Origin of the sequence: Brucella thiophenivorans (assembly GCF_002252445.1) — a bacterium.
GTDB lineage: Bacteria > Pseudomonadota > Alphaproteobacteria > Rhizobiales > Rhizobiaceae > Brucella > Brucella thiophenivorans.
The window spans coordinates 1-48,118 of sequence record NZ_NNRJ01000031.1 but is presented as its reverse complement, the minus strand read 5'-3'; the positions used below and the strand labels follow the sequence as shown (position 1 = coordinate 48,118).

Here is a 48,118-nt window from a genome sequence, read left to right as displayed (position 1 = left end):
GGGGGAACCGCAGAATTCGGAAAAAATCGTACGCTAAGCTAACGGTGTTCTCGTGACAGCTCTTTGACTAGGCTTTCTAAGGCCATTCTGATAGCCCTGACTTCCTGAAAAGCCATGGCTAAAATTTGTGCGGCTAAAAGGGATAACCGATGGTAAAGTAAGTTATCCCTGTCGAGATACTGAAAAGCGTTATCCTCGTTTTTCCCAAAACTGTTTTGCCAGTTCGCTCAGAGCGCTAGTTAACTGAGCGACAGATTTCGCACTTTGCAAATTATTCTGCCCGGTCTGTACATTGGTATCAGCAGCATCGCGTATATTGATAATACTGCGGTTTATGTCTTCACTTACTGCTCCCTGCTGCTCGACCGCAGTCGCTATTTGCGCGTTCATGTCGGTAATTTCGTTAACGCGTTGGCCAATTCCATCAAGAGCTGTAGCTGCTTCCTCTGCGTGAGCTACACTCGTGTGCGCTTGCCGACTACTTTGCTCCATGACTGTAACAGCGGATTGCGCTCGCTCTTGTAGAGCGCTGATCATGCTTTGAATATCCGTTGTCGATTGCTGTGTGCGAGCAGCAAGACTGCGAACCTCATCGGCGACAACAGCAAAACCACGCCCCTGCTCACCAGCACGCGCGGCCTCAATTGCTGCGTTGAGTGCCAACAAATTCGTTTGCTCGGCGATCCCTCGTATAACGTCAAGAACTTTTGATATCTCGTTACTTTGACCTTCAAGCTCATGAATAACCTGAGTGGCTTGCCTAATTTCACCTTCAAGGGCAGTGATTGACTGGCTTGTGTGGGCTACCAGACGCTGGCCAGATGCCGTCTCAGTGTCTGCTCTTCCGGCCGCATCTGCAGCATGCTGTGCATTGCTCGCAACCTCTTGAATGCTTGCCACCATTTGGTTTACTGCCGTTGCTATTTGATCTGTCTCTGCCTGCTGCTCAACTGTAAGTACATTGCTTGACTCAATATCCTTTAGTAGGCCTCGGGTGTGTTCGCTAAGCCGATTTGATGCATCACCTATGCGACCTACTATGGCGCCTGTTTCAGCTTGCATCATTCGTAAAGCAAACTCTATTTGGCCAAACTCATCGGTGCGCCCAGTGTAGAGGGATTGACTTAATGGGTTATTGGAAATATTCCTGGCTCTTTCAACCAGTCTTCCAAGAGGAGAGAGAATAGCCAAAACACTAACAGAGCTTAAGCTTCCTGACATTAAAGTGGCTAACAATAAGCTGCTTATTGATGTATCAGTAAGCATGCCGGCAGCCATTGCGCTTGATATAATACTACCCCATATGAGCAAGAGTATTTTCACGGAAAAGCTAGCAGCCAATTTCGGCCTCGCGGCCTTCCCGCTTCTCAATTGAGCATATAATTTTTCCGCAGCCAAAACCTGCTCAGGTTCAGGCTTGGTCCTTACAGACTGGTATTCAACAATCGAACCATTCTTAGCTATTGGCGTTACATAAGCACTTACCCAATAGTGGTCGCCATTTTTACAGCGATTTTTTACTAGCCCCATCCATGAGCGGCCAGATTTTAATGTACTCCACATATGCTCAAATGCAGCAGGCGGCATATCTGGGTGTCTTACGATGTTGTGAGGCTGGCCTAATAGTTCTTCCTCAGTGAAACCACTGATTTTAATGAAGTCAGGATTAACGTACGTGATATGGCTTTGAGGGGAGGTAGTCGAAAGAATATTGGCATCTTTTGGGAGTTCTAAGTTTCGACCCGTCACTGGTAAATTCTGGCGCATAAGAACCTCAAGGGTTGGCTGTTTTATTTTATTGTTTTCGGCATTAAGCCCAATTTCTTGAGCGTTACGATAAAGCTAGCATGGAAACGATAGGTGCAAGCAAGTTAAGGGTTGCATCGCGCATGTCAATCTAGGCTATACCCTAACTTGATGTCAGGCAGGGCCGCGCCGCTTCGTCAGAATAGAGTCTGCTTTCCCATTTTTTGACACATGCCCGCGAAGGTTATAGATTTCAGCCTGACAGAAATGGGCTTTGAGGCACAACGAAACAGAAAGTGCACTTAAGCCGCCTTCAACCAAGGAGACATCGTGCAGGGGCACCGCATCGGCTACGTCCGGGTCAGCAGCTTTGACCAGAACCCGGAACGCCAGCTGGAACAAACCCAGGTGAGCAAGGTGTTCACCGACAAGGCATCGGGCAAGGACACCCAGCGCCCCCAGCTCGAAGCGCTGCTGAGCTTCGTCCGCGAAGGCGATACAGTGGTGGTGCACAGCATGGATCGGCTGGCCCGCAACCTCGATGACCTGCGTCGCTTGGTACAGAAGCTGACTCAGCGCGGCGTGCGCATCGAGTTCCTGAAGGAGGGCCTGGTGTTCACTGGCGAGGACTCGCCGATGGCCAACCTGATGCTGTCGGTGATGGGGGCCTTCGCTGAGTTCGAGCGCGCCCTGATCCGCGAGCGGCAGCGTGAGGGCATCGCCTTGGCCAAGCAGCGTGGCGCGTACCGGGGCCGCAAGAAAGCCCTGTCCGATGAGCAGGCTGCTACCCTGCGGCAGCGAGCGACGGCCGGCGAGCCCAAGGCGCAGCTTGCCCGCGAGTTCAACATCAGCCGGGAAACCCTCTACCAGTACCTCCGCACGGACGACTGACACATGCCGCGTCGCTTGATCCTCTCGGCCACGGAGCGGGACACCCTGCTTGCGCTGCCGGAAAGCCAGGATGACCTGATCCGCTACTACACCTTCAACGACTCCGACCTGTCGCTGATCCGCCAGCGACGCGGCGACGCCAACCGCCTCGGCTTCGCCGTGCAGCTCTGCCTGCTGCGCTACCCCGGTTACGCGCTGGGAACCGACAGCGAGCTGCCCGAGCCGGTCATCCTGTGGGTGGCGAAGCAAGTCCAGGCCGAGCCGGCGAGCTGGGCAAAGTACGGCGAGCGCGACGTGACCCGTCGCGAGCATGCCCAGGAACTGCGCACCTACCTGCAACTGGCCCCGTTCGGCCTGTCCGACTTCCGCGCCCTGGTGCGCGAGCTAACCGAGCTGGCCCAGCAGACCGACAAAGGCTTGCTGCTGGCCGGTCAGGCCCTGGAGAGCCTACGGCAGAAACGACGCATCCTGCCGGCGCTGAGCGTGATTGACCGGGCCTGCTCGGAAGCCATTGCGCGAGCCAATCGGCGGGTCTACCGCGCCCTGGTCGAACCACTCACGGACTCGCATCGGGCCAAGCTGGACGAGCTGTTGAAGCTCAAGGCCGGCAGCAGCATCACCTGGTTGACCTGGCTGCGCCAGGCACCGCTGAAACCCAACTCTCGGCACATGCTGGAACACATCGAGCGGCTGAAGACATTTCAGTTGGTGGACTTGCCCGAAGGCCTGGGCCGGCACATCCACCAGAACCGCCTGCTCAAGCTGGCCCGCGAGGGTGGGCAGATGACGCCCAAAGACCTCGGTAAGTTCGAGCCGCAGCGCCGCTACGCGACCCTGGCCGCCGTGGTGCTGGAGAGCACCGCGACCGTGATCGATGAGCTGGTCGATCTGCATGACCGCATCCTGGTCAAGCTGTTCAGCGGCGCGAAGCACAAGCATCAGCAGCAGTTCCAGAAGCAGGGCAAGGCGATCAACGACAAGGTGCGCCTGTACTCCAGGATCGGCCAGGCGCTGCTGGAAGCGAAGGAAAGCGGCAGCGACCCCTATGCCGCCATCGAGGCGGTGATTCCCTGGGACGAGTTCACCGAGAGCGTCAGCGAGGCCGAGCTGCTGGCCCGGCCGGAAGGCTTCGACCACCTGCACCTGGTCGGCGAGAACTTCGCCACCCTGCGCCGTTACACGCCGGCCTTGCTGGAGGTGCTGGAACTGCGCGCCGCGCCGGCCGCGCAAGGCGTGCTGGCAGCCGTGCAGACCCTGCGTGAGATGAACGCCGACAACCTGCGCAAGGTGCCGGCCGATGCACCCACGGCCTTCATCAAGCCGCGCTGGAAGCCGCTGGTGATCACCCCGGAAGGCCTCGACCGGAAATTCTACGAAATCTGCGCCCTGTCCGAGCTGAAGAACGCCCTGCGCTCCGGCGACATCTGGGTCAAGGGCTCGCGGCAGTTCCGCGACTTCGACGACTACCTGCTGCCGGCCGAGAAGTTCGCCGCACTCAAGCGCGAGCAGGCCCTGCCCCTGGCGATCAACCCGAACAGCGACCAGTACCTGGAAGAGCGTTTGCAGCTGCTGGACGAGCAGTTGGCCACCGTCACCCGCCTGGCCAAGGACAACGAGCTGCCCGATGCCATCCTCACCGAGTCAGGGCTGAAAATCACCCCGCTGGATGCGGCGGTGCCGGATCGGGCGCAGGCGCTGATCGACCAAACCAGCCAGTTACTGCCGCGCATCAAGATCACCGAACTGCTGATGGACGTGGACGACTGGACGGGCTTCAGCCGCCACTTCACCCACTTGAAGGACGGGGCCGAGGCCAAAGACAGGACGTTGCTGCTGTCCGCAATCCTCGGTGATGCGATCAACCTCGGGCTGACCAAGATGGCCGAGTCGAGCCCCGGCCTGACCTACGCCAAGCTGTCCTGGCTGCAAGCCTGGCACATCCGCGACGAAACCTATTCGGCGGCCTTGGCCGAGCTGGTCAACCACCAGTATCGCCACGCCTTTGCCGCCCACTGGGGCGACGGCACGACCTCATCCTCCGATGGCCAGCGCTTCCGCGCGGGTGGCCGGGGCGAGAGCACCGGGCACGTCAACCCGAAGTACGGTAGCGAGCCGGGACGGCTGTTCTATACCCATATCTCCGACCAGTACGCGCCGTTCAGCACCCGCGTGGTGAATGTCGGCGTCCGCGATTCCACCTATGTGCTCGACGGCCTGCTGTACCACGAGTCCGACCTGCGGATCGAGGAGCACTACACCGACACGGCCGGCTTCACCGATCACGTCTTTGCCCTGATGCACCTGCTAGGCTTCCGCTTCGCGCCGCGCATCCGCGACCTCGGCGAAACCAAGCTGTACGTGCCGCAGGGCGTGCAAGCCTACCCGACGTTGCGCCCGCTGATCGGCGGCACCCTGAACATCAAGCACGTGCGTGCCCACTGGGACGACATCCTGCGCCTGGCCAGCTCGATCAAGCAGGGCACCGTCACCGCCTCGCTGATGCTGCGCAAGCTCGGCAGCTACCCGCGCCAGAACGGACTGGCCGTGGCCCTGCGCGAGCTGGGCCGGATCGAGCGCACGCTGTTCATCCTGGACTGGCTGCAAAGTGTTGAACTGCGCCGCCGCGTGCATGCCGGCCTGAACAAAGGTGAGGCGCGCAACTCGCTGGCCAGGGCGGTGTTCTTCAACCGCCTTGGGGAAATCAGGGATCGGAGCTTCGAGCAGCAGCGCTACCGGGCCAGCGGCCTCAACCTGGTGACGGCGGCTATCGTGCTGTGGAACACGGTGTACCTGGAACGCGCCACCCAGGGGTTGGTCGAGGCCGGCAAGCCGGTGGACGGCGAGCTGCTGCAATTCCTGTCGCCGCTGGGCTGGGAGCACATCAACCTAACCGGCGATTACGTCTGGCGGCAGAGCCGCAGACTGGAAGACGGGAAGTTTCGGCCCTTACGGATGCCCGGAAAACCTTAGCGTACGATTTTTTCCGAATTCTGCGGGCTCCCCTAATTGCATCATCCAGATAGGCAATCAGTTTGTCGTGAGCTGCACGAGCAAATTCAGTGTCGCAACCGAAGCGGTTAGCTTTTACATTGAGGCGAAAGCCGCTCAACTGAGCATAAAATACAACTGAACTATTCATAATGTCATCCTTTCGTTTCTTTGACGAAAGGATTCAACTCCGAAGTCCCGAGGGGTCAAGGATCGCGTAGCGACCGCTACGCGGCAAGCGGGGGAGCCGATTTTATTGCTGCAAACGTAGTGCAGCGGCATGAAAATTGGGGGAACCGCGCAGTCCTTTACGCCGGAGGGACGGGGAGTATCCTTGGAAGTCAAAGAGAGAGAGATACCATGCCGCCAAAGGCGGCATGTCCGTATGAAGAGGATAGTTTGAAAGGGGGAACCCCTTTCATGGGAGGGAGTTTGAGGGAGGGGCGGCACGCCCTTCCTTCATGGGGTGAGTTTGAGAGGGGCGGCTAAAGCCCCCCTTTCATCTGACAGTCTCGCCGGTCAATCCGGACAGACTGGCACCCTACAGGCCGTTTGCGAGCCTACCTATAAACAAGGCTATCTTTATGAAGACATAGCGACTTGCCGCGCCTGACCTTATAACAGTATATTTTATAACGGTAGGGGCGGCTAAAGAAAAAACCCTAAATTGGTAGGCACTCATGAATAATACAGAACTAACCATATTTTTCTTTGTAACTGTTATTGCCGGTTCAATTTCAACGGCTTTATGGCATGGTATGAGCATTGGCGCTTTCGCAAGCTTATTTGTAGTTATGGCTATTATCACCGGCATAACTTGCGTAGCTGTCGCGCATTTGGGCGATAAAATTCAAGAAAGCATCTAATACAGTGTATTTTGTTTGCCCTAGCGAAAAGCGAAGCTGAGCCAGGGCAAACAAAATTTGGTCAAATGACACGACTATTTAGATTTTCGATAAGCCCAAGGTTGTTCAAACTCCATACTCCATAAGCCTGCGCGATTGGCTTTTGCCCGTGCTTCAATATCTTCATAAATTTGATCTGAAACTTTGCCTTTGTAACGATAGGCGACGGCATAACCCTGTCGAATTAGCTCTGCCGAAAAATCAGGAATTTCTGAATTTCCGCAAATCCCTAACAACCGTTGGTAACGGTCTTTGCTGGTAAATTCGCAATTTACTTCCTTATTTGCAGTCCATGAGATTAGAGCATTCATAGGCTCCACCCCACAATCAACGGTCTGGCCGAGGTCAGTTTTTGCTTTTTGATTTTTCTCGCAAGCATCAACGCCGATTAAACGAATTTTCTGGCCGGTATTGATAATTTTTAATGTGTCTCCATCAACTACATCAACAATTAACCCGTGAACTTCTTGAGCATTGGCTGTTGTTAGGATAGAGACGGTTGCGCAAAGTGTAAGAACAATATTGCGCATAAATTTAGGAATTTGCATGTTTGAATTTGACCGAATTGAAGTAAATATTTTGCTTCGTTAATATACCAAATTAGACATTAAATTGCGCCTTAATATTGCATAATGTAGGTTCATAATAGCTTATGAAATTAAGGTTTTACGGTCAAAACTATGTTAGGCTTTTGTAAAGCCATTTCTAAATAGAACAGAAAGTTTTCCAGTGGCATTAAGAGCTGCGTTTGTCCGCAAAAATGATATGGCAGTCGATAATGAGCTGCGCGTAAATATTGCTGATAGAATTATTATTCAGCTAAATGCTCTCGGCCTTTCCGGAAGCGCAATAATTTTGCGCATAAAGGATCTCACACCTACAAAAACATTCTCACAGACGACCTATTACAGAACAGCAAATGCAATCAACAATATCCAGCTTGAAACATTAGGGTATTTTGCGGAAGCTTTAGAAATTCCTTTAGCAGATTTGTTCGCCGGAGTTAACGAGGCTCCACAATGGGCGCGGGAACTAAATGTTGAGGGCTGGAAAAATCGCGTTGCATGTCGATTACAAGCTGAGCAGAAATTGCTCGGCTTCAATGATCTGGAAATGTCCACGCAATTAGACATAGTGCAGCAAACATATGATTTAGTTTCGCGGGGCGTCAGTAACTTCTCAATTGATAATTTAGCCGCAATTGCTAACGGCCTCCATCTACGGCCTTCTGTGTTCCTTTTTGGGTGTATTCCTGATGAATATTCGCTCGAAAACGCCTCCCCATTTTACCATTCTCATAAGCAATACCTTGTTTTAAGCATGTTGAGACGCTTGCAAGATCATTTAGCAACGGTTGAGCCTATTTAAATAAGCTCCAAGGGCTAAAACTCCCCGTTTTCTTTTTCAATGCCCGATTGGCTTTATGCCAATCGTCACTTTTCTTTGTATTAGAGCAATCTGCGTCTAGCAGATTTCCTTTTATAATATTGGTATATGGCGTGGGGTTACATTCTGTATTTTTGAAACGAAAATGCGCAGTATTTTCGGATTTTGTGGATTTTTGAGCAACTTTAGCAGATGCTTTTTTGAAGCGGTTTTTAATCCAGCTGAGCCAGTTTGTATTTATTATTGTGATAATATTGGATTGGCTCGGCTTGCCTCTACGGGGGCGATATTGGACTGCCAAAAAGTTTAAAAATTTTGATTGTGCGATATTAATTGCACGGCGAACAGTCGCATGACCAACACCGGCAAGGGCTGCAATTTTCTCAATAACTAGCGAACATGTGCCATGTTTACCGACCTCTTGCACAATAATTGCAAGGGCAGCTTGTTGGCCTAATGTGAAATGCTTGGCAATCGCTTCTGGTATAAAGCCACCTGCAACCAAAGACCGGCGGCGTTCCATTCGTTCAGAAATTTTTTCCTGATCTTTTGAAAGCTTTGCACGAATATGATCTTTAAAACCGCTGCGGCCTTCTGCTTTCCAGACCTCGGCTTGTGACGGCATTCGCTGCGCAACTGTTGGCTTATTAAGCTGCTCTCGTAACGCTTCCTGTCTTAATTCAAAGGCCGTTTGAACGCTCTGCGCGTCTTCGTCCTTGATAAGTCCCTGCAAAATTACACTGCAAAGCTCTTGCATAATCTCCGGCAAAGTTTTGGCAAAACTATGCTCATTAATTTTTGCAATAAGTCTATCGCGCTCAAAAGAGCTCGTTAATTCAATTGATAAATCCACGTTCTTTTGTTCCCAAATTTGGGCAAAAAAATCCTGTGGCACCTAAGCGCAATACGTCTTGAAAATGTTAGATGAAGGGTGTATATCTAAGGCAACTCTCGGGAGCCAAAAGGAACTGCAATTCCGTCTTTTTTAGATATACGCTCTCATCTTCAAGACCGGCCTTTGTGCCGGTTTTTTAGTGCCTACATTTTGAATCTCTTCAATGTTAAACCATATTCTGCACTGTAATAGATTTTAAACATATTACAAATGAATTTCCTTTTGATGTAGTGTAGGACGTCATGTTTTATAGGATAATGCAAAAAAACTTTTGTTTTTTTTCCGTTTTAGGAATTTTTGCCAAAAGGAGAGGGGCTAAAAGCCCCTCTAAAATACTGATTTATGCGGCTAATTCCGAATCGTAGCTTTGATTTTGCAATCCGTGCAGGTAGTCACAAGCCTTCTGTGCATGTGCGGCAGCTGTAAAAATTGCCCTCTTATCGTTCTTGAGGACTTCAAGAAAACCGGCAATATATGAGCTGTTTTGATCGGTTGGTTCAGGCTGGAATCCAAGGTCTGCACCTAAAAAAGCAGAACCAATCTCGGCAACTAATTCCTCGCGTGAATAAGCTTCATCACCGAAACGCTTTGCCTTATACTCGCGATCTAATCGAGCCGGTGCCATAGTCCAATGAACTAATTCATGTGCTAAGGTCGATGCGTAACCCTCTGGGCTTTTGAATTGCTGAAATTCTGGCATCTGAATATAATCAGCAATCGGGCGATAAAATGCGCGGTCGCCGCCGTGTCTTAAATCTGCGCCTGTCTGTTTTACAAATTCATCAACTGCAACAATTCTATTTTCTTCATCCTGAATATTGGGGACAATTTCAGACGCATAATAACTGCTGTCTAGTCCTTCAATCTGACATGCATTGAAAACAGCGTATGATTTTAAGAACGGAATCCGGCTTTCAAATTCTTCTCCCGTAGCATCATCAATATCAGTTTTTTCAATGGCTCCGGCATAAAAAATGGTTGTCGATTTTTCACCTTTGCGCACACTAGCATTTAGCTTTTTTGCTTGCTGGAAAGTAAACCAATATGAAGAATTATAGCCCTGCTCTGCGGCTGCATCCCAAAGCAATAAGACGTTAATCCCGCGATATTCTTCGCCTGTTGAACGTGTCGGGCGAATAGGCAAACCACCCGATTTTTCCCACGGGCAAAACCACGGGCGGCGGCCATTTTCTAGGCCAGCAATGATTTTATTTGTAACTACCTGATAAATGTCTTTGCGCTCAGTTTTCATCGTCATTGTTCCTTTTGCCCGTGGTCTTGGCCGCGCCCTTTGATGGGCTTAATGCCCTGTGCATTAAACCCAGCGAAGGGGGTGGGCGCAGACCGCCCCCCGACAAGTTTCGGGGCAGTCATGGATTTCAGACGAATAAAAAAACGGAAGGTTTGAGCGCAGCTCGAAAGCCGTTTTTTTTTCGGCTGGAACGCTTGCGCTTGTCCATTGACTGAAACGGGGCTTGGCGATAGGGGCAAAAAAAGAAACTATTGTAAGCCCGCACGGGCTTTCTTTATGAGTATTAAATCTAAAGAAAAAATCATATTCCAAATGGCAGATAAAAGCGCTTGTACTAAAAGAATAGCGCGGCTTGTGCCGTAAAAATTGTGCTGTTACTGAAGGCTAAGCGACACATATTTAAGGTAGTTTCAAATGCAGCAATGCGGTTATTGTGGTACGAAAATCAATCAAGGTTACTCAACATGCAGTAATTGCGGAGCGCAATTTAAGCGCTCATTGAAGCGCATTTTTATTGCACTATCAATTATTGCCCCTCTATCATTTATCGTAGTTTATGTAGCCATAATTGGCGTAATGACTGACAAAATGAAAATTGAAGATTATATTTTATTCGTAATCTTATTGCCCCTTGTGTCTTTATTTTCATATTATTTCTTTAGAAAACTTGTCTCAAAAAGATGGACTATAAACAAATTTGATAACTTTGTGGACAGGGTAGTTGAAGCAAATAAAAGAGGCATACACGGGCGCCATTAATATGCGCTTGCGCCCTTAAATCTTAAATTGAATGCATGAAATGCATTCTTGCTGCCTGCCATTTGCGAATACAAAAATGCCCCCGTAGGGGCAATTTTTAGTCCCATTCGATGATTGCCTGTAGGCTTTCATCATCCTGCTCTGGGTAGCGTCCCAAGTTTGCGCGGTACTCAATCGCTTTGATATTCAGCGTGAAGTATTCTTTGTCCTGCTTGCTCATGTTCTTCCAGATTGCACCAACCTGAATGTCGAACCCTGCCGGAGATTTCGCATAAATGCGGTGTGTAGGGGTCTTGTCAGATTTTGCAGCTGTAACCGGCACAGCCTTGATGCTGAGGTCTTTAGTGAGGGTTGAAATGCGGCCAGTGCCTTCTGATGTTTCGATATCGTCGTTGTTGAATTTGATGAAGTTGGTCAGATTGTTCATTTTCAGGTTCCTTTTACCTAGTTGCTGAGTAGTGAAAAGCATGAAGTTGACGGTGCTGCACCGAAGGCCGTAGCGAAGCGAAGGAGGCCAAAGCGAGGAAAATTTGTTTCGCGAGGAAGTCCACAGGACGGGGAAATTTTTCAAGAGTGGCTTTGCTGCAAACTGGCACGATATGCGACTACGAAAAAAAGCAACGGGGGAAAGAACCGGCAGAAAATAACTAAATGTGACACGTCAAATTGTCTTCAACATGCATCGTGAAAAGGATCTACTGACCGCTCATAACCTTCAATACCTGGGCAAAATATATTTTGTGCCGGCTTAAACAAAATCGCCAAAGAACCAACTCAATAAAATTGAAAAACTACGGCTGGTTTCGCTATGGTTGAGAAGCATGGAAAGCCAGCACAGCTATAAAGATACATGCGTGATAATAGGGCTATTAGGCACACAACGGGTCAGCATGGCTTTACAGGTCTGGAGCCGTGAAATTATCCATCGTCCGGACAAAATGCCGTCTGGGGGCATTTATGAGCCAAATGGCAGGCAGCACGGCTTTGCAAAGCAAAGCCCATTTTTTCAAAAGCCAAAGGCCAACGGTCTTTGACCGTTTCCCTGATTTTTTGCCGCTCGATCTGATACTAACATTCATGCCAGCATCAAAAAGAAAATGCATCGAGCGGTTAAAACAGCAGTCCTAAACGCTCGGCAAGTGACGGGTCACTAGGCTGACCGGCTTCAATCAGCATAGAAATAATCTGCTCTTGTTTGAGCCCTTTTATTCTAAAGCCCTTTTTCTCAAGCTCTTTGACTAAATGCTCTAATGAGGAAAATTCCTCTAATGATGTACCGTGCCAAACTTCAGGCTCTTCATAATCATCAGTTTCTTGAACAAATGCACTAATGAAAAAAGTACGCAAAGGCTTATCATAACCGACAAATGCAAAATCATCTGACCGCAACAGCATAGACGGCGAAACGGTTAAATCATGTTGCTCTAAGATCACTTGAAATCTGCTCATGATTACGCGCTTTCTATATCGGTTTCTGTAAAATCATTGCCTTTATATAAAAGCGGCAAACGTAACTCAGTTGCGCTTGCATATGCGAAACAGTCACCAAAATTTAATTTGGCAGGATGCCCAACAAACCGCCCGAATTTTTTAGCTGCATCAATGGCTAATTTCTGGGTTTTCGTGCTTATAATGACTTCTTTTGCCCCGATTGTTTTCAAAAACTTATCGACACGCAATTGAACTTGTTCAATCGTTTCTGCCGGAATTGGCTTCTGATCGCCATGCCTAGCCGTGGCGACGATGCGCGATAAGCTTATGACAGCCTCAAAAACTGTAGTTGCTGAATAAGCTTTAGTGCCTTTGTCGGCTTCAATTTTTGCGATATAGTAACCGGCATCAGGTTCATCAGCCAGTATTGCAACAATTACGGATGCATCAATAAACATTACAATTCCCAGCCTTCATTCATGAATTTTTTATGATCGTGCTGGGGTTTGTTTTCCCCTATAAGCTCTCTCATTGAGGCTTGAATTTCTGCAACTCTTTCAACAAGCGGTTGCTCGTTAGCATAGCGGTTTAGTTCGTTCTGAATGGCTCGGCGCACCGCTTCTGTTTTGCTTGGTGCTTTGGATATTTTGGCTAATTTCATAGCCAATTCATTCACGGATTGATCTTTGATAAATAGGCCAGTCATTGCTTTATCTCCGGTATATCCTTTATTGGATATAAGTATATTCTATCATTTATATACCGCTGGAACAATGTTTTCGTTGGGTGAAATTGAAAATTATCATCCTCACCCAACATAAATACATAGCGATTTTAAGCAACTTTCTCCGTCATGCTGCGGAATGAATTTCGTCTTCTTCTGGTTCTGTATCGGGCTGAATTTCGAGCAATGAAGGCAACCAGTTCGCGCCCTTTGTGAGCTTTTCAGCTAACTTTGCTGCATCACCTTTGCTTGACGCTGCCATGATTTCACGCTCGGCACTCTCGCCTTTAATCACGCCTACAGTTCGCGCAATCTCAATACGCGGAATATGTTTAAAATAGCTCTCGGCGGTCGCTGTCCAGCATTGGCGCATATTTATATTAAGAGCCTTTGCAAGTTGATTATCTACGTCTACCGGCTTCATTTGGTTCCGTGTTTCGATAACGTCAATTGTTGGTGCTGCTGCATAGGCCAGCAATGAAAGCAAAGTTGCTTTTTTCTGATCGAGCAACCAATTGAATAATTCGTCAGCCTTGGCCGGTAGCAAATCGGCCATTTGCTCTTTAATCGCTTCAAAATCATCATATGCTTTTGAGCTATCAGATTGCTTCATATAACCGAGGGTGTTGGTCGATTGCGTGTTAATATTCAGCACTGATTTATGATAGGCTGTATAGTGGCTAGATAGCAGTAAATTATGCACTACAGCCACCAAAGCAATTTCTGCATTTGCGGCGAAAGCCGCAATTAAAGCTGCATTTTTATGTGCTGTTAGGTCTTCGCGCAAAGTTTGGGAAATTCCTTCACCTTCATTTACTTCACCGGTGGCACCTTCATTTTTAGGTTTCTTTTGCTCGTCTTCTGGGCGAACATAGCCACGTCTAAAAATTAGAGTGCCGTCTCTATCGAGCGAAAGCACAACTCCGGCAATAGCTAAAGCCTCTGCGTCATAAATGTTTGGCCGGTCTTTTAACTCGTCATAAAGCTCTGAAATGGCCTGATATTCGTCTTTGATTTGGCTGTTATCTGGCTCGTTCTCAATAAGCTTAGCCAAAGCTGTAAGCTCTGCCTCAAACTCGGCAAGCTGGCTTTCTTCTGCATCGGTGAAAGGTGCTTTAACACCGTAAATCTGCCGCCAGTTCCAATAATCACTATAATTATTTAAAACTTCTGCCCATTGCCAACCTTCGGCAAAAAGCTGATTTTTTACACCTTCCAGCTTGGTATCAAACAAGCTTGTAAGCAGTTCTTGATCTTGAATTACGCCGCTATTTTCTTGCTCTGAAAACAGGTCTGTTATGACTGTGCCGCCAGCCTGTAGGTATGCATCTAAACCGACATATTTGGTAATGGGGCAATCAGTCGTAATTTTAGAATTAGTGATTGCCTCCCGAATTTGGACGGGGCTTAAATGGTGGCTCACCATCATAGTTAAAACAGATTTTTGCCGTGCATGATCTTCCGTTATTGTGAACGCCTGTAGCTGATGCACTGAAAGATGATTATTTACATATCCGTCTAAAACTTCCGGTGCGAGGTTTGCCAGTGCAAGACGCTTGCGAACAGTTTTCGGCGCTTCATTAAATTTATTTGCTATTTCTTCGTGCGTTGCACCGTTATCTGCCAAGGCTTTGAACGCTGCAAATTGTTCCAGAACAGACATATTTGCACGGGCTTCATTTTCAATCAGGCTCAAAGCTTCGGGGGTTTCATCGGTTCGCAATGAGCATATGATCTTATGATCTTGTGCAATTTCGCCGTTATCGGCCAATTGCTGCAACGCAGCCAGTCTGCGACCGCCAGCCGTTACATAGAATTGACCATCATTATCAGCTGGCCGGATTACAAGATTTTGTAGCAACTTGTAATTTGTTGCACGGATGCTTGCGGCCAATGTCGCCAAATCCGCAGGGACGTGATTTTTGCGAACATTTTTCGGGTCAATAACTAAATTTGATAATTCGATTTCTATGATTGCCATTTTAAAACCCTTTCTTTTTGCGCGGAGCGCTTTCTAGCCCGTAGGGCAGAAACCCCGTTTCTGCTCCTGCGGCGTCGCAAGTGAGACTGGGGGTAAGGGGTGGCAAGTTGGAAAATGGGGAGGGGGATCACCCGCCCGAAGGGACACCAAGAGCATCTTTGCTCCTGGTGTTGCTGCACAAATGAGTGAAAGCCGGTTTAGCCGGCTGAAATGAATGCGGAAGCACGGGGAAACCCCATTTTCCTGCTTGCGAGGGGTAGGGGGCAAAGCCCTCTTTTCCCCCTTCAAAATATTATGAGAAATGTAGGCCGATGGCCTTCTTTATTTATTTGATAGTTGGCAAATCGGCTAACCGAGTTGTGTAACGAGGCGAACGATTTTGCGCCTTGGCTTCATAACCACCTTTAAAACCTTGCGCCCCGATTACGACTTTCTTCTTTCCAAAACGGCCATTAATTTCATCCAATGCAGCCATTAAACGAGCGTCACGGGGCTGCTCAATTTCAAAAAGCATTTTGGGTGCATTACCCTCTGGCAATAGATCATCCAGAATTACACCGGCTTTTGTGTAGCTGAAACCATTGTCTGCTTTATTCCCGTACCAACCGGAGTGAGCGCAACGGCTAACAGCTTGAACCAAATCAAATGTATTATTTGACATTGGTTTAAGCTGAATCGTACGTGATACCGAATGCTGCGGCGCAGTTTTAGAGAAAGCGTTTGTATGGAAAAATGCTGTTATCTGACCTGCGACTAAACCATGCATTCGCAATTTCTCTGCGGCACGCGATGCATGAGCGGCCAAAGCCTCCATAACTGCATGAAGGCTGCCCATCGGCGTACCTGCGGAACGTGTGACCGCCATACCTTTGCGTTGTGGTGCAATATCTTCAATTTCTAGGCATTTGATGCCTTGCAATTCTGCAACCGTTCTTTCCAGAACAACCGAACCTATTTGACGCGCTAGAGCGCGTGGCATGTCTCTCAACTGAGCTACAGTAGTTATGCCGAGATTAATCAGCTTTGCCTCTGTGCGCGCTCCTACGCCCCAAACTTCACCGACCGCAATACGTTTTAGGCACCAGTCTAAAATATCTTGTTTCGTAAAATCACATACACCATTGAAAAGGGGATTTTTCTTTGCCGCATGATTGGCAAGCTTTGCGAGTGTCTTCGTGGTAGCAATACCAACACAATTAGGAATGCCAGTGTTTTGTCTAACGGTTGCGCGCATTTCAATTGCGATCGCTTCATATCGGGAACCGAAGCCTGACAAATCTACAAAATTTTCATCAATTGAATAGATCTCGTAATTAGGTGAAAACTGAGCAACGGTTTCCACGACACGGCGGCTCATATCGCCGTAAAGCGTATAATTTGAGGACAGCACTTTAACCCCGTGCTGCCTAACAATATCGCGGATTTTGAATAGTGGAGCGCCCATTTTAATGCCGAGCGCTTTTGCTTCATCTGAGCGCGCAACTGCGCAACCGTCATTATTTGAGAGAATAATGACGGGCTTACCTATTAAACTTGCATCAAATACACGTTCACATGAGCAATAGAAATTATTGCCGTCGATTAAAGCAATTGGCTTAATCATGAGATTATTCCACGGAATACCGGCGAACAATTCCAGCAATAACACCCCAAATCTCTGTTGTTTCTGTCATGCGAATTGGCTGATAATTATTGCCTTGGGACTTGGGGTCTAGCCAATAAATACCGTCACGCTTGGCTAGTTTTTTAAGTGTTATAGAACCATCAATGACCGCAAGCACAATGCGCCCTATGCGCACTTTTCCGGCCTTATCGACGGCAATTAAATCACCATCATGAATACCTTCATCAATCAGACTGTCACCAGTCACCCGCCACCAAAATGTTGAGCTGGGTCGTCTGACGATCCAAGCAATAGGGTCAATTTCATCCTCTAAATCGTCGCTGGCCGGTGATGGAAAACCAGCCGGTACAGATACCGGTGAAAGCGCTACTGAATGATTAGATTGAGTAACTGAAACGGGTGTGAACTTCATGATCGTTGGCCTTATACTGGCTAGAACGTAACATGAACGTCAAGTAATATCAATTTGAATAAAATGAAAGGGTCAATCAAATAGCTCCCCGTCAGGGATTGTTACCCGAAAGGGCCGAAACCGCTTTGCGGGTTCGGTTCAGGTGAAAATCAATTTAGTCTCTAAATTGATTTGCGACTGAATAAAGCCCGCCCGCAGGGGACGGCCAGTTGACTATTTGGTAAAATACTTTATTTGGCTAAAAAAACATAAAGATACATTTTTGATGAATTAATACAGCTAAGCTACTCAAGCTTGCCGCCTTCGTATTTATCAAATTTCGTTTATTCCCCAAAAATTAGATAATGCAAGGTTCAGTTCAATGAGAATTTTAGACCTTATCAAGCGTTTAAAATTAGGTTTAACAAAAGAACTTATTTACAACGAAAATGATATTGAATTTTGGACATCGGAAGCTCTTTTTATCGATGCAAAGGAAATACCTTATTCATCTATAACTGATGTTAGTTATGAACAAAAAAATGAGAAATGCACAGCTAAAGCAGCTGCATATATCCGTATTGATAAGCATGTAAATGGATTAATCGTTATAACTTTTGACAGCTTAAACGGCGCACGAAAATTTTGCTATAAGCTAAATTATCACATAAATATTTATGCATCTTGTGATAGGGAAATTAGTTTACAGGCTATGTAAACAAAAGCTATCAGGCGTGATTAATTGAACGAAAATCATGCCTTTAAAACTGCTTTAAATCTGCGCTAATTTCACCCATCAATGCATTAATTAAAATAAGAAACGCAAGTTTTTGTGTCTAATAATTTATGCTTATTTATGCGACTTAATCAAAATCTGTGGGTCATTTTGGGCGTTACAACTTCGCCCTCTCCGTCTTTGACAAGTACCAGCTCTTGGCTAAAAGCAACCAGACCATTACGATTGATTAATTCTAGATATTCATGTTCGAGCAAGAAGTTTTTCAGACGCCATACAGTGTTGTAATTTACGTCTGACCATGCTGCGATTGATTTGGAATTTGCTATAGTTCCATCATCGTAATGATTTTCTATCAAAAGGTCTAAAATAAGCGTCCATTTTTTACGCTTAAATATTGGATTCTGCTTTATTTTGTTTAGTAAACAAATATTGACGGCACTTTCACCGCTCTTAATCTGATCAGAATGCGGTGTACCCTCAACGAATATTATTTTTTGCTTAGTTTTACGCTGTTTGTTCATGCAATTTCTGTAAAAAAGAGTCTAACTGTGGCTCAGCATATACAAAAAAATTACGATTATCCAGTAGGGCCGATTTTTATGAGATTTTTTAACCGTTTTAAGGCTAATATAATGACTAAATATGAGCAAAATAAAATTAAATAAATTACAATATGATAAAATAAACTACTAGGAAGTGATATTAAATTATATTTAAAAGTATTAGAAAGAATAAATCAAAAATTTATAGAATTTTAAAGTAATTATTTTATCAATATATGGTCATATGCGACTTGCGAATTAGCCTGATATTACAAATATTTTGCTAAAATACTAAAATCGAAATAGCCAGTAATACACTGGCATATGGCTATGCTTTTGTATTGATTATCAATAACATAGGTAAAATTATTGAGTGCAGAGCCATTTATTCAACTCAGTGGTGATTATGGCTTTGATTCAAAGCCATAATCAATCGCTGAACGTCCAGAAATTCCTCTTCTTGCTGGCCTATATGAGCCAGCAAGAAGCGATCTTACAGCGCGAAACGCACTTGATGGGCGATAATTAAAAAAGCGCATCGTGCCAAAAACTATCGCCATAATGACCAAAACTGTGAACGTCCACCAACGAATATGAAACAAAAATATTGGCAGAAATAATACAAAATATCCGTCCATCATGAAGAAAGAAGGATTGCGCATTGTCTCACGCCATTCCACCGTTCTGCCATAAATATTTTCAGTTTCATTCATCAGTTTGTACTTTCATTAGCTGCTTGCATTGAAAGCGGCATTGGTACACCTTGCAAGAAAAGTATTCCGATTGTCTTGCCTGCATTTAATTTTACCAACGCATTTTTTGGCGCTGATTTCTCAATGTCTTCTGCCATTCGCTGGCCTACTTTACCAGCTCCGGCATAAAGCCCCTGCTCAAATGTTGGCTTGTCCCGATCAAGTGTTGTCGTGTTAGAGCCATAAATTAAAGTGCTGCCACTCTCCGATAAAGTGTTACCAAGTCCCTCAATAAATGACGCTGCTATGAGCGGCGCATATCTTGAAAACAAGCGTTTATCGACTTCGGATTTAACAGATATTGAGCCCTTATTTGCATCCACTGCATAGGCTGCAATTCCCTGTTCTGTACCGTCAGGAAACACCATTCGATTGAACTCTACGATTAAACCACTGTTCGTTTCATTCGGCTGGAATGCACCAATCAGTCGGGTTTTATATAGCGGCCCACGCTTCATTATTTCAGCAATAACGGGACCTGGGGTATCTGAATCTGTGCTATTTACCATGCGAGCAAATGCAAACTGACCTGCGTTAATTGCATTGTTTGGTGAATAATCAGGTGTCGCGCCTGCGGCTAGTGCTGCTTGTGCTGCCAGTGCCTTTTGCTCGGCCTCCTGCGCTCTTTGTGCGGGAGTTTTATAAAGCTCTTGATTGAGGACAATCGTATTAACTGAGCCTGTTGTACTCCAACCACGTTCATAAGTGCTGGCTTGCTGCGTAATTGCTTTTGCTAATTGATTGATACGCGAATAGTCCGGCGGCGGCGGGGCTTGCTCTCGACGTGTCTCAACTACAATTTCTTCTTTTACCTGAACTTCCGGCTCATTCGCTGGAGCTAAAGGTTTTCTGAAATTGTTTTTTGCTACTGGCTTTTGGTCTACATCACGCAAAGGTTCATCAGGCACAGCGATGAAACTTTTGCCAGTCTGGGCGGCTTCCTCCGAACCTCGTTGGTTCACTGTATCAAGGTTATCTTTATAGCGTGGGCTTTCTGCCAGTTGTTGACCTGCTGGCGTACTATCAACCGTTGGGGCGCGAGAAATTCTTGAATTTCCGCCCTGCTGTTGTTGGTTCATTTGTTTGTAAACAGTAAGGCCAACGCCACCAATTAAAACAAATGCAACAGCTGCCCATAATGCAGGATTTTTCTTTGTACGCTTGCGTCGATTAAGAACGGCCTGTTCTAAACCTGTTTTGATTTCAGGCTCAATAATTTCTGGCTTGCCATTTTCATCAGCGTTATCGGGCGTTTGATTATTCTCGGTCAATTTGAAATCCTCACACGTTCAATAGCGCCATTCCGCGAAATAAGAGCCACTGGCGATTGTTTGATGCGGTATGCATGAACACCCCCCGGCCCTGTCAAAACGGCTGACCATGAAGGGGAAATAAGCGTGTCATGAGTTCTTACATAGTAATTGCCGGAATATGACCAAACGTCTGTATCTGCATCAGATGTGCGCAGTTGAACGGCACCTTTTGGTAAACCTGCCCCCTGAACAAAACTCATCATTACTTTGTCGCTTGGGGCAACTTTAGCTGAAACTGTTGTTGGGCTAACCGAAGCATTCGGGCCATAACCTTCAACGGTAATATCGCGCCGAGCTAACGCTGTATCGCTACTCGTCTGCAAATTGATAACAATTGGTCGGCTTTCTTCAACAAGTGAGATAACTAAATTGGAGTAGCCATGTGGCTGCAAAGCACTGATTGCCAGCTTATTAGAACCTTCCTGCAGGGCATAAACTTGGAAAGTATCAGCTCTGCCGACAACATAGGATGCTACCGGCCATGCTTTACCAGTTTTATCGTAAAAACTAATTACAGAAACTGTGTTTGGCGCAGTTGGGATAGTGCTTAAAGCCTGATCTGGTTTCAAAGAAATACGGATTGCATCACTAATAAGCTTCGGCTGAATGCCCGATGGTGGCTCTGATACAGCTCTTTGAGTTTCATCAACCCTTTTACGATAATCTCTAATCATATCTGGGGTCATGGGCATTAGTGTTTGAACTGCCGCCCCATATGCCGTTGCTTCCTCTGGCGTAATTTCACGGTCTAATTCATCAAGTGAATTTAGCAGGTGATTTGTGCCAATAATTGGCGGTTGTTCGTCACGCTTCTGCCCACGTGAGTTTGAAGAATTTTCACGCTGCGTACCTGTTTGCCCGAACCGATTTGGGTCGGGCGCTTGGTTTTGTGTTGTCACTGGCTGCTGTGTTTGCGGCGTATTGTTTTGCTCAGGCAATGTAGCAACCGGCCTTGCCTCTTGTGACCATGCAGGAAATGCCGCTGTGCTTAAAGCCAACGTGAGCGGCAAGATTATATGTCTCATTATTAAGCTCCGGGTGCAGCGTTAAAATTCGCAACAGCAATACCCCTTGGGTATTCGTTCGTTTTCATGCGCGTTAAAGCCAAGGTTACGATGAAATTTTGACCTGTAACTTGGCTAGATGATTGATATGTTACGCGCAATGGTAGCTGCACAATCCATTCATGAACCCCTTGGGAGTTCAGCCCCTCTTTTACAATTACGGCTCTTTGGGCAACCGCAGTTGTATTCATCCGATTTTTTTGGACTAGCTCCAGCTGACCACTATTATTGATAGCATCAACAAAAGAGTTCCAACCGCGCGGCTTTGAAAAATATGGTTTCATATCTTCAAATTCAGCGCGGTAATTAGAAAATGAATAAGTCAGTGCCTGTGTGGCTGCTTCCGTAGCGAAATTAGCGACCTCTGCGGGGCTAAGATACGGCTCACTTAATGGAATAAGCGGCGTTATGGCTCCATCAGGATTTGTTGCGAAATAAACCGGTGCCGGTTGATTTGTCGCTAAAAAAACCGCTGCTGTAACGCTAATCGCACTAACTGCTCCTAAAGCCATAGCTATGAAACTCATTCGACGGTATGCGGATTTATACGTTTCCGCTCTCATTAGAATGGATTCTATTTTTCCATAGTCATTATTTGACATTGTTAATGCCTTTACCGTCTGTCTGACCTGTAGTGATAATGTTCTTAATATTTTCTTGGCTGATTTGACCGGCTAAAACCTGATCGCCTTCCGCTGTTTTATAAAGATAAAACGGGACGCTTTGCATTGCATTCTTCCGGAACCATTTGACGTTTTTAGTCATAGCTTTAACTACCCGTTGGTCAATCTCTGTGACGGGCAACGGCTCCGGTTCTTTCTCGCCATTTAAAATCGCTTGTCCATGAGCAACAAAATCCTGCCCTGCGGTTTCCGAATGGACAAAACGCAATGCTAACTCAAAAGATTTTGAGGAAAGCACCGGCACGGGAATAATTCGTAATTCAATCTCGCCACGGTCAAGAAAGGGTTTCAGCTCAACAAATGAGCGAGCGCAATAAGGGCAGCGAGGATCTGCAAACATATATAAGACGGGCGCGCCTTCATTGAATTTATTAGCCTGAACCCACATTGAAAAATTATCAGCCTGATCTCTGAACTCTGCCAATGTGCTGAATGTTGGTATGTCTGCATCGTCCATCCCACTAGCTGCGCGTGCATCAAATTTCTGCTCTTGGGCATTTTGCGGAATTAAGGCAGGCGGCGGGGTCAATGCTGGCGAATTTATGGCAGCAGGCTTTACACCTTCCGGAATTTTCATTGCTGGTTGCAATGGAATTGCATCAATTACGGTTGGATTTTGAACCGTATTGAAGGCATCAACACTCGAAATATCAGAGAATGCTGTTGAAAGATTTTTTCCATTCGGGCTGAAAATTGTCCCTCTGATCAATAATCCGCTAGGACTTGTAAGAACTGTCTCCGGCTGTTGGTTCGGTAATTGAATCGACCACACCTGAAAACCATCCATTTTAAACAACGGGCTAGTATTTATACTGGAATTATAAAGTATTGATCTGGCAAAAGGACTAAGTGAAACATTTTGCTCGACTTCATTGCTTTGAGCGCTAGCTGTTAGTATACTTGCTGAAAGTATAGTATAGCTTAAATAAAGTTTAGCGTTTACTTTTATATTCATGTCTACTTGCCCGTAAAAGATGCTGGAAATTTCAATAAAATGATGTATTACACTTCAATAGGCAAGCATAAATTAGCTAAGTCAAACTTTATAAAGAACAAACTAGCGTATTTACGCCAAAGCGAACGGCAATATGACGTCACATTGGGATAAAAATGATAGTGTTCTATCATCGTCAATTCGGCTTATAGCCGTTGGCGTAGTGTCGAGTTTAGTCACTCTTGCGGCAGTATGGATTGTCTCAGGAAAAACTGACGCGGCATCAGGGAAAGAACTCACCTCAAAATTGGCCGAATTAGAGCGGAAATTTGACGCTCAATCTCAAAACCATGAAGATCTAGTAATTAGACATGCTCGACTACGTAATGAACTTACGTCTTTGACAATGGAAAATGGCGTAATAGATCGCATGGTAGGTCACTTAAAATCGCTGCAACAACGCAATGCAATGTTAAGTGAAATTGTTTTTGAGAAACCTTCAAATTCAAAGGTTTCTGCGAATGGTTTGATTATGCCAGGCTTAGAAGGTGCTGGCGTAACTGAACAGAATTTTGCCTCCCCTACTCGGCTTATGATCGTTACCCCGTCAGTTAAGCCAGCCTCGGCACCAGCTGAACCTAAAAAGATTGTCAAAGCTGATCAAAGCGATGCCAATTCAAATACGGAAGGGGCTGAATAATGGAAGGCATGGCGGGTCTTATTGAGCGCGCTGCGGCTTTAATGCCGCCGTTCCAGTCCCTATTAGTCGTGATTTGTTATGTCATGGGCATAGTTTTCGCGATTAATTCGTTACGTGGCTTTGCAGCTGTTGGTGATCGTAGTTTATCACCTCGCGGTTGGTCACAAGCAGGTTGGCAAGGGCCGACTTGCCTTATGGTTTTAGCAGTCAGCTTTGTTTCGCTATCAAGCGTTATTTCAATGTTTCTGGTGTCGCTTTGGTCTCAACCAGAAACTGCGGCTGCTACAGAAGTCTTTGCATATGCACCGGAACTTTTGGAGCCACTAAGCAATGAAATGGGCACACGGGTAGTCATTGCCGTAGTGCGTATTATTCAATTCATTGGCTTAGTCTCTTTTGTTCGCGGTCTATATTTTGCAAATCTAGCATCATTACACGCAAACAGCGGTTATCTCTCAAGAGGGATAACCCATATGGTCGGGGGAGTATTTGCCATGAACTTGGTCATGTTCCTTCAACAACTTCAAGATTTTGTATTTGGCAACTAGGAGAAACTTAATGCTCGCCAGAATTAAAAGACTTACACTTTCAAGCTCGCTGATTGTTCTTGGTTTATCAACCGCCGCATATGCACAGGGCGGCATTGGTGATGTTGCCAAAAGCTTACAAACAGACTCCCTCGGCCCTATGGCTGACCTGTTGGGTGCTTTGGCATTTATGGGCGGTGTTGTAGTCGCAATTATTGGCTTGTGGATGCTGTTCCAGCATCAAAAAAATCCTCACAACCCGAACTCTAGCGTTGGCCGTGCAATCACTGCATTTATCGTAGCAGCAGGGTTAATCGGCATTCCTAGCTATCTAGGTGTTGGCGTTGCCACTTTCTTTGGTTCCGGTGCGGAAACTTCATCGGTTGATGGGACTTTGAGGTCAATTAATTAACATGGCATTTGTTCGTGATACACTTAAAGGGTTAGCATATTTCCTTAGCGGCTCTGTCCTGCGTAAATCGCTTGCGAGTTATTGCAGGCTTGCAACGGTTGACGGCGATAATGTTCTTATTGCTGATGATGGCTCTTTAGTCAGTGTATTCCGACTTGAGGGCTGCCGCTCCATTAAAGGGGCGGCAGAACTTTCTGAGGCTGTTTCGCAATTGCGCCTTTCGCTTGCTTCACAATTTAGCGAGCGCGGTTTCACTCTACAGTTCTGGTTTGGTCATTTGCCTGATGTTGGCAAAGCTGAGATCGAACAAATTCTATCAGGTGTTGGTGCTGTTGCCCGAAGCGCTGAATTAGACATTGGCGACTTATTAGAAGAGCGTCAGAAAAGAATTCCTGAGAAACTGAGCGGTGAACGCGCATATATTGTGCTGTGGTCGCGCCCCTCAATGCTCTCCCGTGAAGAGGCAAAATCCTCTTCTGTAGCGGTCGCTGAAGCTGCCGCACAATTCCCACCGGCAAACACCGCGCAAATGCCTATCCCGCCACTGGCTGCGTTAATTACGCGCCATGAGGCGTTTGTTGAATCATTGCTGCGCGAAACTAAACGCTCTGATATTGATATTGAAATTCTGAATGTACGTGATGCTCTTGCCGAGATTAAAGGGGTATTAAACCCTGAATTTCTTGCGGTTAAAAACCAATGGCAAGCCATTTTGCCTAGTGATCACATTCGGGCAATGATGCCTGATACTGAAACACAAATGGCAGGTAAAGATTTTTCAAATTTACTGTGGCCGTCTTTAACGTCACAAATTATGTCTGAAAATGGCACCTTGCTGCACGATAAAGCTTTTGAGTTTGGCTCAAAAGTTTATAGCGGATTTGATATTGTATTAGGGCCTGAGCAGGTTGTTAATTTCAATGATCTGATTTCGCGTGTCCTTGATCAGCGCCGTAAAATTTCTTGGCGTGTCTCAATGTTGATTGATAGCGGTGGCTTTCAAGGACAAGCATTTAAAGATCAATATGTAAAACTGTTTAGTTTTACCGGTCGTATTACGAATGACCGGATTAAGCGCGCGTTTGAAAGAGCGCGTCAAATTAACGGTGACGGTGAAACTATTGTTCGCTGGCGTTGTTCATTTGCCGCTTGGTGCGATGCTGGCGATGAAAAACAGTTATTATCTGACGTGGCCACATTGCGCCAAACTGTAAGCGGTTGGGGAAATTGTCAGACTGACGCGCTCGTTGGCGACCCTGTTGAATGTATCATGTCTTCATCAATGGGCTTAAATCCAAGCTCTACCGCTCCAGCTGCATCGGCCTATCTATCTGATGCCCTCGCCCTTGCCCCCCTTGCACGACCTTCAAGCCCGTGGCGCAAAGGTGCAATTTTATTCCGTAGTAATGACGGGAAATTGTGGCCGTACAATCCGGGCTCTTCAAGACAACTTGGTTGGGTTGATATTATTGTTGGGCAACCTGGCACTGGTAAATCTGTTTTATCAAACTCCATGAACCTATCAATTGCCTTGTCTCCGCAAGTTGGGCGCACAAGCTCCGGTGCTGGCTTACTTCCTCGTATTTCTATTATTGATATTGGCCCTTCAAGTGAGGGTTTTATCAACTTGCTAAAAGAGGCTTTGCCTCCATCACGCAAACATGAAGTAATGCATGTCCGGCTTCAAAATCGTGAAGAATATGCTGTAAATCCATTCGATTTACAGCTCGGTTTACGTAAACCATTTGCATTTGAATTAGAATATTTGGTCAATCTCGTTTGCCTGTGCTGCACTGCTGACGACCGCGCCAGTCCATATGATGGGATTAGTGCTTTAGCTCGCTCTGCAATTATGGAAGCATACGAATATTATTCTGATGAAATGAACCCTAAGCGCTATTCTCCAACTGATAGTATCGACGTCGATACAGCGCTAAAAGAGCTAGGCTTTGAACGGGATAGAAATACAACTTGGTATGAAGTAGTTGATTATCTGTTTTCTAAACAGAAATATCATGAGGCCACTTTAGCGCAACGCTTTGCAGTGCCGGTAATGGCTGATCTCGTTTCAATGTCTAATCGTGAAACCGTCAAAGAGCCATTCCGCGAAATGCGAGTTGAATCAACGGATGAATCCGTTGTCGTGGCATTCCAACGAATGATTACTGCTGCTTGCCGCGATTTCCCGCTGTTATCAAGGCCTACGCGCTTTAGCGTTGCAAACGCTCGTATCGTGGCTTTCGACTTGGAAGCTGTCACATCTAATACTGGCGCTCATGCGCATAGACAATCAGCTGTAATGTATATGCTAGGCCGTCATACGATCACAACCGACTTTTGGCTGCATGAGGATGATCTTAAAGACGTAAATATTTCTGACGATGTAAGAGCTTATCATCAGCAGCGTGTGAGTGATAACAAGCAAATGCAAAAGCGCATTTGCTATGATGAATACCATCGAACCGGTGGCTTAGCATTTTTCAGAAAACAGGTTCAAAACGATAATCGTGTTGGCCGTAAGACCGGTGTGCAGCAAGCTTATGCGTCTCAATTGATTGAAGATTTTGACAAGGAAACTCAGGAACTTGCTAATAATTTCTTCTTTTGTAACGTGCCTACTGAAAGCAGTATTCAGGCGCTTGGCAATACTTACAATCTCTCGGAAACTGTAAAGTCTGCCCTGCGTGGTTTGCATGGGCCTATTGCCGGTCAGGGTGCGCCTTTTGTGGCAATGATGAAATTGAAAACCGGCAGATATATTCAATATCTGATCAATGATATTGGCCCGATTGAAAGCTGGGCGCTTTCAACCACCCAAGAAGATACTGCCCTACGGACAATCCTCTATAAAACTTTCGGACCAAAACAAGCGCGGCGCGTTCTGGCTCGTCGTTTTCCAAATGGCTCGGCATCTGAGCTAGTCGATACCCGCAAAGCTGAAAGCGAAGCAAACGGGATTGCAGTCGATGATGATGCAAAAAACAATATCATTCGCAAAATTGCAGACGAAATAATCAGGGATTTCAGGGATGCGTAAAACTGCCCTTCCACTCGCATTCGCGTGTGTTTTGCTCTTGTCCGGCGCGGCCAATAGTCAAGAACAAAACAATCTAAGCTTTTTGCAGTATGAACCGAACTTAGAAATATCATTTGATGGTACTGACCCCGAAGCAACTCAAATAGCTCGGAAAATGTACGGCAAAGAGTTTCGTCATGTCGATGCAAAACGTATGTGGCTGAAAGATCCGGATGATGGAAATGAACAGCTCGCAGTGCGTCTTTCAAAAAACAAAAAATGCAAAGACGACTGCGTATATGCAGTATTATTTCATGACGATGATCAATGGTTAGAGTTATGGCGTGGCAAGGCTAAGAAACTAGAATTTGGCCCGATTGGTGCCAATGGAATGCGCGGCATTTATGATGGTTCGCGTATGTGGGTTTGGACAGGCGACAACTATTGGCCGCATCTGACAGAATACAAGTTTGACTATCAGAAAATTTCTTCGGAAGCTAAAAACACTTTAGATACTGCTCTTGAAAAAGAGTTTGGCGAAAAGCGCGATGATACTCAATATTTTGCTTTGCCCTTGGCTTTAAGCTCAGGTGCTGGCTCAATTGTATCAATGAGCAGTTCATTTTACTGCGGTCAATTTGATTGTCCTGTCTTCATCATTGACGCCAATTCAAACCTGCTTGCCCGTTATGGTTCGCTGGAATCCCAAGCTGGTGCATCTAAAATTCGTGACACGAATAACAATCCACTAATTGAAACTGTAACGACCGAAGGTATTGCCACGTATCAAATTGGTGAACCTGACCCTAAATTTATTATCTCTCCACAATCCCCGATCATTGCAGGAAAGGCTCGTAAATAATCATGCGAACCAATTTTATAATGGCTGCTGCGTTTTCGATGCTGACCGCAAGCACAAGCCTTTCATTCGCCAATTATAATGATGCAATTGCAGGTTTTGAAGGCGGTAATGACTACAGCATTATGAACCAAGGTGGTTCATCTGCACTTGGTCGCTACCAAATCACGGCAGGCACTTGGGCAGATTTAGGCTATTTACAATATAATGGTGGTAGTAAATCGGACTACGGCAGCTATTCCTTTACAGATAAAGCTATCAGCGCCGGTGTGGGTTCCGTAAGCGATTTACGCAATTCATCAGCGGGTGCAGCACTTCAAGACCGAGCCAATCAGGAATTGGCGGCTCGTAATTGGGCATCAATGAATAGTGGTGTCCGTGATCTAGTCGGCCAGACAATTAACGGCGTTACGATAACGCAAGATGGCTTGCTAAGTGCATCACACTTTCTTGGCGCTGGCGCACTTAATAAATGGGTTGCAAGCGGATTTGACCCTAGCGTGCTGCCCGCTGAATATTTGAAAGCAAACGGCTTCAAATCTTATGAAGAATTACAAGCATACATCATGAAGCGCATTACTGGTGGTGCTGGTAATTCAGCGTTTGATGGAATTTATGCCGGTGGTGGCGGTGTTGGCATGTATGACGGCACATCAGGCTTTCCGGGCATTGGCAACGTGCGTCCTGTCCTTATTCGTGAAAACCCACCATTCCAAGGCGAACGGAAAACACTGCTATGAAAAAGCTAATATTTGGGGCTGCATTCATCCTTATGTTTTCGCAAGCCCATGCCGATACGGTTGATAGTCTCTTTGCTAATGCTGGTGACGCTTGCTTGCCAAATGTAAAAGTCAATTTGGTTGACGCAATCCGCAACGGTATCGAGGCTGAGGTTAAACGGCGTGAACAGGCATTGAAAATGCCTGCGCCTCTATCCGGCCTTAGCTGCTTAGATAATCTCATGGACGTAAACCTTGATATTGCAATTCAGATTCCGGATGTGAATGGCTTATTCAGCAAAGCAATGTCTGATGCTGAAAACCAACTTTGTTCAATGGCACAAGAGCAAATTGCCAAGGTGACGGAACCATTGCAGCAAGCCCTTCAAATTCCACAACTGCAAGGTTTGGAACTTCCGGGAATGGGGGCAAGTGGCGGTCCTGATATTGAGTTTGGTATTTCTAGTGGTGGCATTGGTGCATCTGGCGCTAACGTAGAAAATACGGGCGCTCGGCAATCCCCTGCATCAATTATGAATGAACTTTATAATGATTTGTATGGGGCGCAATAAAATGAAGAATTTTAAGAGCATTATCACTGCCTCCATTCTCATTCTAGGCGCAAGCGCCGGTTCAGCCTATGCCTCCTGTAACTGCGGTACAATTCGCAATATCGTCAATGACGGCGTGAAGCGCGTAAATGAACATACGACAAGCGTTGGCAACGATATTACGCAAACAATTCTGCAAGGCGTTGCTCAAATGAGCGCCTATTCTAAACGCCAAACTGAGGCCCAAAAACGCATTACTGAGGCTGCTCAAGTAAATGATGTTACACGCGAAAAACAAATTGCGCGTGGCGTGGCTGAAAGTGGCCGCTTTGACCCAGCTGCATCAGCATGTGTTGATTTAAGTGGTATTTTTAGCATTGGTAAAGCAGGCGGCGGCAAAGGGTTAAGTGGTAAGGATATTACCAATGCCTCCCGAAACTGGTCATATGGAAATGAAGATATTGGCAAGCCAGTAATTCAGGGCGGTCTTGCGATTGCGAATGCTATCATTACAGACCGTGATCGTTTCAAAGGGATTGGTGGGTTTGCTGACCCAACAACTGATGCGCGTTTAATAACTGACGCAATCACTCTTGATACGACCCAAAAAGATATTGCTGGTGCGCATATTCGCTTGATTAACAATATTGTTGACCCTGCGCCTGCAAAACCAATTACAGCGCTAGAAGCTAAAACACCAGCTGGCCGCTCTCAAATTGCTGCTCGACAAATCGATGCAAGCCGCCGTTCTGCGGCTCATAGCGTTTTGAGTTATCTAGGTGATATTGCTACCCCTACCGGTAGTGCTGAACTGGCTGATTGGGCTAAAAAAGCTGCGCCTCAAGGTTATCCATATCAAGTGGGTGATCAAGTTTCACAGCTGCAAGCGATGGATATTTTTGTCCGTTCGCGTTTTCCAAACGCAATGTGGCATGAGCAACTTGCTCAAATGTCGCCTGACGCTATCGCGCGCGAACAATTACTTGCTACTGCTTTGACTCAACAAATTGAATGGATGCGTTTCGATCTTGAACGCCGAAATTCAGTAGTTTTTGCAGCTATGCTTTCAACCATGCTTGATGATCGTGATACGCGCGCAACAAGCATTCCGATCGCACCAAGCTCAAGCGGCACATAAGCATATCGGGTGATTGCAATGAGCAAAAAAGAAAAAAAAGAGCGTCTTGGCATAGTTAAACGCTATTTCGCGTGGCGCGCTTCAAATTATAAAGATATTGGGCGCGGCGCGAAAGCTGGTTATGACGCGGCAAAGCCAGGTCTAAATGCTTTTCGTGTATATAAAACGAAAGAAGAAGGCGGCTTTGCCTTTCAAGATGCCGATGGTGGGCGCGAACGCTTTAATACTCTGCTTGATGGGCATGGTGAAAAAGTAATTTTAGAAGCCCTCCATAAATGGGAACGTGAATTGAACGTCTTTAGGCTTTCCGCCTTTGGATGCTTGTTACTTATTCCCGTTTTGTATTTTCTTTTTAATCTATCAATCGCCGCAACGATCAGTCTAATTTTTTTAGCCTGTGCATTTGGTGTTTTGGCGCTGCGGTCAGCTTTTCGTGCATGGCAAATTCGTCAACGGCGCATTGGCTCTTTCCGCGATTTTATGAATGTCAAAAATCGCGGCTCAATGGAAATCAGGACACTTAGCGATGAATAAACGCCTGTTTTGGTGCATAACCCTAGCAGCGGTTATGCTCGCTACGAATGTGAATGCGAATGAAATTAATGTCACTGATATAATCAGCGGCAAAGGAGATCCTCGTACAAATTCGTATTTGAATATGATTTTCGGGCCGCTGTTTGATGGGCCGAATAAAGAGACGTTAATTTCCTCGTTAATTTTTAGCTTCAACGTCTTGTTCTTCTCAATCGGCTTGGTGTTATTTTTATATAATATCTGGGTTGCGACCGTTGATACTGCCAATGAGGGCGAAGTTCTGGGTAGCCGGCATTCATCTGTTTGGGTGCCAATTCGGATTGTATGCGCTGCTGCCGCTTTAGCGCCAGTCATGCCCGGCGGTTACAATCCTGCACAAGCTATTTCAGCTTATGTTGTAAATGTTGGCACAGCTGCCGCTACATTCTTTTGGGATGAAACCGCTACCCGCGTTGTGGAACAAAAAATTCCAGTATTGGCCGCTGATACTGATGCAGCAGACGGTCAATTCCTTCAATCATTATTCAGAATGGAATTATGCCGCGCGGTTTATAATTATGAAGTCACTAAGGGCGGCGAAGATATGGACGGTATCGGTCGCGCTTGGACGGTGCAATCTGGTATTGTCACTTTAGATTACGGCCTCCCATCACAATCAGGAGCATGTGGCAAAGTAACATTACCTGCCGAAACCATCGGTTTTAGACGTCTATCTGATAGTGCAAAGGCTAGTGTTGACGATCTTAGCCGTCAGCCGAGTAACGAGTATCAAAAATTTACGACTGAAATGCGTAAAAATGTTGATGCAATGGTCAAACAATTTGAGCCATTGGCCGACACATTGGCTTTGACTGTTTCTACACGCGCTCCGCTACCAAAATATAGAGATTTAGCAGGTGATCTTAATACTTGGCGTGAATCTCAGGCTAAAATTTTAGCCCCATATATTGGAAGTGAGCGTATAAATAAAACAGCTAAAGATGCATTCAATAAAGACACTGACGTTGTAATTATTACAGCTGGCGATAGCCAAGAACAGCGTCTTTCGATCAACGTGACGAATGGCGGTTGGCTACAGGCTGGCTTTTACTATCAGCTAATATCTCGCATGTCGTCCGACGCAAACTCTGTTGGCAGTATGATGCCTCAAGCAATTCCGGGTGGTGCTATTGGAGGCGCTGCTAATCCAAATGGGCCGGTAATGAATGCTGTTGCTAGTCAATATGCGGCGAATAACACATATCTTTTTTCATCTGCGGAAGGCGATGCCAAAAAATTCTTGAACCAAATTACATCAACTTACAACGGAACTGTTGATTGGTGGAATGAATCTGTTTCTCGAAGTGGTATTAAAGCGTTTACAAATGAGCGTTTAGCGTTTGCGGATAACGGCGGCGATATTTCTAATTTATTACCGTCTACTGGTGGGGTTTTAGAAAGCATCGCTCTATTTGCTCCAAACTCAACCGTAACAGATCCGCTTAATGCAGTCGTTTTGTTTGGTATCAATCTTTCTACAAGTGCAGCTATTGCGACTGCTGCAATTGTTGCATTTGGGTTTGCTCCATTTATTGGTGGCGCTGCTACAACATTAGGAACCATTATCGGCCCAGGTCTATTAGGTTTAATGGCTTTGGGTAGCACAATGGCTTTTGTATTGCCGCTCATGCCTTCCATTATATGGGTGCTAGCAATTATATCGTTCTTCATTCTTATTATTGAAGCGATTTTTGCTGCTCCATTATGGGCTATTTCTCACTTATCAATGCGTGGGCATGGATTTGCAGGAGATCAAGCACGCAAAGGTTATGTGCTGATATTGGCCCTTCTTTTAACGCCGGTACTGATGATATTTGGTTTTCTAGCCGGAATGATCGTATTCCGTATTGCAGGAAACCTACTCAATACAGGCATGTACTATGCCCTCACTGGTTCACAATCTCTCGTATCGGATAGTTGGGCTTCATTTAGCTGGTATATTGGCGTTCTGGTCGTCGGTATCTTTATGACCTTTGTTTATATCGCAATTATCGAACTTTCATTTTCGCTAATTGCAGGCTTTCCGGGTCGCGTCTTCCGTTGGTTTGATGATATTGGCGACCAATTAGATAGCCAATCTTCATTGCGCACAGCTATAGCAGCTGGTGCTCAAACTAAGCTGATGGGTGATGCTGTTAGTACCGCCGGAATGGGGACAAACTCTGCCGGTAAAAGTTTTAGGGGCTGGAAAAAAGACAGGCAACTAGAAAACAAAAATAAATAATTAAAAAAAAATGGCGGGGCAAATGCCCCGTCATTCAAATGGTAAAAAATATTTATAAACTAATGCGCCTGCAATACATGACAATGGGGCTAACAAAAATGCGAACAATCTAAAATTGTTCATCCCATTAATATCACTAAAGAATAAAAGAACTGGCGCATAACCAAGTGATATAACCGAAGCAAACAACACTAGAGCTGCTGGTGCGAAAAGTGCCATTATGATTGGGTAAAAAACCAGTAACCGCACTATTTTTTCTAAAACAGATACTCTGCCATGCTTTTTACGATCTGCTACAGGTCGTAAATATCTAGGTATCATCTGGCTTCTCCGGCGATAATTATTATGCGCCGGAACTATCTCACACATATTAGAATTTTGAAACATGAACATTCCCCTCCCCTGAATTACAAACGGGGGAAACCATTTCAGTTTCCCCGAAAATTCATTTAGAATCTGGGTTCGCTTTAACCTCGGCCATATATCTGCGTACTGCTTCTTCAATGACTGCTACCATTGAAGTTTCTTGCATTATCGCAAACATTTTTAGCTCTTTATGGAAATCTACTGAAAAATTCAGGCTTGTTATCTTATTGCGTTTTGGTTCGGGTTTACCCCGTACCAATTCCTGCGCTTTATAACGCAATGAGCGCTCTTCAATTGGCATTGTAGTTCGTGCGGAAGTAACTTTACGGCTAGTGTCTTCACTAGGTAAACTTACCCCACCAACCATATCGTCAAGGTCAGAATTAGTCATTAGCTTACCTTTCCATCAAGTTTAGCAAGCACATTAATTATTTCATTCGCAAAAAGCTCATGCTCTTCTTGGGCTTTTAGAATGCCTGAAACATTAGAAGTCATTTGCGGTATGGAACCAAGCTTTCTAAGCATATTGGCGGTCGCCTGACGCTTCCAAATCATTGTTTCAATGTTTATCACGCCGAGCTTTTCAGCTGCCTTGGCGCGGTTCTTTACGAATGAATGGTGCATATCAGTAGCAGTTATTCTATTCAGGGATAGCGCAATAGCCGGCTTAACTGAGGGGTCGTTTTCCATTATGTTTTTGATGATGTTATAAGTATCAATAAGGCTGTACCAATCATCTTCTGTTGGCGACCAAGGCAACAATATAAGATCAGATACTTTGCATATAGGCAGCATCATATTGACTGCTGCGCCCTGCACATCGCATAAAATATAATCCACCTTCCCCATGAGCGAACTTATAAACGGCTCTACATCACTGAGCTGATAGATCTCTTTAGCTGCAACTCTTTCAATCTTATTATTCTTCTGACTGGCAATCTCTAGCCAGCGAATGCAGCTTCTTTGCGGGTCAGTATCTACAATAACAACGGTATTACCCATGTGGGCTAATTGAGCCGCCAACATTCTTATTGTTGACGACTTACCTGCACCACCCTTTGTTTGCAGAGCTGAAATAACCTTTGTCATTCTATAACCCCCAAGAAACCGCACCTATTTGCTGAATGCAAAATAAAGCTAAATTCTTTATATTTAGCTAATTAGCATTTTATATAATCAGCTAAATAGCCTTTTAGCTTAATAAATATTCATGCAAATCTATATTTAGTGATTTACATTAAAAAGCAATTAGCATTTTACATAACAATGCAATTAGTGTTTAGCATAAAACTCTAAATAAATAAACCACTATTGCTTTATTTATTTTTATAACGGTTTAAATTTTTAATGTAAAATTTAATTAATCAATTAGCAAAAACACTAATTCGCTAAATCGCTAATTTCATGATAATATATTGAAATTTAAAGATTATATCAGAAAATGAAAGTTTGAATTATTCGGCAGCAGCACGGATTCTTATTATAGTTTGGCGGCTTGTTTTGAAGTTTTTTGCAATTTCAGAAACGCTTTGACCTGCTTTCAAAGCCGCTAAAACATTTAGTTGATCTTGGGCATTGAGGGCAGGGGGGCGGCCTAATCGTTTACCGAGGGATTTAGCTCTTAATAAACCGGCCTGCGTTCGTTCAATAAGCAAGTCCCGTTCAAATTGAGCAACTGCATTTATAACCTGCATTGTCATTGCACCCGCAGGGCTGGTTAGATCAACCCCGCCTAAAGCGAGACAATGAACCTTTACGCCCATATCAGCCAAGCGTAAAACCGTTGCGTTTACATCAAGAGCATCACGGCCTAAGCGGTCTAATTTGGTTACAATTAGCTTGTCCCCTGGCTCAAGCTTTTCAAGCAAGCGCGTAAACTCTGGTCGCTTACTAATCGCAATGCTGCCGGAAATGGTTTCTTGAATTATGCGATAGGGTGCAACTGCAAACCCTGCATTTTGGATCTCAAGAATTTGGTTCTCTGTATTTTGCCCTACAGTCGAAACTCGCGCATATGCAAAAGTCCGTGACATATGTAAATTGTCCATAAATGTGTACGAAAATGAAAGCTGTCCGAAATATTAAAAACAATATATTCGGACAGGTCAAATTCATATTGTCCGAAAACCTTCGTTTTCGGACAATAGGGACTAGCGAGATTGATAATAAATTGCGCCTAATTGCTCTTTAGCAATTTCCTCGGACAAGATGCCTTGCGCCATTTTTTCTTTTACATTTTGCTTTAGCGACTTAGCGATATATTTGCCGGAGTGTTCGGCTTCCTCAAAAATTTGGTTCGCAACGGTCGGCCAGCTATCAAAGTGGACTGATGCGAAACGGTCGCGCACATCATCTGTGAACACCATATATTCACGTATCGCAAAGCGACCGCTCCGGTCTGGCGTAGGCACAAGATGCTGAGCAATTAGCACTTTCAAAGAGGTGATAAGATCATAAGCGCGGCCAGTTTGCTCACCTGCGGGAAATTCCAACACCATACGGCGCAATGCCTCGGCAACTGAACCGGCATGAGTTGTTGTATTTACGATATGCCCTTGTACCGATGCAGCAAGGCAACCTGACATAGATTCATAATCTCTAGATTCCCCAACATTGATAATTTGCGGTGCGCGTCTGAGTGAGGCCCAGATAGCTTTGCCGAAGCTCGGTATATTACGACCTTCACCGACTTCCGACTGCACAATGAAAGATGCGGAATCTTCATTTTCGTCTAAAATATCTCGAAAAGAATATTCGATAGGTGATTGATAATCGACGATTTTGCGCGGATTACTGTAATTTTCCAAATGATAACGAGTGATTGCCGCCATAGTTGTTGATTTACCGTGACCGGTACCACCAGCAATAACAATTAAACCGTTCTTCGGGTTCAAATAATCAATCAGCTCTGGCTCTAAAGCCACACTTTCCAAAGATGGGGTTTTTTGAGGTAAAGACCGAACTGTTAGTTCAACCCCATCACTGCCGTTAATAGTGATACCAGTGGCATTTACTCTGTACCGTTGGCGAGTTGAGCGGTCTATGTTGATTTCATAAGCAAAATCAAGCGGTCGCCCTTGCCGAATAATACCAATTGCATCAGCTGATCGCCAAAGCTCCGACAAAATTATGCCGACCTCTGAATCATGCAGAGGTCGTTTTGTCCCAAAATACTGACGGCCGTTCACCTGAATATGAATATGACCTTCTGATTTGATTGAAAAATCTGAGGCTCCACGATTTGAAGCCCCAACAAAAAAATGCTCAATCAAACCAACGTCACCACCGAAGCGGGTTGGTTCATCTTTAAGGACGGATATATATGCCCCTTTTGGGTCAAAAGGGGCATCGCACAGTTTCGACAAATCAATCATGCCAAGCCTATTTATCTACGCGGCGCGTTACTGGCTTCCAGCGTTTAGGGTTGGTGACAAAAGTAGCGTCATTCTCAATTTTTACGCGACGTTGCCCGATAAACAATTCATCAGCTGTTCCACGCGCGCGAACCTCGCTTGAAGAGATCAATAGGGACTTAATCAAGCCAGCCTCGACTAGACGGCGATACTCCATCATCCCGCCATAATCTCTTTTGAGCAGATTAAGATTGATCTGTAGCGCTTCTTCGGCTTGTTTACGGCCTTCCTTCCATCCGACTGCCATATAGCGTTCCCATACAGCACGCTCTTCCTTATCTATCGGCAGAAACTGTTCGTCTGGCTCTGTTGCCTTATCAAGCGGCATCACTAAGTAGTCACGCCAAGTCGGTACAACACCTACAATACGTCCGGGTTGCTCTATTCTGTAATATTCGTCGGCTGCAACGCTTTCACGTCCGCCTTTCGTGATCGTTAGCGCCTCTGTTGCTCTTGTAACAACCGGAGGGATTACATAACCCGCCTCGCGGGGTGCAACATAGACAATTGAATTAAAATTATAATCTTCTGAAAGTTGAGGAGACTTTTTTTCTAGCTCCTGCATGATTTCATAAACACGGCGTTCATATCCGGCCTGAGCTGAATAAGAGATTGCAGCATCTCTAAGGATTTCTACACGCGCTTGGGCAACATTTGCACCACCCGAAGAATTTCTAGTTTTTGCTGCAAATTGCTCATAGGTGATTGGTGCCTTTGATGCCCCAACCAATTTATCAGTCCCACCAATAAGGGGCGGCGGGGCTGGCTCTTCAACTTTAGTTGTGGTGCATCCTGCGAGAGCAATCGAAACTGCAAGTAATGGAAGTGTCACACGCATTTAAAGCCTCGTATCATCAATGTGAGCCACAGGGCTGCGCTCTGGTCGTTTGTATCTGACCGTTATGCTTTTATGCGCCTGATCAATGGTAATTCGCACTTGGCCTTGAGCCTGTAACAAGCCTTCCTCCAAGATATAGTAAGGGGTGCTATTTGAAGCGTTAACAGAAACTAATATAGGCGCGCCTGAGCGTTCGCCGTATTTGCTGACAGAGAAGCCAATACGAGAGGCTACAACCTTCACAAGATCTTCAATTGTGCCTTGAAATGTAGCATTCATAGGCGACATAAGGCTACCAGACGGTGTTTCCTTCCGTACCATAGTAATAACGCCTATCGGTCGCGGATTGATAACGCCCTTCTCAAGATAAACAAATCTCTTCTCTTCAACAATACTATCTATATTCTTCTCAATCATAGGCCCTATTGGTTTTGTATTAAATTTAGGGGATTGAGCACAGCCTGATAGTAATACTACTCCGGCCAAGAGAATATATTTCATTAACTAGCTCCTGCGTTGGCCTGAAATAAACAGAATTTCCAACATTTTACAATCTTGAATGCTTATATATTAAAGGTCTTGGCCGTGTCCATGTTCTTGGGACTGCTTATAAGCATGTTCTTGGCTAATTGAATTTGAAAGCCATGTAACTCGACTATCGGCGCTGACTGCGGTTTGCAATTGAGTAACAATCTTTTCAACCGCTTCCGGCTCCATATGGGCAGAAATTCTTGTAAACCGTTCATTTGATGAAAGGTCTTCTGAAAAATCACCAAAACGAGCCTGAACGGAACTGACAAATTCCTGAATTTCTGAACGCGCAATTTTGCCCTCTTGGCTAAACAGAACGGCCTCAAAATTCGTATCAGGTGATTTAATCTGCTCAATAAACTGCAAGGCTAAAGGCGATAACTCCGGAGTAGGGGTCTTAATTATTTCTCTAAATTCAGTTTCTTGAACCGTCACATTTCCTTTTAGGGTTGTGTAACGCTGCGCATAATCAGTTAAAGCACTAACCGCGATAGGCAGATTATCTAATGCGCCCTGACGCTCTGAATTAGCGCGACCAATGAAGGATTTCTTGCCAATAATATCGCCGTATGTAGCAGGATTACGGCCTAAATCCTGAATTACATCAAGCGCGTTATCTCTCTTTTGAATATGCTCAATAAACATATCCCCGACCGCAGGCGCATTAACAAAAGTATTGGCTAAGTGATCACGAGCGACATGTTCAAATGCCTGAACTGACGGATTAGATTTAACAATCCGCTCAACAGATTGCTCAATGGATTCTTTAAACATAGTGATGCCAGGAATAAGAGGAATATCAGGGGAGTGCCAGCGGTCCATGCCTTTCGCATAGTCAGCAACAACGGCATTTTCTTTAAGGTCAGTTTGCACAAGTGAAGCAACCTCAACCTGTCCTATCGACATTTCGGCACGGGCGAAATTATGTATATGAGGCCAGTAATTTTCAATCTGCGCCTTATCTTCAATTGGCAAAGCAGCAAGGTGCTTATCAAGAATTTGCGGGTCAAATTCTTTGCCAACTTTTAGAATATCCTGCATCGGAATTATGGACTTAACATTGTCCATAAACGAATTAATTTCAGTGGAATGCAAACCGCCCCGCACGGCATTACGTGAGGCGGTTATTACGTTTCTTCGTGCCTTATCCATATCGACCAAATCAGCATGATCGAACGCATGAGAGAGACGATTAGAAACCTGTAATAGTTCATCAGAAAGATCAAATTTAATTGCATTCTGATTAGGTACAACAGAAATTTCATGACGCTTATCTGAAATAAGATCGTTTGTAGCACCAACCGAAAGAGGTGTATCAACCTTCAACGGCAGCTCCAAAGCCTGAGATTTGAGAGGCGTAATATGAAGTGTATTTACACCATAATCTTTAAGGCGTTGGGCAACTGACGTTAGCTTTTCTCGCCATGTGCTGAGCGTAGTAATTAAAGACTGTTTCCAGTCTGAAACGCTACCAACGCCGCGCCTATCCATAAAGTCTTTAAGTGCATCTGCATAATCTTGAGTGCGACTATGAATAAAGGAAACTGATTTCTGTCTATCCCTTGATAGCGCTGATACCAAGGCATCAGTGTTTTTAAAATCTGTATTGCTGGCGTATAGGCCAACATTATTTCTATGACGTGTTAAAGCAACATACGTTAATTGAGCATCCATTGAATTAGATGCATATACGAATGCATCATCAACAGTTTTGCCCTGCGATTTATGAACCGTTTGCGCGTAACCGTGCGTAAATGAATTATAACGTAAGCTGTTAAATTCAACGGTATTGCCGTTATCAGCTTCAACAGTAATTTGGTTTGTATCAGCATCTAATGCAGTAATAAATGCTGTAGTACCATTACGTAAGCCGGTTTTAAAATCACCTTGAAGGAAGATAATTTTATCACCAATTGCAAAATTATCAGTACCCTGACTTGTTGTAATTGCAACTTCATCAGCAAGGCCGCCATGACTCTGAATTTCTTGACGTGCCAGACGATTAAGAGTCACAACATCGATATTCTTATGGGCTAAAATAAGAGCGTCACCACCAGCTTGCCAAGATTTTGACCAGTCAGAAATTAGCGATGTATGTGAAGCATCTGTATTGCTTTTAATGTGAATGTGACCGGTTTGATTATACCCGTTCAATGCTTCACTTGTCTGCCCCTCTGCAAGCAATAGCGAAGCTTGGCGCTGATAATCTACACGCTGACGAATAATACCAGTCAGTTCTTTGTAACCAACATTATCGGCAATTCCACGGAACGCGGCACCAGACATAATAGGCTGCAACTGGCGATGATCACCGACTAAAATCAATTTAGCATCAGCCTTTGATACATGCTCAATAATAGTTTTCATTTGATCGGATGAAACCATACCTGCTTCATCCAATACGAATACGTCACCCGATTTGAGTTCTCGCTTACCGTTTTTCCAATTAGCTTCCCATGATGCAATTGTACGACTATTTATGCCGCTAGATTGTTTAAGACCATCGACTGCAACACCAGCAAGCGCCGCTCCAAAAACGCGAGAACCATTCTTCTCGTAAGCTTCGCGGACAACATTCATTACGGTGGATTTACCGGCACCGGCGTAACCCACAATTGTAGCTATACCATTATTCGATGTTGAATAACGAATGATAGCTTTCTGTTCATCTGTTAGTGAAAATCCAGCTGCTTTTTCAAACGATTGGGTAGCAGAGTTTAGTCGTTTCTCTGAGACATAGAACGTATCATTTGAATTAAGTTTATTGGCAGCTTCAAGGATTGTATATTCATTCTCAAAGACTGTTTTCGTTGTATAAATTGCAGGGCTAATCTCCTTATCGGTCACAGGGTCAAATACTGGTGCCTGCAACGCAATAAGTTCATCAGATGCGCCAATACGTAATTGAAGTTCCTGAAAATCTTTGCGTGAATTGGTGTATCTGAAAATCTCTCTGGCAATATCTTTATCAGTGAAAACAGATTGTTGAGTAGTGAGTTTTTGTAAAATTAACTCAGGCTCGTTTAAAACAATATCGTTGTTGATTGCTTTAATTTCTTCATTGCGTAGCACTCTATCTGAATGCCCACCCTTATCGTGAATAGCTTTCGCATGTACTCCAATATGTTCTGTAGGTACTAGGTCAATTCCTAGTTCTTCATGGCTACGATGATCAACACGAATGTCATGCCCATTAAGTGCAAGGTGCTTATTTTGGACGCTTGCCCATTCCTGTCGTAGTGTTCTTAAATCAGTACGACCAAGCCCAAATCTTTCATATTGAATTGAACCTTTTTCATTACGCTGTGCATTACCCTCACTGTCTAATTTTGGGGAATAAACAGTGCCGAAACCTTCATTGATCAGCGGCTTTGTCGAAACAAGAATATGCACATGGGGGTTATTACTTTTGTCATGATACGACCAGTCTGAAACCAAACCCCGACTTGTAAGATTTGAATTTACGAACTCACGGACAAGATCAATATTTTGTTCTGTCGTTAGTTCCGTTGGTAAAGCCATTACGATTTCGTTGGCATATTTGGCATTCGATCGGTTGTTATCATTCTCAACAAGCGACCAAAAATCTTGGGACGTTTCACGTCCTGTTTTATCAGATAGCTTTAAAACCCACGCTGGCGAATTTGCAGGAATTGAAAACTCTGAGTAAACGACCTCGGATTTATTTCTGTAATTACTCCATTGTCCTGTAGCTTGGTTTTGCATGATTTCGGCGCGGCGATACGCAGCTGCGGCCACGGCACTTTGGCCGCGCGCAACACTAATATCTTTCATACTGAAATGATAAATCGCCATAACAAAAGCTATACCATAGAGCTATTCTGAAAAGAATAGCAAAGTGCGCCCTTATAGGACAAAATCTCGTATCCTCGATTTCTCTAACGGGATTGGTGCCAAGAGTTTTATCAGGTTGGTAGGTTGACATAGGTTCAATGTTTTGAAATAAGGTGATCAGGCGAATAACATTTCTACATCTCAACTGTTACAATCTGCTGACAGGTTGAATACAGGCTGGGAAAAATTCAATGTGCAATCAATTCTGATTGTGCGAAATTTTCTGCATTATTTATCTCGCAACAATTTTGTCATGCGCTCGTATAAAATTCTTTTGTGAGGTCTTATAAATAAAAGTGTATCGAACACCTTTATTTATGTACCTTCGCTAATCCTACGGCGCTATTTGAGTTGCGCGGATTAGCTACGGTATCAAGCGCTCTATCCTGAAACGCTTGTATTTATGAGAACTGATTGTTTCTCGTTACTGTAAATTTCTTTCATAAATTTAATCAGTATAATTTTAGATATTTGAATAATATTTTCGATTTATTGTAGTACTTTTCATGTTCAAAGCTTGCCACGCATTGCACAGATCGCTAGTATTCTAGGTAGCTTATATTTAGAAAAGGTGAGAATAAAATGGCTCGTGGTAAATCAACAAAAGCGATTGCAGCTATTCAAGAAAAGATGGAAAAACTTCAAGCTGAATTAGAAGCGGCGATGAAACAACAAGCAGCTGATATTGGCAATCTTGCTGTAGCATCTGGGCTAGGCGATATACCACATGCGGAACTAAAAAAGGCATTTGCCGAAATTGCCGCCCGATTTCAAACAGCCGAAAATAAGTAAAATTGACAGGCTAAATAACCAAATCATTCGTCTGAAAGCAAGGCTATCTATGTTAAAGAAAACCGACCGTTCTAAAGACGCGCATGAAAAAATTCAGCTCGGTGGTTTGGTTGTAAAGGCTGGTTTGAGAGAAGAAAATAAATCATTCTTACTTGGTGTTTTACTTCATGCCGCGATGAAAGTTGACGATCCAAGTTTCTACGCCAGTATGAAATTGATTGGTGATCGAGCATTTAAAGATGGTTAGAAAAGATACCCCGACTTCTTGGGCAGCATACATAATAACAATGTGCTGCCTTTTTGTTTTTTCAGTCATTGCATTCTGCTATGGCTATCTCTTTAAAGACTGGCCGCAAGCTGAAACTCGGCTATCTTTAGAGCAAAGCTTACAATGCTTTACACCAATTTTTCCAAATCGCTGCACTGATTATATTTTAGATATTGGCGGCATTCCACCCGTCAAAATGTTTAGCTATCAGCTGATAATATTCTCCCCATTGTTAGCCATGATAATTATCGTTGGGCTATTGTTCTGGTACCATTTTATCAGAACTAAAGAGCGAGTAATTCACTCTGGTTTAACGGTCGGTGGCATGGATGATTTACTATCATCCGCAAAGAGCGATATAAAATTTGGCAAGTTTCCAGACGTGCCAGGTCTACATATGTTTAATGGTTGGCATTTAGCGGTTGATCGTGAAACCAAGCATTTCAATATTATTGGCGGTATCGGCGGCGGTAAAACAATCCTTATGTCGCGCTTAATTAATTCGGCAGTTTTGCGTAATGATAAGGTTTTAATTTTCGATCAAAAGGGCGATTATACATCAATCATCCCGCCTAATAATGTAAATGGTAAAGACTATGAGCCTATCATTTTATCTCCTACTGATGAGCGGTCAGCCGTTTGGAATGTTGCAGCTGATTTAGTCGTTGCACAGGAAGCAACCGAATTAGCAAATAGACTTATTGCTAGAAGTAACAACGAAAATGAATTTTTTGTTGATAGCGCTAGAGCAATTTTAGCTGCTTGCATTGTCAAGCTAATGGCGACTAATCCGAACAAATGGACATGGAAAGATTTGCTAGCTGAAACGCGCACAAGTCAGGATGATTTACTTGCTACGGCTCTGAAATATCAATGCGGAACGCATAGGTATTTAGAAGCCGATTTTAAACAAGTTATGTCCTCTCTAAGCTCTCTTGAATCCAAAATGGCTATGCTCAATATGCTCGCTACTGCATGGCCTACTTATGATAATCGACAACTTTTTTCGATAAGAGACTGGCTAAAAGATACAACAAAATTTGGCACTGTTATCATCAAACATGACGGTCAATTCTCGGCTCTATCTGACGGATGGATTTCGTCACTATATGCAATTGCAATCAATACGGTCACAGATAGCAAAGCAATGAGTGATAGCGATTTACGCCGTGTATGGTTCTTCCTTGATGAATGGGCGCAGCTCCCTAAGATTGACCAATTTCAAACATTTGTAACAGTGGGTCGGTCTAAAGGCGTATGCGTTGTATCTGGGCTGCAAGATGCTGCACAGGTATCTGAAAAGTATGGCGCTGATGCTCTTAAAACACTTATGGCAAGTGTTGGTACTACGATGATTGTGCATATTAATCACGGTGAAACGGCGCTGACGCTCGAACGCTACTTTGGTAAAACCACCTATTCAAACTGGTCACAACGTCCCTACGGTGGCAATGGTGGCATGCAATGGACAGAGCAAAGAGTTGAAGAGGCCCCGTTTAAATCAACAGAATTTAGCACTGAATTGTGGGCTGATAAAAAGGGTGTGAGGTGCCTAGTTTCTGGTCTAGGGCAACACCTATATAAAGTTCTTGTTCCAATGGATAAGACCTTTTCAAAATCCTATCGTGTTGCCTCACTTCCTGCTGAATGGACAAAAACATTTGTTGTTCATGGGACACTTAAAACTGACGAGGAAATTGAGGCTTATATCTATGCCGTGCGCAGACGCGAAAAAGGAAATAAGGGTTAATTTAATCTGATTTAAGACGCATAAAGCGTCTTAAATCATTCGGGCACGATGAAAAAACCGCAGTGATTAGCTGCGGTTTTTTAATTTAACCGTCCTGTTTTTTATCGGCTGGCTCTACCTTTGATGTGTAACTGATCTCGACCTTAGCGATAAGCGGAAGTGATAGAGTTAGTGCGAACCGAAACTGACCGTTTGCGGTCAGTTTCGTGATTAGGCGGTTGATAAACTGGCGTAAGCGGCGTCCTGATCGTTGGCAAAATGCGAATAAAGTTTTCATGATGTAAGTCCTTTAAAAGTGGTTGTGCGCAATCGCGTAGCTCGAATGCGGCAGGCAATGCCGAATGCACCGCTTGCGGTCGCAACGCAGTGGAGAACCCGTAGGGTTGCATTGTTAGGCAGTGAATGACGTATCGTGCGCAGCGAATGGATTGCGTACGGCCGCTTTTAAAGATTAAGACTTACGGCGTGAAAACTTCGCAGAGAGGGCCGGAGACGCCGCGCCAGTTTATCAACCGCCTAATCAACCGAACGTAGTGAGGTGCGCACTAACTCTATCGCGTGAGCGGCTAGATCCGTTGCACAGCTTTCGTGCCGATAAAAAACAGGACGGTTAAATATACACGCCGTTTTGCGGTGTGTTCATCGTGCGGGGGGAAAGAGCGCGAGAAAACCGGGTACGGGGGTTTTCTCGTATTGGTTTAAAATCGCTCGATGCGATTTAAAACCAAAAGGATCTATAAACAAAGGGCGCATAATCTGCGCCCTTTGTTTTTAGAATAATGCAATTTGTTCCGGAATTTTCTGAATAGGTGTGATCGAGCAATGGCGCATTTGTAAATTATCTAATTTTCTACGCTTCTCGGCTCTATCCTCTTGATAATCAATATTGACGACCTCACAAACAATTCTTGTATTTTTCCAATCATTCGCATGAACTGACGTATCAATCCCAACACCTGCGGTCATGTTCCAGCCCGTTTGATCTCCAAAATCAACACCTCGGCCGGATTTCAAATTTTCAAAAAATCTTTTGCCGGAATAACTAAAGTTTGCTGACTGCTGCGGCACGATAAATGCACCGTAGTCGGCCAGCTCTGCCGCAATATCCATCACATGAAATTCAAACTCACCACCTGAGTAACGGGGGGCGTTACCTGTGCGTTTGATTTTTCCAAACGGGGGATTAGAAATTGCATAGTCAAATTTCTCCCCCTTTAGCTCGTTTTCCAGCAGCTCCCGATAATCAAGCACATCGGCATGAATCCAACGGGCATGAGGCAATAGCTTTTTTCCAATTTCTACAAATTTATAATTTTGCTCAACGCAAGTGATCTCGGCTTTGACTTCACTGTAAAATTGCCGTTGGCTTACAAAATGGGATAAGACCCCTATACCCGCACATAAATCAATAATTTTCCCGCTTCCGACCTCAAGCGAAAAATCACAGGCAAAATCAACTGGCGTAAAAAAAGCCCCGATTTCTGAAACTGAACGCTCCGCGCCTTCGTTCCAATTTTCATAAACGAATTCAATTTCATCATTTGAAAGTTTGTCTTTAGTCAAAATTTTCACGGCTTCATTGTGCGCTTTGGTTTGTGCTTTGGTGAGTTTTGCCATTTTGTACCACTCCCGCCCTTTGGGCTTGTCCTTCGCCCTTTGGCGAGGGTAATTCCTTCATGAATTACCCTCGGCAAAGGGGGGAGGGCGAAAGCCCGAACCCCGCCGGAATGCCAAGCGGTCAAGGGGTTGAGGCAAAACAAAACGGAAGGTTTAGGCATAGCCTGAAAGCCGTTTTTTTTGATGAAACAGCGGCTTGCCGCGCTTGCCCCTTTAACGCCTGGCATTCAGTTGGCAGGGGGCGGCAAAAGAAATTATGCGCCGCTTGCGGCTCTGTCTTACTCTTATCAAAGGCTAAAAATCGCTTCACCAGATGAAGCAGCTCAGAGCAGGTTTCAGCCAATTTTAAGCAGAATTTCTAAGTCAGGGAGAGGGGTAGGGTTTGGGAAGGGGCGGAGGGAACCGTCCCCCTTCCCATTGGGAGGGAGTTTGAGGGAGGGGCGGCACGCCCTTCCTTCATGGGGTGAGTTTGAGAGGGGCGGCTAAAGCCCCCCTTTCATCTGACAGTCACGCCGGTCAATCCGGCCAGACTGGCACACTACGCAAGCCTTGATGCGACAGGCGCATTACCGCCTGTCGCATCAATTCATACATATCAATGATATTTCAGTTCGTAAGCGCTGAAATTCATTCCAGTTTCTGACCTGATTGCATTCATGATGCGGCGCAAACCGTACAGACGTTTATTAGCAACGTCTCGCATTTCTGGTGCTGTATCAAGATAATGCCACTTGCCAGATTTATCGCACCATTCATTTGTGCTTTCATCTACATACAGAAAATCAACAAGCGGAATTGCTGCACCTTCAACATATCTATCATTGAACCAATTATTTAGACCAAAGAGCGTTTCGCTCAAATCAACAATTTCAGCCTGATTGCTGGTGGCTGTCAGCTGTTTTTCAACCTTGAGAACCTGCTGCACATGACTAATTGGGGGAACCGCAGAATTCGGAAAAAATCGTACGC

The 48,118-nt window shown here is 45.0% G+C and carries 46 protein-coding genes; 19 read left to right on the top strand and 27 right to left on the bottom strand.

What is annotated here, in order from left to right; genetic code table 11:
* Positions 1–189: 189 nt before the first annotated feature.
* A complete protein-coding gene (locus CEV31_RS13030; RefSeq protein WP_001323889.1) occupies positions 190–1,767 on the bottom strand; it encodes a methyl-accepting chemotaxis protein in 1,578 nt (525 codons plus the stop codon).
* A 309-nt stretch (positions 1,768–2,076) separates the two neighbouring features.
* On the opposite strand from CEV31_RS13030, the gene CEV31_RS13025 reads away from it, so the two are divergent.
* The 3 genes from CEV31_RS13025 (at position 2,077) to CEV31_RS20930 (ending at position 6,491) form a co-directional block, all read left to right on the top strand.
* Entirely contained in the window at positions 2,077–2,637 is a 561-nt protein-coding gene (locus CEV31_RS13025) for a recombinase family protein (RefSeq protein ID WP_001161490.1), read from the top strand.
* Between the two features lie 3 nt (positions 2,638–2,640).
* Positions 2,641–5,607 carry a Tn3-like element TnAs1 family transposase gene (locus tag CEV31_RS13020; RefSeq protein ID WP_001138014.1) on the top strand — a complete coding sequence of 989 codons (2,967 nt, stop codon included), beginning with the start codon at positions 2,641–2,643 and terminating at the stop codon, positions 5,605–5,607.
* 698 nt (positions 5,608–6,305) lie between these two features.
* Positions 6,306–6,491, top strand: coding sequence for a hypothetical protein (locus tag CEV31_RS20930; protein WP_143850940.1), 186 nt, complete (start codon positions 6,306–6,308; stop codon positions 6,489–6,491).
* A gap of 74 nt (positions 6,492–6,565) precedes the next feature.
* Here CEV31_RS20930 and CEV31_RS13005 read toward each other — a convergent pair whose 3' ends face one another.
* The gene (locus CEV31_RS13005; RefSeq protein ID WP_094507503.1) at positions 6,566–7,078 is read right to left on the bottom strand and encodes a thermonuclease family protein; all 513 of its coding nucleotides are present in this window, start codon (positions 7,076–7,078) and stop codon (positions 6,566–6,568) included.
* Between the two features lie 181 nt (positions 7,079–7,259).
* On the opposite strand from CEV31_RS13005, the gene CEV31_RS13000 reads away from it, so the two are divergent.
* Positions 7,260–7,898, top strand: coding sequence for a hypothetical protein (locus CEV31_RS13000; protein ID WP_094507502.1), 639 nt, complete (start codon positions 7,260–7,262; stop codon positions 7,896–7,898).
* On the opposite strand, the gene CEV31_RS12995 is transcribed toward CEV31_RS13000, so the two are convergent.
* From CEV31_RS12995 to CEV31_RS12985, 3 genes are all read right to left on the bottom strand, one after another.
* A complete protein-coding gene (locus CEV31_RS12995; RefSeq protein ID WP_143850939.1) occupies positions 7,891–8,769 on the bottom strand; it encodes a helix-turn-helix domain-containing protein in 879 nt (292 codons plus the stop codon). The genes CEV31_RS13000 and CEV31_RS12995 overlap by 8 nt on opposite strands.
* Positions 8,770–9,151: 382 nt before the next feature.
* On the bottom strand, positions 9,152–10,063 hold the full coding sequence (locus CEV31_RS12990; RefSeq protein ID WP_094507500.1) for an ArdC family protein: 912 nt from the start codon (positions 10,061–10,063) through the stop codon (positions 9,152–9,154).
* A gap of 856 nt (positions 10,064–10,919) precedes the next feature.
* On the bottom strand, positions 10,920–11,249 hold the full coding sequence (locus CEV31_RS12985; RefSeq protein WP_094507499.1) for a DUF736 family protein: 330 nt from the start codon (positions 11,247–11,249) through the stop codon (positions 10,920–10,922).
* Positions 11,250–11,643: 394 nt separating this feature from the next.
* Here CEV31_RS12985 and CEV31_RS20925 point away from each other — a divergent pair, with 394 nt between their 5' ends.
* On the top strand, positions 11,644–11,856 hold the full coding sequence (locus CEV31_RS20925) for a hypothetical protein (protein ID WP_143850938.1): 213 nt from the start codon (positions 11,644–11,646) through the stop codon (positions 11,854–11,856).
* Between the two features lie 76 nt (positions 11,857–11,932).
* Here the strand turns inward: CEV31_RS20925 and CEV31_RS12980 are convergent, their stop codons facing one another.
* The 6 genes from CEV31_RS12980 to CEV31_RS12955 form a co-directional block, all read right to left on the bottom strand.
* Complete coding sequence (locus CEV31_RS12980) at positions 11,933–12,271, bottom strand: hypothetical protein (protein ID WP_094507498.1); 339 nt, start codon at positions 12,269–12,271, stop codon at positions 11,933–11,935.
* Positions 12,272–12,273: 2 nt separating this feature from the next.
* Positions 12,274–12,711, bottom strand: coding sequence for a type II toxin-antitoxin system VapC family toxin (locus tag CEV31_RS12975; RefSeq protein WP_094507497.1), 438 nt, complete (start codon positions 12,709–12,711; stop codon positions 12,274–12,276).
* Entirely contained in the window at positions 12,711–12,959 is a 249-nt protein-coding gene (locus CEV31_RS12970) for a type II toxin-antitoxin system VapB family antitoxin (protein ID WP_094507496.1), read from the bottom strand. Before CEV31_RS12970 ends, CEV31_RS12975 begins: the two co-directional genes overlap by 1 nt.
* A 145-nt stretch (positions 12,960–13,104) precedes the next feature.
* The gene (locus tag CEV31_RS12965; RefSeq protein WP_094507495.1) at positions 13,105–14,958 is read right to left on the bottom strand and encodes a ParB/RepB/Spo0J family partition protein; all 1,854 of its coding nucleotides are present in this window, start codon (positions 14,956–14,958) and stop codon (positions 13,105–13,107) included.
* Between the two features lie 325 nt (positions 14,959–15,283).
* A complete protein-coding gene (locus CEV31_RS12960) occupies positions 15,284–16,561 on the bottom strand; it encodes a Y-family DNA polymerase (RefSeq protein WP_094507494.1) in 1,278 nt (425 codons plus the stop codon).
* 4 nt (positions 16,562–16,565) lie between these two features.
* On the bottom strand, positions 16,566–16,994 hold the full coding sequence (locus tag CEV31_RS12955; protein ID WP_094507493.1) for a LexA family protein: 429 nt from the start codon (positions 16,992–16,994) through the stop codon (positions 16,566–16,568).
* A 361-nt stretch (positions 16,995–17,355) separates the two neighbouring features.
* On the opposite strand from CEV31_RS12955, the gene CEV31_RS12950 reads away from it, so the two are divergent.
* Positions 17,356–17,691: a hypothetical protein gene (locus CEV31_RS12950; RefSeq protein ID WP_094507492.1), complete on the top strand. Its 336-nt coding sequence runs from the start codon at positions 17,356–17,358 to the stop codon at positions 17,689–17,691.
* A 149-nt stretch (positions 17,692–17,840) separates the two neighbouring features.
* Here the strand turns inward: CEV31_RS12950 and CEV31_RS12945 are convergent, their stop codons facing one another.
* The 6 genes from CEV31_RS12945 to CEV31_RS12920 form a co-directional block, all read right to left on the bottom strand.
* The gene (locus tag CEV31_RS12945; RefSeq protein WP_094507491.1) at positions 17,841–18,233 is read right to left on the bottom strand and encodes a hypothetical protein; all 393 of its coding nucleotides are present in this window, start codon (positions 18,231–18,233) and stop codon (positions 17,841–17,843) included.
* Between the two features lie 425 nt (positions 18,234–18,658).
* Positions 18,659–18,967, bottom strand: a complete 309-nt coding sequence (gene icmT / locus CEV31_RS12940; protein ID WP_094507490.1) for an IcmT/TraK family protein — start codon at positions 18,965–18,967, stop codon at positions 18,659–18,661.
* Positions 18,967–20,277 carry a TrbI/VirB10 family protein gene (locus CEV31_RS12935; RefSeq protein WP_094507489.1) on the bottom strand — a complete coding sequence of 437 codons (1,311 nt, stop codon included), beginning with the start codon at positions 20,275–20,277 and terminating at the stop codon, positions 18,967–18,969. Before CEV31_RS12935 ends, icmT begins: the two co-directional genes overlap by 1 nt.
* Positions 20,274–21,344 carry a DotH/IcmK family type IV secretion protein gene (locus CEV31_RS12930; RefSeq protein WP_210190926.1) on the bottom strand — a complete coding sequence of 357 codons (1,071 nt, stop codon included), beginning with the start codon at positions 21,342–21,344 and terminating at the stop codon, positions 20,274–20,276. The genes CEV31_RS12935 and CEV31_RS12930 overlap by 4 nt, the downstream gene beginning before the upstream one ends.
* Positions 21,345–21,346: 2 nt before the next feature.
* Positions 21,347–21,985: a type IVB secretion system apparatus protein IcmL/DotI gene (locus CEV31_RS12925; RefSeq protein ID WP_094507488.1), complete on the bottom strand. Its 639-nt coding sequence runs from the start codon at positions 21,983–21,985 to the stop codon at positions 21,347–21,349.
* Complete coding sequence (locus tag CEV31_RS12920) at positions 21,975–23,021, bottom strand: DsbA family protein (protein WP_094507487.1); 1,047 nt, start codon at positions 23,019–23,021, stop codon at positions 21,975–21,977. The genes CEV31_RS12925 and CEV31_RS12920 overlap by 11 nt, the downstream gene beginning before the upstream one ends.
* 133 nt (positions 23,022–23,154) lie before the next feature.
* On the opposite strand from CEV31_RS12920, the gene CEV31_RS20920 reads away from it, so the two are divergent.
* Genes CEV31_RS20920 through CEV31_RS12870 form a run of 10 tightly spaced genes read left to right on the top strand, consistent with a single transcriptional unit; the run spans position 23,155 to position 33,719 of the window.
* Positions 23,155–23,700, top strand: coding sequence for a hypothetical protein (locus CEV31_RS20920; protein ID WP_143850937.1), 546 nt, complete (start codon positions 23,155–23,157; stop codon positions 23,698–23,700).
* Positions 23,700–24,248: a hypothetical protein gene (locus tag CEV31_RS12910; RefSeq protein ID WP_094507485.1), complete on the top strand. Its 549-nt coding sequence runs from the start codon at positions 23,700–23,702 to the stop codon at positions 24,246–24,248. Before CEV31_RS20920 ends, CEV31_RS12910 begins: the two co-directional genes overlap by 1 nt.
* Before the next feature lie 10 nt (positions 24,249–24,258).
* Positions 24,259–24,639: a hypothetical protein gene (locus CEV31_RS12905; RefSeq protein WP_094507484.1), complete on the top strand. Its 381-nt coding sequence runs from the start codon at positions 24,259–24,261 to the stop codon at positions 24,637–24,639.
* Between the two features lies 1 nt (position 24,640).
* Positions 24,641–27,676: a hypothetical protein gene (locus CEV31_RS12900; RefSeq protein ID WP_094507483.1), complete on the top strand. Its 3,036-nt coding sequence runs from the start codon at positions 24,641–24,643 to the stop codon at positions 27,674–27,676.
* Positions 27,669–28,517, top strand: a complete 849-nt coding sequence (locus CEV31_RS12895) for a hypothetical protein (protein WP_094507482.1) — start codon at positions 27,669–27,671, stop codon at positions 28,515–28,517. Before CEV31_RS12900 ends, CEV31_RS12895 begins: the two co-directional genes overlap by 8 nt.
* A gap of 2 nt (positions 28,518–28,519) precedes the next feature.
* Positions 28,520–29,254, top strand: coding sequence for a hypothetical protein (locus CEV31_RS12890; protein ID WP_143850936.1), 735 nt, complete (start codon positions 28,520–28,522; stop codon positions 29,252–29,254).
* The gene (locus CEV31_RS12885; RefSeq protein ID WP_094507480.1) at positions 29,251–29,805 is read left to right on the top strand and encodes a hypothetical protein; all 555 of its coding nucleotides are present in this window, start codon (positions 29,251–29,253) and stop codon (positions 29,803–29,805) included. The genes CEV31_RS12890 and CEV31_RS12885 overlap by 4 nt, the downstream gene beginning before the upstream one ends.
* A gap of 1 nt (position 29,806) precedes the next feature.
* Entirely contained in the window at positions 29,807–30,922 is a 1,116-nt protein-coding gene (locus CEV31_RS12880; protein WP_094507479.1) for a hypothetical protein, read from the top strand.
* An 18-nt stretch (positions 30,923–30,940) separates the two neighbouring features.
* Positions 30,941–31,456 (top strand): hypothetical protein, encoded by a 516-nt coding sequence (locus CEV31_RS12875; protein WP_094507478.1) that lies wholly within the window; start codon positions 30,941–30,943, stop codon positions 31,454–31,456.
* Positions 31,449–33,719 carry a DotA/TraY family protein gene (locus CEV31_RS12870; protein ID WP_169717354.1) on the top strand — a complete coding sequence of 757 codons (2,271 nt, stop codon included), beginning with the start codon at positions 31,449–31,451 and terminating at the stop codon, positions 33,717–33,719. Before CEV31_RS12875 ends, CEV31_RS12870 begins: the two co-directional genes overlap by 8 nt.
* Positions 33,720–33,749: 30 nt before the next feature.
* Here CEV31_RS12870 and CEV31_RS20915 read toward each other — a convergent pair whose 3' ends face one another.
* The 8 genes from CEV31_RS20915 to traA form a co-directional block, all read right to left on the bottom strand.
* Positions 33,750–34,040, bottom strand: a complete 291-nt coding sequence (locus CEV31_RS20915; RefSeq protein WP_143850935.1) for a hypothetical protein — start codon at positions 34,038–34,040, stop codon at positions 33,750–33,752.
* A 124-nt stretch (positions 34,041–34,164) separates the two neighbouring features.
* Positions 34,165–34,476, bottom strand: a complete 312-nt coding sequence (locus tag CEV31_RS12865; RefSeq protein ID WP_094507476.1) for a Rho GTPase-activating protein — start codon at positions 34,474–34,476, stop codon at positions 34,165–34,167.
* Positions 34,476–35,174, bottom strand: a complete 699-nt coding sequence (locus tag CEV31_RS12860; protein ID WP_094507475.1) for a ParA family protein — start codon at positions 35,172–35,174, stop codon at positions 34,476–34,478. The genes CEV31_RS12865 and CEV31_RS12860 overlap by 1 nt, the downstream gene beginning before the upstream one ends.
* A 365-nt stretch (positions 35,175–35,539) precedes the next feature.
* The gene (locus CEV31_RS12855) at positions 35,540–36,118 is read right to left on the bottom strand and encodes a recombinase family protein (protein WP_094507506.1); all 579 of its coding nucleotides are present in this window, start codon (positions 36,116–36,118) and stop codon (positions 35,540–35,542) included.
* Positions 36,119–36,235: 117 nt separating this feature from the next.
* On the bottom strand, positions 36,236–37,459 hold the full coding sequence (locus tag CEV31_RS12850; protein ID WP_094507474.1) for a type IV pilus twitching motility protein PilT: 1,224 nt from the start codon (positions 37,457–37,459) through the stop codon (positions 36,236–36,238).
* A gap of 7 nt (positions 37,460–37,466) precedes the next feature.
* On the bottom strand, positions 37,467–38,336 hold the full coding sequence (locus tag CEV31_RS12845; RefSeq protein ID WP_094507473.1) for a type IV secretory system conjugative DNA transfer family protein: 870 nt from the start codon (positions 38,334–38,336) through the stop codon (positions 37,467–37,469).
* On the bottom strand, positions 38,337–38,837 hold the full coding sequence (locus CEV31_RS12840; RefSeq protein ID WP_094507472.1) for a DotD/TraH family lipoprotein: 501 nt from the start codon (positions 38,835–38,837) through the stop codon (positions 38,337–38,339).
* A gap of 69 nt (positions 38,838–38,906) precedes the next feature.
* Positions 38,907–42,683 (bottom strand): Ti-type conjugative transfer relaxase TraA, encoded by a 3,777-nt coding sequence (gene traA / locus CEV31_RS12835; RefSeq protein WP_094507471.1) that lies wholly within the window; start codon positions 42,681–42,683, stop codon positions 38,907–38,909.
* 621 nt (positions 42,684–43,304) lie between these two features.
* Between traA and CEV31_RS12830 the strand changes: the two genes are divergently transcribed.
* From CEV31_RS12830 to CEV31_RS12820, 3 genes are read left to right on the top strand one after another with little or no spacing between them, the layout of a single operon-like run.
* Positions 43,305–43,514, top strand: coding sequence for a TraC family protein (locus tag CEV31_RS12830; protein ID WP_094507470.1), 210 nt, complete (start codon positions 43,305–43,307; stop codon positions 43,512–43,514).
* Positions 43,515–43,563: 49 nt separating this feature from the next.
* Entirely contained in the window at positions 43,564–43,761 is a 198-nt protein-coding gene (locus CEV31_RS12825) for a conjugal transfer protein TraD (RefSeq protein ID WP_094507469.1), read from the top strand.
* The gene (locus CEV31_RS12820) at positions 43,736–45,532 is read left to right on the top strand and encodes a type IV secretion system DNA-binding domain-containing protein (protein ID WP_235818100.1); all 1,797 of its coding nucleotides are present in this window, start codon (positions 43,736–43,738) and stop codon (positions 45,530–45,532) included. The genes CEV31_RS12825 and CEV31_RS12820 overlap by 26 nt, the downstream gene beginning before the upstream one ends.
* A gap of 771 nt (positions 45,533–46,303) precedes the next feature.
* On the opposite strand, the gene CEV31_RS12815 is transcribed toward CEV31_RS12820, so the two are convergent.
* Both CEV31_RS12815 and CEV31_RS21120 read right to left on the bottom strand, forming a co-directional pair.
* Positions 46,304–47,149: a methyltransferase gene (locus CEV31_RS12815; protein ID WP_094507467.1), complete on the bottom strand. Its 846-nt coding sequence runs from the start codon at positions 47,147–47,149 to the stop codon at positions 46,304–46,306.
* Positions 47,150–47,744: 595 nt separating this feature from the next.
* Positions 47,745–48,118, bottom strand: a 374-nt coding sequence (locus CEV31_RS21120; protein ID WP_169717352.1) for a hypothetical protein, incomplete at its 5' end; no start/stop codon positions are given.

Coding starts and splice junctions, on each gene's coding strand:
- CEV31_RS12865 (WP_094507476.1), bottom strand. CDS start 34,476: ATGACTAATTCTGACCTTGACGATATGGTTGGTGGGGTAAGTTTACCT.
- CEV31_RS12870 (WP_169717354.1), top strand. CDS start 31,449: ATGAATAAACGCCTGTTTTGGTGCATAACCCTAGCAGCGGTTATGCTC.
- CEV31_RS12875 (WP_094507478.1), top strand. CDS start 30,941: ATGAGCAAAAAAGAAAAAAAAGAGCGTCTTGGCATAGTTAAACGCTAT.
- CEV31_RS12925 (WP_094507488.1), bottom strand. CDS start 21,985: ATGTCAAATAATGACTATGGAAAAATAGAATCCATTCTAATGAGAGCG.
- CEV31_RS12910 (WP_094507485.1), top strand. CDS start 23,700: ATGGAAGGCATGGCGGGTCTTATTGAGCGCGCTGCGGCTTTAATGCCG.
- CEV31_RS12955 (WP_094507493.1), bottom strand. CDS start 16,994: ATGAAGTTCACACCCGTTTCAGTTACTCAATCTAATCATTCAGTAGCG.
- CEV31_RS12945 (WP_094507491.1), bottom strand. CDS start 18,233: ATGAACAAACAGCGTAAAACTAAGCAAAAAATAATATTCGTTGAGGGT.
- CEV31_RS12985 (WP_094507499.1), bottom strand. CDS start 11,249: ATGAACAATCTGACCAACTTCATCAAATTCAACAACGACGATATCGAA.
- CEV31_RS20925 (WP_143850938.1), top strand. CDS start 11,644: ATGGAAAGCCAGCACAGCTATAAAGATACATGCGTGATAATAGGGCTA.
- CEV31_RS12845 (WP_094507473.1), bottom strand. CDS start 38,336: ATGCGTGTGACACTTCCATTACTTGCAGTTTCGATTGCTCTCGCAGGA.
- CEV31_RS12905 (WP_094507484.1), top strand. CDS start 24,259: ATGCTCGCCAGAATTAAAAGACTTACACTTTCAAGCTCGCTGATTGTT.
- CEV31_RS12895 (WP_094507482.1), top strand. CDS start 27,669: ATGCGTAAAACTGCCCTTCCACTCGCATTCGCGTGTGTTTTGCTCTTG.
- CEV31_RS12840 (WP_094507472.1), bottom strand. CDS start 38,837: ATGAAATATATTCTCTTGGCCGGAGTAGTATTACTATCAGGCTGTGCT.
- CEV31_RS12880 (WP_094507479.1), top strand. CDS start 29,807: ATGAAGAATTTTAAGAGCATTATCACTGCCTCCATTCTCATTCTAGGC.
- CEV31_RS12950 (WP_094507492.1), top strand. CDS start 17,356: ATGAGAATTTTAGACCTTATCAAGCGTTTAAAATTAGGTTTAACAAAA.
- CEV31_RS12815 (WP_094507467.1), bottom strand. CDS start 47,149: ATGGCAAAACTCACCAAAGCACAAACCAAAGCGCACAATGAAGCCGTG.
- CEV31_RS12900 (WP_094507483.1), top strand. CDS start 24,641: ATGGCATTTGTTCGTGATACACTTAAAGGGTTAGCATATTTCCTTAGC.
- CEV31_RS12825 (WP_094507469.1), top strand. CDS start 43,564: ATGTTAAAGAAAACCGACCGTTCTAAAGACGCGCATGAAAAAATTCAG.
- traA (WP_094507471.1), bottom strand. CDS start 42,683: ATGGCGATTTATCATTTCAGTATGAAAGATATTAGTGTTGCGCGCGGC.
- CEV31_RS12960 (WP_094507494.1), bottom strand. CDS start 16,561: ATGATTAAGCCAATTGCTTTAATCGACGGCAATAATTTCTATTGCTCA.
- CEV31_RS12860 (WP_094507475.1), bottom strand. CDS start 35,174: ATGACAAAGGTTATTTCAGCTCTGCAAACAAAGGGTGGTGCAGGTAAG.
- CEV31_RS12980 (WP_094507498.1), bottom strand. CDS start 12,271: ATGAGCAGATTTCAAGTGATCTTAGAGCAACATGATTTAACCGTTTCG.
- CEV31_RS20920 (WP_143850937.1), top strand. CDS start 23,155: ATGACGTCACATTGGGATAAAAATGATAGTGTTCTATCATCGTCAATT.
- CEV31_RS20930 (WP_143850940.1), top strand. CDS start 6,306: ATGAATAATACAGAACTAACCATATTTTTCTTTGTAACTGTTATTGCC.
- CEV31_RS20915 (WP_143850935.1), bottom strand. CDS start 34,040: ATGATACCTAGATATTTACGACCTGTAGCAGATCGTAAAAAGCATGGC.
- CEV31_RS12930 (WP_210190926.1), bottom strand. CDS start 21,344: ATGAGACATATAATCTTGCCGCTCACGTTGGCTTTAAGCACAGCGGCA.
- CEV31_RS13030 (WP_001323889.1), bottom strand. CDS start 1,767: ATGCGCCAGAATTTACCAGTGACGGGTCGAAACTTAGAACTCCCAAAA.
- CEV31_RS12965 (WP_094507495.1), bottom strand. CDS start 14,958: ATGGCAATCATAGAAATCGAATTATCAAATTTAGTTATTGACCCGAAA.
- CEV31_RS12975 (WP_094507497.1), bottom strand. CDS start 12,711: ATGTTTATTGATGCATCCGTAATTGTTGCAATACTGGCTGATGAACCT.
- CEV31_RS12990 (WP_094507500.1), bottom strand. CDS start 10,063: ATGAAAACTGAGCGCAAAGACATTTATCAGGTAGTTACAAATAAAATC.
- CEV31_RS13020 (WP_001138014.1), top strand. CDS start 2,641: ATGCCGCGTCGCTTGATCCTCTCGGCCACGGAGCGGGACACCCTGCTT.
- icmT (WP_094507490.1), bottom strand. CDS start 18,967: ATGAATGAAACTGAAAATATTTATGGCAGAACGGTGGAATGGCGTGAG.
- CEV31_RS12830 (WP_094507470.1), top strand. CDS start 43,305: ATGGCTCGTGGTAAATCAACAAAAGCGATTGCAGCTATTCAAGAAAAG.
- CEV31_RS12855 (WP_094507506.1), bottom strand. CDS start 36,118: ATGTCACGGACTTTTGCATATGCGCGAGTTTCGACTGTAGGGCAAAAT.
- CEV31_RS12850 (WP_094507474.1), bottom strand. CDS start 37,459: ATGATTGATTTGTCGAAACTGTGCGATGCCCCTTTTGACCCAAAAGGG.
- CEV31_RS12890 (WP_143850936.1), top strand. CDS start 28,520: ATGCGAACCAATTTTATAATGGCTGCTGCGTTTTCGATGCTGACCGCA.
- CEV31_RS12920 (WP_094507487.1), bottom strand. CDS start 23,021: ATGAATATAAAAGTAAACGCTAAACTTTATTTAAGCTATACTATACTT.
- CEV31_RS13005 (WP_094507503.1), bottom strand. CDS start 7,078: ATGCAAATTCCTAAATTTATGCGCAATATTGTTCTTACACTTTGCGCA.
- CEV31_RS12885 (WP_094507480.1), top strand. CDS start 29,251: ATGAAAAAGCTAATATTTGGGGCTGCATTCATCCTTATGTTTTCGCAA.
- CEV31_RS12970 (WP_094507496.1), bottom strand. CDS start 12,959: ATGACTGGCCTATTTATCAAAGATCAATCCGTGAATGAATTGGCTATG.